The organism is Streptomyces sp. NPDC059989, from assembly GCF_042736975.1.
GTDB lineage: Bacteria > Actinomycetota > Actinomycetes > Streptomycetales > Streptomycetaceae > Streptomyces.
In genome coordinates this window covers 1-55069 of record NZ_JBHWUO010000046.1, presented here as the reverse complement: position 1 = coordinate 55069, position 55069 = coordinate 1, and the positions used below count along the sequence as shown (strand labels likewise).

The window sequence follows — 55069 nt, the reverse complement described above, 5'->3', positions numbered from 1 at the left end:
CCTCGATCTCCCGGCGCATCTCCTCGGTCCACGGCTCGGCCCCGAAGATCCCCGTTCTGAGCGAGGTCGCGCGCGGGTCGATCCCCTGGCGCTCCATCTCGTCCAGCAGGGTCAGCATGTACGAGGGGGTCACCATGATGACCTCCGGCCGGAAGTCCTGGATGAGCCGCACCTGCCGGTCCGTCATCCCGCCCGAGGCGGGCACGACCGTACAGCCCAGGCGCTCGGCCCCGTAGTGCGCGCCGAGGCCGCCGGTGAACAGCCCGTAGCCGTAGGCGATGTGGACGATCTGGCCGGGCCGGCCGCCCGCGGCCCGTATGGACCGGGCGACGACATCCGCCCAGGCCGACAGATCCCCGTCGGTGTATCCGACGACGGTGGGGCGCCCCGTGGTGCCGCTGGAGGCGTGGACGCGGCGCACCTCCGCGCGGGGGACGGCGAACATCCCGAAGGGGTACTGGTCGCGCAGATCGCTCTTGGTGGTGAAGGGGAACAGGGCGAGATCGGAGAGGGAGCGGCAGTCGTCGGGGTGCACGCCGGCCTTGTCGAAGGCCTGCCGGTAGAAGGGCACCCGGTCGTAGACGCGGTGCAGGGTCGCGCGCAGCCGCGTCAGCTGGAGCGCGGCCAGCGCGTCGGGGCCCAGCCGCTCGCCTTCGTCGTGGAGATCCGCGTAAGCCGCCATGCCGTCACCTCATCGTGGGAACCGACCGATCATTCGGTAGATTGCCAGGCCGTGGCCGGATAAATCAATGACTCGAACGAGTGATCGTCTGATGGGATGGCCCCCATGCCGACTTTCACGACCTACGACGGAACCGAACTCGCCTACCGCGTCCGCGGTGAGGGACCGCCGCTGGTCTGCCTGCCGGGCGGCGCGATGCGCGCCTCGCAGTACCTGGGCGACCTCGGCGGGCTGTCCGCCCGGCGCCGGCTGATCCTGCTGGACCTGCGCGGCACCGGCGACTCCGCGATACCGGCCGACGAGTCCACGTACCGCGTCGACCACCAGGTCGCCGACGTCGAGGCGCTGCGGCTGCACCTGGGCCTGGAGCGGATGGACCTCCTCGCGCACTCCGCCGGCGGCAACCTCGCCCAGCTCTACGCGGCCGAGCACCCCGAGCGGCTGCGCCGGCTGGTCATGGTCACCCCGACCGCGTGGGCGGTGGACCTCCCCGTCACCACGGAGCACCGGCTGGAAGCCGCCCGGCTGCGGGCGGGAAGCGAGCCCTACGACACGGCCATCGCGGCCTACGAACGGATCCTGGCGGGCGGTGGCCGCGCAGGGCGCGGCGAGGAGGACTGGGACCTGGCCGCGCCGCTGTTCCACGGCCGCTGGGACGAAGAGGTCCGGGCCCACTGGGCGGCGGGCGAGCACGAGCAGAACGGAAAGGCGGCCGAGGCCTACGCGGGGCCCGGCGCCTTCGACCCGCCCGCCACCCGTGCGGGGCTCCGCCGGGTCGCGGGCGAGGTCCTGGTCCTGGCCGCGGAACTGGACGGCAATCCCCCGCCGGCGCTGGCGGCCGAGCTCGCCACGCTGTTCCCGCGGGGGGCGGTCGACGTCCAGCCCCAGGCCTGCCACTTCCCGTGGCTGGACGACCCGGCGTGGTTCGCGGAGCGGGTGGAGCGGTTCCTGGCCTCCGGGGCCTGAGCGGCGGCCGTACGGCCATCGGCGTACGGTCGAAGGAGAGGAGAGGCCACAGGCCTTCGGCGACCCGGCGAAGGGAGGCGGGCGGCCATGTCCGTCGTCGATCCCGCGGTATCGGTACGTCTCGGGGCCTCTGGTGCGCGGCGGCTGGCGGGGTTGCTGGCCGAGGTGGGGCACCTGCTGGAGGATCCTGGGCCGTTGCGGTTGACGGGGGCGCAGGCCGATGTGCTGGGGCAGGGTACGGAGCGCCGCGAGCTGGCGGAGTGGACCCGGGCCTTGGCGGCGGAACTCCGCGTCCAGCTGTGACGTTGCCCGCCGCTGCGCGGGCCTTTCCCCCACCCCGCCCCTTCCCGAAACTTGGGGCTCCGCCCCCAGCCTCCCGCGCCTCAAACGCCGGCGAGGCTGGACTGTGCCCGGCGCCGCCGGCCATGTGCGGCTCAAGGATTCGGGGCTCCGCCCCGTACCCCGCTCCTCAAACGCCGGAGGGGCTGGATTTTGCCCGGCCTGGGCTGGAAAGTGCACCAGGGTGGGTGGGATCGGCCCGAGGGAGTGGTTGGCCGGGGTCGGGGACGGGGTGGGGTGTTGGCCGGGACGTAAAACGTGATTTGTGGCGCAGCCGCAGCTCGTACCTGTCAATGCCGATGGGGCGCCATAAATCATGCAGTCCCGGCCGACACCCCACCCCGGCCCCGGCACCGACCCCCGCGAAGCCCCCGGCCACGGGACACCACCCCGGCACCACGCAGCCCCCGCCAAGGACACCGCCGAGCCCCGCAGGGCCCGGGCAGCCCGCCCCCGGGAGCGCCGCCAAGCCCCCCGCAGGGGCTACGCGTTGGCGTCCGTCGCCACCGTCTTCGCCCACCGGTAATCCGCCTTGCCGCTCGGCGAGCGCTGGATGGTGGGTGTGATGACCAGCTGGCGCGGGATCTTGTAGCCCGCCAGCCTGGTGCGGCAGTGGTTCTGGATCTCGTCCAGGGTCGGCTCCGGGGCGCCCGCGCGGAGCTGGACCACCGCGGCCACGTGGCTGCCCCACGTCGGGTCCGGGACGCCCGCGACCAGGGCGTCGTACACGTCCGGGTGGGACTTCAGGGCCTGCTCGACCTCCTCCGGATACACCTTCTCGCCGCCCGTGTTGATGCACTGCGAGCCGCGCCCGAGGACGGTGACGATGCCCGCCTCGTCCACCGTGGCCATGTCGCCGAGCAGCACCCAGCGCTCCGTGCCCTTCTGGAAGAAGGTCTCTGCGGTCTTCGCCGGGTCGTTGTAGTAGCCCAGCGGGACGTGCCCGCGCTGCGCGAGACGTCCCGGTACGCCCACCGCCACCGGCTCGTGCGTCACCGGGTCCACCACCTGCGTACGGTCGTTGACCTCCAGGCGGAAGCCCTTCTCCGGGCTGGAGTCGTTCGTCGCGCGCCCGTTGGAGCCGGACTCCGACGATCCGAAGTTGTTCAGGAGCAGGACGTTCGGAACGAGGCGCTGGAATTCGGCGCGCACCGTCTCCGACATGATCGCGCCGGACGAGGAGACGCTGAAGAGGGAGGACAGGTCGGTCCCCTTGAGGGGGCCGTTCAGGGCGTCGATGAGCGGCCGCAGCATCGCGTCGCCCACCAGCGACACGCTGGAGACCTTCTCCTTCTCGATCGTACGGAGCACCTCCTCGGGCGCGTACTTGCGGTGGATGACCACCCGCTGGCCGTAGTTGAAGGCGATGAACGAGGTGAGGGTGGACGTGCCGTGCATCAGCGGAGGCGCGGGGAAGAAGGTGAGCCCGGCGCCCTTCGACGCGACCCGCTCCGCCAGCTCCTCCGGCCGCTTGACCGGCTCGCCCGAGGGCTCGCCGCCGAAGAGCCCGGCGAAGAAGAGGTCCTCGGCCCGCCACATGACGCCCTTGGGCATGCCGGTCGTGCCGCCCGTGTAGATGATGAACAGGTCGTCGGGCGAGCGGGGCGCGAACCCGCGCTCCGGTGAGCCGGCCGCCTCCGCGTCCGCGTACGCGACCGGCGCGATCGAGGGCTCCGGCGCCCCCTCGGGGGTCGGCCCGACCCGGATCAGGTGGCGGAGCCTCGTCGTCTGCGGGAGGGCGGCGGCCACCCGCTCGGTGAACTCGCCCTCGAAGACGAGCGCGGCGAGGTCGGCGTCGTTGTAGAGGTAGACCAGCTCCTCCTCCACGTAGCGGTAGTTGACGTTCACCGGTACGAGGCGGGCCTTGAGGCAGGCCAGTACGGTCTGGAGGTACTCGATCCCGTTGTAGAGGTGCAGGCCCACGTGTTCGCCGGGCTTCAGCCCGCTGTCCAGCAGATGGTGCGCGACGCGGTTCGCCGCCGTGTCCAGCTCCGCGTACGTGAGGCGGCGCTCGGCGCCGGTCCCGGGGTGGTCCACGTACACGAGGGCCTCGCGGTCCGGAACCACGTCCACGACCGACTCGAACAGGTCGGCAAGGTTGTACTCCACCATTCCTCCTGACCCCGAACGTTCCCCATGGCTGGGCCCATGGCTGGTCTGCTCCGGCGGTCATTAGAGCGCCGCCGACCGCAAGTGGGAAGGGAGCAGCCCAAGAAATCTGACTGAGTGTCAGAAAACTATTGAACTGCACCCGCCCCTACTGCAACCTGTTCTAGGTCTTGAGACGGGAGGACGGCAATGGGTGGGACGGAACACCTGACCGTGGAACGCCACGGCGCGACGCTGGTGCTCACCATGAACAGGCCCGAGGCGAAGAACGCGCTCTCGCTGCCGCTGCTGGTGGGGCTGTACGACGGCTGGCTGGAGGCGGACGCCGACGACGAGATCCGCTCGGTGGTGCTGACGGGCGCGGGCGGGGACTTCTGCGCCGGCATGGACCTCAAGGCGCTGGCGGGGAAGGGGATGGCGGGCGACCAGTACCGGGACCGGCTCAAGGCCGACCCCGACCTGCACTGGAAGGCGATGCTCCGCCACCACCGGCCGCGCAAGCCGGTGATCGCGGCGGTGGAGGGGTACTGCGTGGCCGGCGGGACCGAGATCCTGCAGGGCACGGACATCCGGGTGGCGGGGGAGGGGGCCACCTTCGGGCTGTTCGAGGTCAAGCGGGGGCTCTTCCCGATCGGGGGCTCCACGGTGCGGCTGCCGCGGCAGATCCCTCGGACGCACGCGCTGGAGATGCTGCTGACCGGGCGGCCGTACTCCGCGCGGGAGGCGGAGCGGATCGGGCTGATCGGGCGGGTGGTGCCGGAGGGGACGGCGCTGGCGGCGGCCCTGGAGATCGCCGAGCGGATCAATGCGTGTGGGCCGTTGGCGGTGGAGGCGGTGAAGGCGTCGGTCTACGAGACCGCGGAGCTGACCGAGACGGAGGGGCTGGCCTCGGAACTCGTCCGGGGGTGGCCGATTTTCGATACCGCCGATGCGAAGGAGGGGGCGCGGGCCTTTGCGGAGAAGCGGGCCGCGGTGTATCGGCGGGAGTAGCCGCCGGGTGGTGGTGCGGTGCCGCGCCGCTGCCGGGGGCGCTGCCCCCGGGCCCCTGCGCCTCAAACGCCGGCGGGGCTGGAGGTGCCCGGCGCCGCCGCTCAGGTGCGGCTCACAGACCTGGGGCTCCGCCCCAGACCCTCCCCCAGACTCCGTCCGGGGGGACCCCCATCTCAAACGCCGGCGGGGCTGGATGTGCCCCCGGCCGGACTGGAAGTGCTTCCGGTGGGGCTGGAAATGGCCCCCGGCCGGACTGGAAGTGGCCCCCGGTGGGGCTGGGAGTGGCCCCGGCGGGAGGTCGGGGAGTTGGTTCTGTTCGTAGCCCCGAAGTGAGAATCGGAGAGTCGCCCATGACAGCCGCCGCGTCACCGCCAGAGGTGCTCCGTGCGCCTCTCGTCGTCGAGTTTCCCTTCACCCGGTCCCTGGGGCCCGTCCAGTCCGCGTTCCTCACCGGGCTGCGCGAAGGCGTCGTGCTCGGGGTCAAGACCTCCGGCGGCAAGGTGATGGTCCCGCCCGTCGAGTACGACCCCGTCACCGCCGAGGAGATCCGCGAGCTCGTCGAGGTCGCCACCACCGGCACCGTCACCACCTGGGCGTGGAACGGGCTGCCGCGGCCCGGCCAGCCGCTCGACACCCCCTTCGCCTGGGTGCTGGTCAGGCTCGACGGCGCCGACACCGCTCTGCTGCACGCCCTCGACGCCCCGGGCCCCGAGGCCGTGCGGACCGGGATGCGGGTGCGGGTGCGGTGGGCCACCGACCGGGCCGGGGCGATCACCGACATCGCCTGCTTCGAGCCGTACGAGGGGCCGCCGGCGGCCGGCGAAGCCGTCCCGCACGACGGCGGGTTCGCCGACGCCGTCACCGGCATCGTCGCACCCGCCCGCCTCGACTACACGTACAGCCCGGGCCGGGCCCAGACCGCCTACATCAACGCCCTCTCCGAGCGGAAGACCGTCGGCGAGCGCTGCCCCTCCTGCCACAAGGTGTACGTCCCGCCGCGCGGTGCCTGCCCCACCTGCGGGGTCGCCACCACCGACCAGGTCGAGGTCGGCCCGGCCGGCACGGTCACCACCTACTGCATCGTCAACATCAAGGCACGCAACCTCGACATCGAAGTGCCGTACGTCTACGCCCACATCGCCCTCGACGGCGCCGGCCTCGCCCTCCACGGCCGGATCGGCGGCATCCCGTACGACCAGGTCCGCATGGGCCTGCGCGTCGAGCCCGTGTGGACCGAAGGCGGCCGCTACCCCGACCACTACCGCCCCACCGGCGAGCCGGACGCGGACTACGACGCGTACAAGGAGCTCATCTGATGGCCCGATACGCCCGTGAGGTCGCGGTGGTCGCCTTCGCGCAGAGCGACCACCTGCGCCGCACCGACGAACTCAGCGAAGTCGAGATGGTCATGCCGGTCCTCCACCAGGTGCTGGCCCAGACCGGCCTGAAGGCCGGCGAGATCGGCTTCACCTGCTCCGGATCCAGCGACTACCTGGCCGGCCGCGCCTTCTCCTTCACCATGACCCTCGACGGGGTCGGCGCCTGGCCGCCCATCTCCGAATCGCACGTCGAAATGGACGGCGCCTGGGCCCTCTACGAGGCCTGGGTCAAGATCCAGACCGGCGAGGCCGACACCGCGCTCGTCTACGCGTACGGGAAGTCCTCCCCGGGATCGGTACGCGATGTGCTGACCCGGCAGCTCGACCCGTACTACCTCGCCCCCCTCTGGCCCGACTCCGTGGCCCTGGCCGCCCTCCAGGCCCAGGCCCTGATCGACGCGGGCGAGACGGACGAGAGGTCACTGGCCGCGATCGGCGCCCGCAGCCGGGCCGCCGCCGGGGCCAACCCGCACGCCCAGCTGAGGGGTTCGGTGGACCAGGGCGACTACCAGGTCCGCCCGCTGCGCACCGGGGACTGCCCGCCCATCGGCGACGGCGCGGCCGCGGTGATCCTGGCCGCGGGAGACACCGCACGCCGGCTGTGCGGGCGCCCCGCCTGGATCACCGGCATCGACCACCGCATCGAGGCCCACAGCCTGGGCCTGCGCGACCTCACCGACTCCCCGTCCACGCGGACCGCGGCCGAGCACGCGGGGGTCTTCGAAGCCCCGGTGGACACGGCCGAACTGCACGCGCCGTTCTCCTCCCAGGAGGTCGTGCTCCGCAAGGCCCTCGGGCTCGGCGAAGGCGTCGCCGTCAACCCCTCCGGCGGAGCGCTCGCCGCCAACCCGATCATGGCCGCCGGCCTGATCCGGATCGGCGAGGCGGCCGCCCGCATCCACCGCGGCGAGTCCGACCGGGCCGTCGCCCACGCCACCTCCGGCCCCTGCCTCCAGCAGAACCTGGTCGCCGTCCTGGAAGGGGAACGGGCATGAGCACCTCCGGCAAGGAGCCGGTCGCCGTCGTCGGGATCGGCCAGACCAAGCACGTCGCCGCCCGCCACGACGTCTCCATCGCCGGCCTGGTCCGGGAGGCGGCGGCACGCGCCCTCGCCGACGCCGAGCTGACCTGGGCGGACATCGACGCGGTCGTCATCGGCAAGGCCCCCGACTTCTTCGAGGGCGTGATGATGCCGGAGCTGTACCTGGCGGACGCGCTCGGCGCGGTCGGCAAACCGATGCTGCGCGTCCACACGGCGGGCTCGGTCGGCGGGTCCACCGCCCTGGTCGCCTCCAACCTCGTCGCGGCGCGCGTCCACCGGACCGTCCTGACCCTCGCCTTCGAGAAGCAGTCCGAGTCGAACGCCATGTGGGGGCTCTCGCTGCCCGTCCCCTTCCAGCAGCCGCTGCTGGCGGGCGCGGGCGGGTTCTTCGCCCCGCACGTGCGCGCGTACATGCGGCGCACCGGCGCACCGGACACGGTGGGCTCGCTGGTGGCCTACAAGGACCGGCGCAACGCGCTGAAGAACCCGTACGCCCACCTCCACGAGCACGACATCACCCTGGAGAAGGTCCAGGCCTCGCCGATGCTCTGGGACCCGATCCGCTACTCGGAGACCTGCCCCTCCTCGGACGGGGCCTGCGCGATGATCCTCACCGACCGGGCGGGCGCGGCCCGTGCGCCGAAGCCGCCGGCCTGGGTGCACGGCGGGGCGATGCGGAGCGAGCCGACGCTCTTCGCCGGCAAGGACTTCGTGTCGCCGCAGGCGGGCAAGGACTGCGCGGCCGACGTCTACCGCCAGGCGGGGATCACCGACCCGCGGCGGGAGATCGACGCGGTGGAGATGTACGTGCCGTTCTCCTGGTACGAGCCGATGTGGCTGGAGAACCTGGGCTTCGCCGAGGAGGGCGAGGGCTGGAAGCTCACCGAGGCCGGGGTGACCGAACTCGACGGGGACCTCCCCGTCAACCCGTCCGGAGGGGTGCTGTCCACCAACCCGATCGGCGCCTCCGGCATGATCCGCTTCGCGGAGGCGGCCCTCCAAGTCCGGGGCCAGGCCGGGGAACACCAGGTTCCGGACGCCCGCCGGGCCATGGGGCACGCCTACGGAGGCGGCGCGCAGTTCTTCGCGATGTGGCTGGTGGGGGCCGAACCGCCCGCCTCCTGAAGGCAACCGACCCTCCCGAGCGGGGTGCCGGACCGGTCAAGGGTGACTCACCGTGGCCTGTGCGGCACCCGCTGCGGTGGTTAACCTTGCCCCCGGACGACGTACCGGGAGGAGCACGCACGTGGCAGAGAGCATGACTTCACAGCCCTTCGCAGGCTGGGGCAAGCCGGATCTCGATCTCACCGAGGCGGACTGGCAGTCGAGCAGCCGGGGAGCGGGGGACGTCCAGATCGCCTTCGTCGAGGGCTTCATCGCGATGCGCAACAGCGAGAAGCCGGAGAGCCCTTCGCTGATCTTCGCGCCGGACGAGTGGCGCAAGTTCGTGCTGAACGCGCGGGGCGGGGAGTTCGACCTCACGTAGCCGGCGGTACGGGTACGCGGCGCACCACCGGGCGCGGAGCCGCCGCCCCGGTGGCCGCCGCATCCCTTGCCACCCGCGCGGCGCCCGGGCAGGATGGGCCCATGACGATCATCCGCCGAAAGGGCGATGCCGCGTAGACGGCCCGGCGCACTGCGCGCCGAACGAGGAACGTACGAGGACCGGCGGCCACCCGCCTGGGCGTGGCAACTCCCGCCCGTGGACCGGCTGCCGCCCGATGCCACCGCCGCCGCGCACTGGGGCCGGCCCGGCCGGGGCGCCGAGGTCGCAGAGCTCCTGAGCAGGTACCGGAACTTCCTGCGCCGGCCCGGCAGCCGACTGCTCCTGGGCCCCTCCCCGTGCCCGGGCTGCCCCGGCTGCGCACGCGATGACATCGCCGTCGTCCGGGACGAACTGGCCGAACTCCACCGCGCCCTGCCGCCCGTCGCCCGGGTCGCGCTGGGCCGCGTACTGCGGGACCTGGACGCGCAGTTCCAGCGCCGCACCCTGCCGGACCCGGACCCGCCCGCCGACCGGTGGGCCGACTGGAGGGGCCGCCCGCGCGCCTGGTGGCACCAGCGGCTCTACTCGGATCAGCCCGAGTAGCAGGGTGCTGAATGGGTCATATCGGGATCATAGGTAGGGTGGCGGCATGAGCGGAGAGAGCGACCTGCGGAAACTGCTGAGCGGAATGCGGCCCGAGCTGAACGAGGGCCTGTACGTCTTCTGCACCGTCCCCGGCACCACGGTCCCCCCGGGCACCGCCCCCGTCGCCACCGTCCTGGAGCCCGAGGGCCTCACCCTGGTCCTGCGCCAGGAGGACGCCGACGCGGCCGGCCTCGCCTACGACTACACCGCCGGCTGGATCACCCTGCGCGTCCACTCGGCCCTCGACGCCGTCGGCCTCACCGCCGCCTTCGCCACCGAACTCGGCGCACACGGCCTGAGCTGCAACGTCATCGCCGGCTACCACCACGACCACCTCTTCGTCGCCGCCGACCGGGCCGCCGAGGCCGTGGCCGTCCTGGAAGAGCTCGCGGCGCGCTCCGCGCGGGACTGACCCCCGCCCGCGCGGAGCCCCCTACACCCCGGGCCACACCCCGTAAAAGAAGATCGGAATCTTTCCCGACAGCGGCCTCCCCACCCGTCTGCGCGGGCGTACGCTGTTCCCCCGAACAGGCCTGGGGGGTACCAGCCATGACGGACCGCCGGACCCGGACACGGCGCGCCATAATCGAGCGCGAGACGGAACTCGCCGCCGTCGACGAGACCCTGGACCGGCTCACCGACCCCGCGCCGGACGAGGGCGGCGGACTGCTCGCCTTCTCCGGCCCCGCCGGTCTCGGCAAGACCACCCTCCTCGCCGAAGTGCGCCGGCGGGCCCACGCCCGCTCCTGCACCGTCCTCGCCGCCCGCGGCGGCGAACAGGAGCAGAGCCAGCCCTTCCACGTCGCCCGCCAGCTCGTCCAGCCCCAACTGGCCGGCTCCTCCGAGCGGGAACTGCGCGCCGTCCTCGGCAGCTGGTACTCCATCGTCGGCCCGGCCCTCGGACTCTGTGCCCCCGAACAGGGCGCCCCGCCCGACCCCCAGGGCCTGCGCGACGGACTCGACTGGGTCCTCACCCACCTCGTCGCCCAGCGCGCCCCCGTCACCCTGGTCCTCGACGACGCCCACTGGGCCGACCCCGAATCCCTCGGCTGGCTCGCCGCCTTCGCCCCGCGCGCCGAGCACCTCCCGCTGCTCCTCGTCGTCGCCTACCGCCCCGACGAACTGCCCGCGCACGCCGACGCCTTCCGTACGCTGCCCGGCCGCGCGGGACACCGCCCGCTGGCCCTCGCACCGCTGACCCCGCCCGCCGTCGCCGCCCTCCTGCGCGAGGCGGTCGGCGGCCACGCCGACGACGCCTTCTGCCACGAGGCCTGGACGGTCACCGCCGGCAATCCGTTCGAGGCCGTCGAACTCACCGCCAAGGTCCGGGAGAAGGGCCTGCCCCCGGTCGAGGCGAGCGCCCCGCTGCTGCGCGACCTCGCGGCCGCCCAGCGCGGCAGCGGACTCGTCGCCCGCCTCGAACGCCTCGGCCCCTCCACCGTCCGCTTCGCCTGGGCCTGCGCCGTCCTCGGCACCGCGATCCCGCAGGAGCTCGCCGCCCGGGTGGCCGCCATCGGCACCGAGGAGGCCGTGGACGCCACCGCCCGGCTGCGGGACGCCCGCATCCTGTCCGCAGCCACCGAAGAGCCCGACGCCGGACTGGAGTTCGTCCACCCGCTGATCGCCACCGGCCTCTACCGCGCCATCCCCGACGCGCTCCGCGTCGCCCTGCACGGCAAGGCCGCCGCAGCCGTCGTCGACGCCGGACTCGGCCCCTCCGCCGCCGCCCGCCACCTGCTGGAGACCCACCCCGAGAACGACCCCTGGGTCGTACGCACCCTGCGCGAGGCCGCCGGCGAGAACCTCCGGGCCGGCGCACCCGAAGCCGCCCGCCGCCAGCTCGCCCGCGCGCTGCGCGAGCCCCCGGGCTTCGACGAGCGCGCCGCCGTCCTGTACGAACTCGGCTGCGCCTCCCTGCTCACCGAGCCCGCCAACACCGTCAACCACCTGCGGGACGCCCTCGCCGAGCCCGTCGACGATCCGGCGCTGCGCCAGGGCATCGTCATACGCCTCGCCCAGGTACTCGCCCACAGCGACCACCTCGCGGAGGCCTCCGCGGCGCTGGCGCGGGAGATCCCGCACACCCGGGACGCACGCGCCCGGCTGCGCCTGCAGTCCGAGCGGTTCATGTGGGACGCCTTCGACGCCGCCGAGCCGGACTCACCGGCCCGCTCCCGGCGGCTGGCGCACCTCGCCGGCCGGCTGACCGGCCGCGACCTCACCGAGCGGTACGTCATCGGGCTGCGCGCCTGGGACGCCTGCCTGCGCGGGGAGCCGGTCGACGTGGTCCTGCACCACGCGGGGCGGGCCCTGGGCCGGCAGCTCAGCTGGGCCCACGAGGACCGCGGCTTCGAGGTCCCGGTGCTCGTCGCGATGGTCCACATGTACGCCGACCGGCCGTGGCGGGCGGAGGAGCTGTTCGAGGCGGGCACCGCCGAGTTCGAGCGGCAGGGCTGGCGCGGGGCGCACCTCTCCTTCGCGTACAGCCTGCGCGGCTACATCCACCACCGGCGCGGGCGGCTCGTGGAGGCCGAGGAGCTGGCCCGGGCCGCGCTGACCCTCGCCGAGCGGGTGGGCCGGCGCACGCCCGTGCACTGGTACGCCATCGCCATCCTCGTCACCACCCTGCTGGCGCGGGGACGGGTCGAAGAGGCCTGGGAGCTGGCCCGGGAGCACGAGTACGGGGAGGTCTTCCCGGCAGCCGTGGTCTTCCCGGACTCCCAGACCGTGTACGCCGAACTGCTCCTGGCCCGGGGCGACACGAAGGCGGCCGCGGCCGAACTGGAGGCGGTGGGCCGGCGGCTGACCCCGCGCGGCATCCAGAACCCGGCGTGGTGCCCGTGGCAGCTCCACCTGGCCCGCGCGGTGTCCGGCGAGGACCCCGAGCGGGCGAGGGCGCTGGCCGCGGACGCCGTACGGCGGGCCCGGGTCTTCGGGGCTCCCTCCGGCATCGGCCAGGCGCTGCGGGTGGCGGCGGAGGTCGCGGCGCCCGCGGACCGGGCGGGACTGCTGCGGGAGGCCGTGGCGTTGCTGGCGGCCTCCCCGGCGGGATACGAACTGGCCCGCGCGCTCGCCGCACTGGGGACCGAGCTCGGGGACACCGGACTGCTGACGCGGGCCGTGGTGACGGCCCGCGAATGCGGCGCGGACGGCCTGGCGGCGCAGGCGGCCGAGACCCTGCTGGGCCTCGGCGGCGGCCTGCCGGGCCGGACGTCCCGGGAGGACGGGCTCACGGAGTCGGAGCTCCGCGCGGCGCGGCGGGCGACGGCCGAACCCGCCCCGGAAGGCCCTGCCCAGGGTGCCCCCGGACCGGTCGCCCCGGGACCGGACGGGCCCGTCCGGGCCCGTCCGGACCCCGACTGGGACCTGTCCTCGGCCTGCCGCAAGCTCGGCGCCGACCTCCCGGGCCTCCGGGCCGCCCTGGAGGCCTACGCGCCGTAGCCTCGTCGCGGTGCCCGTCGGCTGCCGTCGTTGATCCGCCCGAATCCGGGGAGGCCGCAACGGGACAGAGGTTGCCGTCCCGGGCAGGGTGATCCCATGGACCACATCGAGCGGATCTCCCACTTCCGCGCCGAGGCGTCGGCCTTTGAGCGTGCCGTCCGCCGCGCCCTCGACACCGGCCGGGCGGCGCCGCTGGTCCCCTCGTGCCCCGGCTGGTCGGTCTCCGACCTCATCGGGCACCTGGGGGGCGTGCACCGCTTCGTCGCCCACATCCTGCGGGAGCGCCTCACCGAGGCGCCCGACCCGGGCGACCTCTCCCTGTACGGGCTCCCGGCCCACCCGGACGTGCTCGCCGCCTGGCCGCGGCCCGAGCGGGCGCCGAACCGGCAACCGGCGCCGGACGCCCTGACCGCCTGGTACGCGGAGGGCGCCCGGGCGCTGGCCGGGCTCTTCCGCGAGCTCGGGCCCGACGTGCCGGTGTGGTCCTGGTCGGCGGAGCAGAGCTCGGGCTTCTGGCTGCGGATGCAGACCATCGAGCTGGCCGTCCACCGCTGGGACGCACAGTCCGCGACCGGCACCCCCGGCCCCCTCGACCCGGCACTGGCGGCCGACGCCGTCGACCAGGCCGTCACGGTGATGGCCCCGGCCCGCCACTCCCAGGAGACGGCCCGGGCGGCCGCGGGGGAGCGGTACCGCTTCCGGCGTACGGACGGCCCGGAGTCCTGGACGGTCCTCTTCTCCGGGGACGAGGTCGTGGCGGAGTCCGACCCCGAGGCCCCGGCGGACGTCGAGGCCGAGGGCCCCGCCTCGGACCTGGCGCTCTTCCTCTGGGGCCGGCAGCCGGCCGCCGCCCTGCGGGTCCGCGGCGACGCCGGCCTGCTCCCGCACTACTTCGCGCTCGTCCCACCGGTGTGACCACCTGGGAGGGGGCCCCGGGGCCGGAAATCCCGTCCGGCCACGTACCATGGCGGCATGTCCTTCCTCCGCCGCCACCGCGCCGCCACACCCGCCGGCCCGGACTTCGACGTCCTGGCCATGGACCCGGGGGACTGGCCGGGCAATCTCGGGGCCGGGCTGCTGCCCGCGCCCGACGGCAGCTGCCAGGGCGTGTTCCTCCGCTACGACCTGTTCGGCGGACGCGGCCCCGCGATGATCATCGGAAACCTTCCCGAGGGTTCCCCCGCCCGGGAGCTCTCCGACGGGCAGGTCCCCTTCGAGGTGGCCCAGCTCCTCGACGCACTGGAGAACGACGAGGACGTCGAGGTCACCGGCGCCGAGGACTGCCCCGTCATGCAGGGCGACAACCTCCTCATCGTCCGGAAGATCAAGCTGTCGGAGTCCCGCATCTCCTGCGTGCAGTTCGACCGCAGCGACAACGTGCTGGTCACCATCGCCAGCTGGGACCGCCCGATCACCGATGACCTCTACGCCCTCCTGAAGCCGCTCCCCGCCGAGCTCTTCCAGCAGGGCTAGGACGGCCTACACCGCGGTGTCCGCGATGTCGTTCGCCGCCACATAGCCGAACGTCATCGCGGGGCCGATCGTCGATCCGGCCCCCGCGTAGCTGTGGCCCATCACCGCAGCGCTCGCGTTGCCCGCCGCGTACAGCCCCCGGATCACCGAGCCGTCCGCGCGCAGGGCCCGGGCCCGCGCGTCCGTCACGATGCCGCCCTTCGTCCCGAGGTCACCCGGCACGATCTTGAAGGCGTAGAACGGCGGGGCCCAGATCGGCGCCAGGCACGAGTTCGGGTGCACGTTCGGATCCGTGTAGTAGTGGTCGTACGCCGTGTCGCCCCGGTGGAAGTCGGAGTCGGTCCCGTTCCACGCCTGCGCGTTGAACCGGTTGAGCGTCGCCCGCAGCGCGGCCGCCGGGACTCCGATCTGCCCGGCCAGCGCGTCCCACGTCCACGCCTTCTTCGCGGCGCCCGCCTCGTACCAGGAGTCGGGGAAGACGATCGTCGGCAGGACGTCCTTGAACAGGTACTTGTTGCGGTAGTTCTGATCCACGATCAGCCACGCCGGGATGTGGGAGCCGGTGGCGCCCCGGTCCTTCTCGTACATCACGTGCACCACATCGCTGTACGGCGCCGCCTCGTTGACGAACCGGGCGCCGTTCCCGTTCACGATCAGCCCGCCCGGCAGGGTCCGTTCGGCGAGGCAGAAGTACGGCTCCCCGGGCAGCGGGATCGAGGGACCCCACCATGCGTCCTCCATCAGGGCCAGCGCCGCACCGGCCCGCTGGCCCGCCCGGATCCCGTCGCCCGTGTTCTCCTTCGCGCCCACCGACCACTGGGTGCCGATCGGCTGCTGCTGGTACTGCGCCCGCATCGCCGCGTTGTGCTCGAAGCCGCCCGAGCCGATGACCACCCCGCGCCGGGCCCGTACGGTGCCCCGTACGCCCTCCTTCTCCACCACCACGCCGGTGACCGCACCGCCCTCCTGGACCAGGTCCACCAGCGGACTGTTCAGCCACACCGGCACCCCCGCCCGCTGGAGCCCCGCGCGCAGCCCGGCCGCCAGGGCCTGGCCCATCGTCAGCGGCTTCTGCCCGAGCAGCGCCGCCTTCGTGCCGCGCGCCAGGCACTCCGTGGACACGGCCAGGCCCTTGGCGCTCACCGCCGCGAGGTTCAGCCACTTGTAGTCCTGGCTGAAGACCACCATCCCGGCCGGGACGGGCATGTACGCCGGGTTCAGGCGGGCCAGTTCGGCGCCCAGGATGTTCCCGTCCAGCTGGTCCGGCTCGATGGAGCGGCCGTTCGGCAGCCCGCCCGGCAGGTTGGGGTAGTAGTCGCTGTACCCCTCCATGAAGCGGAACCCGAGCGGGCTGTTGGCCATCACGAAGTCCAGCATCCGCGGCCCGTTGGCGAGGAACGCCGCCTGCCGGTCGGCCGGCACCTCGGACCCGACGACGGCCGAGAGGTACGTCGCCGCCTTCTGCGGGGTGTCCGGCACGCCCGCGCCCAGGATCACCGAGTTGTTGGGCAGCCAGATCCCGGCCCCCGAGCGCGCGGCGGACCCGCCGAAGGTGGGCGCCTTCTCCACCACCAGCACGCTCAGACCCCGCTTGGCGGCGGTGAGCGCCGCGGTCATCCCGGAGGCCCCGGAACCGACCACGACGACGTCGTACTCGCCGAGCGAAGGGCCGTCGGCGGCCCGCGCGGCGGCGGCCGGCAGCACGGTGGCCGCCACCGCCCCGGCAGCGGTCCCGGCGAGGACCGTCCGGCGGGAGGGCAGCGCGGAGGTGGATCTGCTGGCTGAGGCGGGGCTCGCGGTCATGGGCAGGCTCCAGCGGAGTCGAGGAGAGGGAGGCGGTTCCGGCATTCTGATGCCGAGTCAGAAAAGGTGTTCGGGGGATCATGTGATGTCAAGGCATCCGGCGCCGCCGCCTCACGTACGCCACGGTGACCGCGCCCAGCAGCGGGCCCCACAGGACCAGCGGCGCGTGGCGGACGTAGAACCAGAGCGCGCTCCGGCAGCCCACCTCACTGGGGAAGCACCTCGCCCCCGTATGGGAGACCCCGCAGCCCGGAGGCCCACCCCTCGCCGTCGCACCTGCGTACGAGCGAAGTCCCGTGGCGGTGGGAGCCACGGGACTTCGCGTCATGGGGGGGCGGGTCAGCGGGTGCCGACCGCCGCACGGACCGCTCTGCGCGCCATCCCGGCGTCGTCGTGCAGGCGGCGCAGCAGCAGCCGCTGCTCCTCTCCCGAGGACAGGGCCCCGGCCGGCAGGGGCTGGGCCGGGGCGGTCGCCAGCATGGAGCGCTGGACGGCCGTCTCGGACATCCGGATCTCCCGGGTCAGCACCAGCATCAGGTTGATCAGGAAGGAGTCCCGTACCACCGGACCGGCCGACTGGGCGAGCCGGCTGATCTGGCTGCGGGCGGCCGGGGCGTCGCCCAGCACCGTCCACAGGGTGGCCAGGTCGTAGCCGGGCAGGTACCAGCCCGCGTGCTCCCAGTCGAGCAGCACCGGCCCCGCCGGGGACAGCAGCAGGTTCGACAGGAGCGCGTCACCGTGGTTGAACTGGAGTGCGGCGCCCGACAGCTTCACGCCGTGCAACAGCTTCTGGAGGTCGCCGAGGTCCCGGTCGGTCAGCAGGCCCAGCTCGTAGTCACGGGAGATCCGCCGCGCGTAGTTCAGCGGGGTCCCGAACAGCTCGGCCGGCGGACGCCACTGGTTGAGCCGGCACACCGCGCCCAGGGCCGCCCGCAGGTCGACCCGCGGCGGGGCCTCCACCGGGTGCCGCTGGAGCGCCGCGACCCGGCCCGCCATCCGCTCGACGATCAGTACGCAGTTCTCCGGGTCGGCGGCGATCAGCCGGGGCACCCGGACGGGCGGGCGGTGCCGGACGAAGGTCCGGTACGCCGCTATTTCGTGCCGGTAGCGCTCGCGCCATTCCGGCGAGTGGTCCAGTAAAACCTTCGCGACGGCGGTCATCCGTCCCGTCGTCCCCACCAGGAGGACCGAGCGGCCGCTGCGCCGCAGCACCTGGACCGGGGCGAACTCGGGACAGATCCGCTGCACCGAGGCGAGCGCGGTGCGCAGTTGCGCCCCCTGCGGCCCCGAGAGGTCGATTCTTCCGCTGAGCGGCTGTGAACCGGTACCCGGCATCCGCCGCGCCCGTACGGCGCCCTGCGCCGGAGCGGCGGGGCGGCCGGGTTCGAGGTAGGGGCCCCCGCCCGCCTGGAGCGTGCGGTGCGGCCGGACCGGGGCGGACACGGAGGACGTTGATGCGTACATGGCGTTACGGATCCCTTCGTGCGCCGACGAGTTGCGTACGCCGCCCCGCCGATCCCGTACTTCACCCTGGGGAGTTCCGCCGGTGACCGGGTCGGGGAGGCGCATTCCTACCTGACACCCGGCCGCGGGTGGCGGACCACGAAGCGTGCCCTGGCGAAGCCTGGCGAATATGCACGGGGCCTCTGACGCCGGGTTAATGTCAACTCAGCCGAGAACCTGGGGGCTTGACGTGAGCAAAGGTCCGAACACCCGCCTCAACGACCTGTTCGGCCTCGCCGGCTGGTCGAAGGGCGAGCTGGCGAGGATGGTCAACCGGCAGGCGGCGGCCATGGGCCACCCCCAGCTGGCCACCGACACCTCGCGGGTGCGGCGCTGGATCGACATGGGGGAGACCCCGCGCGAACCGGTGCCCACGGTACTGGCAGCACTGTTCACCGAGCGGCTCGGTCGTGTCGTGACCATCGAGGACCTCGGGTTCGTACGGCAGCGGCGCGCCTCCAAACGGCAGCCGGACGGGGCTCAGGAGAACCCCGACGGAATGCCCTGGGCGCCCGAACGCACAGCCGCGGTCCTCACCGAATTCACGGGAATGGACCTCATGCTCAACCGTCGCGGTCTGATGGGCGCGGGCGCCGTGCTCACCGCCGGCTCAGCCCTCAGCAACGCCATGTACGACTGGCTCCACACCGACCCCGCCCCCGCCAAGGAGGCGCAGCGCTTCGGGGACGCCTTCCAGGCCGACCCGGCGGGCTACGACCGCTACGAGGCGGCCCCGATCGGCTCCCAGGAGATCGAGGCCCTGGAGCGCTCCGTCGAGGTGTTCCGCGCCTGGGACGCCTCCAGAGGCGGCGGGCTGCAGCGCAAGGCCGTCGTGGGCCAGCTCAACGAGGTGGGCGGGATGCTCGCCTACCACCACCCCGACCACCTCCAGCGCCGGCTGTGGGGGGTGGCGGCCAACCTCGCGGTGCTCGCGGGCTGGATGTCCCACGACGTCGGCCTCGAACCCACCGCGCAGAAGTACTTCGTCATCGCCGCGCACGCGGCCCGCGAGGGCGGCGACCGGCCGCGCGCCGGCGAGGCGCTCTCCCGGGCGGCCCGCCAGATGGTCCACCTGGGCAAGCCGAACGAGGCCCTGGACCTGATGAAGCTGGCCCAGTCCGGCTCCGGCGAACAGACCCTGCCGCGCACCCGCGCCATGCTGCACACCATCGAGGCCTGGGCGCAGGCCGCCATGGGCAAGGGCCAGGCCATGCGCCGCACCCTGGGCGAGGCGGAGGAGCTCTTCGTCTCCGACAAGGGCGACGTCCCGCCGCCGAGTTGGATGCAGCACTTCGACGAGGCGGACCTGCACGGCATGCAGGCGCTCGCGTACCGCACCCTCGCCGACCACGACGCCACGGCGGCGCCGGTCGCCGCACGCCACGCCAGGGAGGCCCTGCGGCTGCGCGGCGACGGCTACCAGCGCTCGCAGATCTTCGACTACATCTCCATGGCCTCGGCCTGCTTCATCGCCGACGACCCGGAACAGGCGGACCGCTATGCCCGCCTGGCCCTCGTGTCCATGAACGAGACCTCCTCGCACCGGACATGGGACCGGCTGCGCGAGATGTACCGGCTCACCGGCCAGTACTCCGGCTACGCACGCATCGAGGACCTGCGCGAGGAGATCAAGCTGGCGCTGCCCGACAGCCCCGCGCCGCGGGTGCGGGGTACGGCCGTCTGACCCGACGGACAGTACGGACAGGGGAAAGGCCGCGCCGTGTGGCGCGGCCCTCGGCCCTCGTTCGAGAGGCCTCCCCTCACCGTCCCGAGGAGCGCGACCTCAGCCGCCGACCCGTGCGACCAGCACGCACGCGTCGTCCTCGCGCTCGCTCTCCCCGAACTCCTCGATCACCATCCGCACGCAGTCCTGCGCCGACCGCGCCGCCGAGAACCGCGGCGCCAGCGCCAGCAGCCGCTCGGTTCCGTCCGCCCGGCTGAACTCGATGCTGCGCGGCGTCAGTCCGTCGGTGTGCAGGACGAGTACGTCGCCCACTTCGAGCCGCTCCTCGGCCTGCCCGTACGAGGCCCCGGAGGTGGCGCCTAGCAGGACGCCCTCCGGCGGGGTGAGGGAACGCCCGGACCCGCGGCGGAACAGCAGGGGGGCCGGATGTCCGGCCTGCGCCCAGGACAGGACCCGGCGCGCGGGATCGTAGCGGCAGCACACGGCCGAGCCGAGCGCGGGCTGTACGGAGGTCTCCAGCAGCTGGTTGAGCCAGCCCATCAGCGGGCCGGGCTCGATGCCGGCCATGGCCATGCCGCGCAGGGCGCCGAGCATCATCGCCATCCCGGAGGTGGCGGTCACCCCGTGCCCGGTCAGGTCGCCGACCGTCAGCAGCGAGCGTCCGTCGGGGAGTTCGAGGGCGTCGTACCAGTCGCCGCCGATCAGCGCGCTGGTGGCGGACGGCAGGTAGTGCGCGGCCACGTCCAGGGTGCCGGTACTGCTGTGCGGGAACCGCAGGGAGCCGCGCCACGGGGGGAGCACGGCTTCCTGCAGCTCGACCGCCAGCCGGTGCTCGGTCTGCGCGATCTCCCGCTGGCGCTGCAGCGAGTCACGGGACTCGCGCACCGCCCGCTGGCTCCGGCGCAGTTCACTCACGTCCCGCAGTACGGCCCACATCGAGGCCGTGCAGCCGTCGGAGTCGAGTACCGGCTCGCCCCTCATGTGCAAGGTCCGGACCCGGCCGTCGGTCCGGACGATGCGGAACTCGCCGTCGATCGCCTTGCCGTCCACCAGGCAGGCGGTGACCCAGGAGGTGAGCAGCGGCTGGTCCTCGGAGAACAGGGTGGACCCCAGTTCGTCGAGCGGCAGCGCGCCCGCCTCGGGGGACCGGCCGAAGATCTGGAACAGTTCGTCGGACCAGCTGACCTCGTCGGTCAGCAGGTTCCATTCGGCACTCCCGACGCGGGTCTGCGCCTCGGGTCCGGCCTCGGGGGCCGCCTGCGGCAGCTCGATGGCCTCGGGCGCCGGCGGCAGGCCCTCCTTGAGCTGGCCCAAGTGCTCGCGGAGATCGTCGAGGTGGTGCACGGCGAGATCGCACAGCGCGCGCTGCCAGCGGCCCTGGGCGTCGTCGTCGTCGACGACGGTGTCGCGGCGGACCGCGTCCACTTCTCCCCGCAGCCGACGGGTCTGCGAGATCAACGCGTCCACCGACCCTGGCTCTGGAGGCTGCGCGGGACGGTCCGCGAACAGGTGGGACGGCATGAGAACTCCGATGCTTCCGCGGCACGGCCAAGTCTGAAGGAAGGACCGGTTACGACTGTTGCACAGGCGGCGACGGCGTGTAAGGCGTTTGGCAACATCCGTAACGGTCTTGCTCCTGGCATATGCCGCAGGCCTCTCGACCTCCTTTTCGCGTGCGAACGAATCCGGTCAGTGGCCGTCGCTAGACGCTCAGCGGCACCGGGTGAATCTCGTTCGCCGGGTGCCCGGTCCGCTCGTGGATGCGCTGCACCGCGTCGGCGGACGGTCCCGTCGACAGGCAGTAGACCGTGCCCGCCTCGGGGTCGGCCCACGCCCTCTCGAAGTGCACGCCTTCCTCGCCCTCGATCGCCAGGTCCGCGCGGTGCGCGGCCATCAGCTGTTCGGCGGTGATGCCTTTCATGCCCGTGTGGACATCCATGAAGGTGGCCATGTCGGGGCACCTCCTTCCGTTTCCTCCATCGTCCGCCCGCGGCCGGAAACCGGCCCATCGGAGGAGCCGGATCGATCGTACGGCCGAGGTGTACGAGGCCCCCCGCTTCCCCCATCGCGTAAAGACCGAATCAAGGCGGTGACCGCGGTACCCCCGAACGAAGGACCCCGCGCTCCGGTATCCGCCGGCACGTCGTGCACATCCTGCCGCCGCCCGCGCATGCGTCTCGTCTGACGGTATGTCCGCAAACCCGGCGGGCCCCGCCCCCGGGCTTCCCACCGCATCCCGCCGTGGCTACTCTACGTGTCGGTAATGAGCCGGGGGAGGTCCGCACGAGCGCGGGCCCGCGCAGGGTGGGGACACAACGACATGACCGGGCAGCACCACCCGGCGGGGCACAGCCGCCGCTCCCTCCTCACCTACCTCGTCGCGGCGCCGACCCTGGCCCTCGTCACCCGCGCCGGCGCCGACGTACTGGCCCCGCAGCCTGCCCACGCCGTGGTGCCCTCGCTGCCCGCCATCGCCGATGTGATCGACCTCGGCGACCTGTTCATCCTGGCCGGCGCGCCCACCTCCGCGCTGCTGGCCCTCGCCGTCGAGGCGGACGGCACCATCCGCTTCCGGCTGCCGCGCGAGGAGGTCGGCCAGGGCCTCACCACCGCCGTGGCCATGCTGGTCGCGGAGGAGCTCGACGCGCCGCTGGCCGACGTACGGGTGGAGCTGGACGACGCGCGCCCCGAGCTGCTCTTCAACCAGCTCACCGGCTCCTCCAATTCCATCCGCTCCCTCTACGGGCCCGTCCGGCAGTGCGCCGCCACCGCCCGGGCCCGTCTCGTCGCGGCCGCCGGCGCCCGCTGGGGCCTGTCCCCGGCCACGCTGACCACCGCGAACGGCGCCGTCCGCGCCCCCGACGGCCGCACCGCCGACTACGGCGGCCTCGCCGCGGCCGCCGCCGACCCGGGCCTCATCGTGCTCGGCGCCACCCCCAAGAAGAGGGCGAAGCACACCCTCGTGGGCAAGGCGACCAGCCGCGTCGACGCCCGCGCCATGGTCACCGGCGCCCAGCAGTACACCCTCGACCTCGACGTGCCCGGCGCCAAGCCCTGCGTGGTGCGCCGCCCGCCCACCCTCGGCGGCAGCGTCCGCACCGTCGCCAACCTCGCCGCCGTCAAGGCCATGCCCGGCGTCCTGCACGTGGTGACCGTCAAGACCGGCGTCGCCGTCGTCGCCGAGACCTTCGGCCAGGCCCTCGACGCCAAGGCCGCCCTCCAGGTCACCTGGGGCCCCGGCCCCGCGGACCAGCTCTCCGACGCGCAGATCCGCACGAAGCTGCGCGCCGCCACCCCGCCGCTGCTCGTGCCGCCGCTGCTGACCCCGTACGTCGACGCCGAGTTCGACTTCGCCTTCGTCAGCCACGCCCCGATGGAGACCAACTCCGCCGTTGCCGACGTACGGGACGACCGCGCCGAGATCTGGTCCGGCCTCAAGTCCCCGATCGTGGCCCGCGAGACGATCGCCGCCGACCTCGGCCTGCCCCTGGACAAGGTGAAGGTGCACGTGGTCCAGGCCGGGGGCTCCTTCGGCCGCCGCCTCTTCTTCGACGCGGCCCTGGAGGCGGCCCGGATATCCAAGGCCTGCCGCCGCCCGGTCAGGCTGATGTGGACCCGCGTCGACGACACCCGGCACGGCCGGATGCGCCCCGCCACCCACCACAAGATCCGGGCCACCCACCTCCTCGGCGAGGTGCTCAGCTTCGAGCACCGCGTCGCCGCCGCCGAAACCGACTTCCGGCACGGGCTCGGCGAGATCATCACCGCCACCGCGGCGAGCCTGCCGCTCGGCATCGGCAACGCGACGCTCGCCCAGACCCTGTTCCTGACCACGGTGAAGTCCCCGTACCACTTCGGGCTCACCACCCAGGCCCTCACCGAGGTGCCGACCGGCATCCCCACCGGCTCCTGGCGCTCGGTGTACTCCGCCAACACGCGCGGCGCCGAGGAGATCGTGGTCGACGAACTCGCCGCCGCGACCGGCAAGGACCCGTACCGGTTCCGGCGCACCTTCCTCAAGACCGACGCCCAGCGCGCCGTACTCGACAAGGTGGCGCAGGAAGGGGAGTGGGGGCGGCCGATGGCGCCCGGGTGCGCGCAGGGCATCGCCTTCCACGAGGAGTACAAGTCCCGCACCGCCTGCCTGGTCGAGATCGACACCCGCGATCCGGAGCGCGCCCGCGTGACCAAGGCCGTCATCGCCGTGGACGTGGGCCTGCCCGTGAACCCGCGCGGGCTGGAGGCCCAGATGATGGGCGGCCTCACCGACGCCATCTCCACCACCCTGCGCGCCGGGATCCACATCGACAAGGGGCTCCCGCTGGAAGGCAGTTACAGCCAGTTCCACTGGGCGCAGCAGCGGGACTCCCCGCGCGACGTCCGGGTCTTCGTCCTGCCGGCCACCGGCGAGGAGCCGGGCGGCGCGGGCGAGCTCGGGGTCCCCGCGGCCGTCGGTGCGATCGCCAACGCCTGGGCCCGGGCCACGGGTTCCAAGCCGCGCAGCTTCCCGCTCGACTTCGACGTCGACTTCACCCCCTACCCCCGATAGCCCCGGAGCCAGGAGTACGCCGTGCCCTCGCACACCTTCACCGTCAACGGGCAGAGCGTCACCGTGGACGCGCCCGACGATCTGCCCCTGCTGTGGGTGCTCCGCGACATGCTCGGGGTGCGCGGCCCCAAGTACGGCTGCGGTGTGGACGTCTGCAAGGCCTGCACCAGCCACCTCGACGGCTCCGACATCCGGCCGTGCGTGGTGCCCGTCTCCGCCTGCGCGGGGAAGACGGTGACCACCATCGAGGGGCTGGCCGACGGGGACGACCTGCACCCGGTGCAGGAGGCCTGGCTCGAACAGGACGTCGCGCAGTGCGGTTTCTGCCAGCCCGGTCAGATCATGGCGGCCGTCGCCCTGCTCAAGCGCACGAGCCAGCCCACCGACGAGGACATCGACGCCATCGCCAACATCTGCCGCTGCGGAACCTACTTCCGCATCCGCGAGGCCATCCGCAGCGCGGCGGCGAAGATGTAGGCGGTGCAGGCGATGTGGAGGGGACGCGGCGGCAGCGGATCCCGGAGCTTCCCCCGTGCCCAGCGGACTGGGCCGCGCCGGGATCGGCCGCTCGTGGTCAAAGCTATGCGGGTGCAGGCTTGTTGGCAGGGTTCGTTCCGCCCAGTGTCGGGCCGGGACGGGTATCACAGCGCACAGTGTGCGGCCGGTGGTTGAATGCGGTGATGGCCCGGTCCGACGACGTCCTCAAGGTCCACCGGCTCGCCCACACCGGCGGGTCGGCCGCGCTGCTCGAGTGGCTCGCCGCCCGGCTGGGCGGGTGGACCGGAGTGGTGGACGCCGAGGAGCCGCGGGGACCCGAGGCCGCCGTACGGGGCGCCGCCGAGATGCGGGAGCGCGGCGTACGGTCGGCCGTCCTGCAGAGCGGCGGCCCGGCCACGCTGCTGTTCGCCCTCGACGGCCGCCGCACGCTGGCCGCCGTACGGGCGCAGCCGCACGATTCCGGGGCCGCCACCCTGCTCGCCGACGCCGCCGTACCGCTCGCCCTCGTGCTGCGCGCGGAGGAGGCCGCGCGGCGCGAGGAGCGGGCCGGGCTCGCCGAGGCGCGGGCCCGCGAGGCGGTGCTGCACCTGCTGATGAACGGGCGGATGTCCACGGCGCACCAGATCGCCGAGGCGCTCGGTCCCTCGCTGCCCGAACCGATGCGGATGTACGTCGTCGAATGCCGGACCGGGCAGCGCGCCGAAGTGGCCCGGCTGTGCCAGGAGCTGACGGGCGGCCGCGCGTGGATCGTGCGCTGCCCGGTCTACGTACGCCACCTCATCGTGCTCGTGCCGGCGGACCCGGCGGCCGCTCCGGGTGACCACGACCCCCTGGCGGGGGCGCTGGTGGGGGTGGCCCCCGACTGCACGGTCGGGGTCAGCGGGGAGATGTGCCTGCGGGAGGCGCCGGCCGCCTATGCGCAGGCCTTCCACGCCCTGGCCGTCGCCCGGGGCCGCGCCGAACGCCATGCCCGCTTCGGGCCGGGGCCCGAGCTGGAGCTCGCCGCCCACGGGGCGGGCGCCGGCTGGGCCAGGGCGCTGCTCGCGCCCCTGCACGCGTACGCGCCCCGGCGCCCGCAGGACCCGGGCGCGCAGGAGCTGCGGGCGACCGCGCACGCCTGGCTGAACTTCACCTCGCACGCGACCCGGCTGCTGAAGGTCCACCGCAACACCCTGGCCGCCAGGATCCGGCTGGTCGAGGCCGTGCTGGGCCTGGACCTGGCGCGCCTCGGGGACCAGGCGGCGCTCTCGCTGGCGCTGCGGCTGACCTCGGGGGCGGGGGTCACGAACGCGGGATCTCCGGAGGCGGGCTCCCCGGGCGTAGGCTCCCCGGGCGTAGGCGCCCCGGACGCAGGTGCCCCGGACGCAGGTGCCCCGGACGCAGGTGCCCCGGACGCAGGCGCCCCGGACGCAGGCGCCCCGGGCGCGGGCTCCCCTGACGGAGGCCTGAACGCGGACCTCCCGGATCTCGACGCGGTGCTGAGCGACCCCCGCCTGACCGCCTGGGCCCGCGCCCACCTGCGCCCGCTGGCCGGACCCGATGCCCCGCCGGGCGTCCGCGAGACCGTCCGCACCTGGCTGGCGCACGACGCCCAACTCGCCCCGGCCGCCGCCGCGCTGGGCATCTCCGTCCCGGGCGCCCGCAAGCGGCTGACCCGCGTCGAAGCGCTGCTGGAGCGCTCCCTGCTGCAATCCCCGAGCGCCCGCCACGACCTGTGGCTGGCGCACCGGGCCGAGGAGCTCGCCGGGTGACACAGTCCCCAAAAGGGCTGAATGGGGCAGATCGTGCACGATCATGCCCCAATGAGGCGTATCAATATGAAACGAGTGCTGGTCGGTGAAGCCCTCGACACCGCGCGCCTGGGCGAGACCCTGCTGCCCAAACGGCTCGCCCTGCCGATCTTCTGCAGCGACCCGCTCTCCTCGGTGGCCTACGCCACCGAGGAGATCCTGCTGATCCTCGCCCTCGGCGGCGTCGCGCTGCTCCACCTCACCTGGTACGCGGCCGCCGCGATCGTCTTCCTGCTGGTGGTGGTCATCGCCTCGTACCGGCAGACCTGCCACGCCTACCCCGGCGGCGGCGGTGCCTACATCGTCAGCTCCGAGAACCTCGGAACCACCGCCGCCCTCACCGCCGCCAGCGCGCTGCTCATCGACTACGTGATGACCGTCGCCGTCTCCGTCGTCTCCGGAGTCGCCGCCATCACCTCCGCCATCCCCTCGCTCAGCGACCACCAAGTGGGCATGTCCGTGGGGTTCGTGGTGCTGCTGACCCTGATGAACCTGCGCGGCGTCCGCGAGTCGGGCCGCGTCTTCGCCCTCCCCACCTACGGCTTCGTCCTGGTCATCTACCTCATGTTCGCCTTCGCCGCGGTACGGCTGGCCACCGGCGAGACCATCCGCGCCGAGTCCGCCCACCTGCCGATCACCGCGGAAGGCACCTACACCGGAATCGCCCTCGTCCTCCTCGCGATGCGCGCCTTCGCCTCCGGCTGTACCGCGCTCACCGGCGTCGAGGCGATCAGCAACGGGGTCCCCGCCTTCCAGAAGCCCAAGGCCAAGAACGCGGCGACCACCCTCGCCGCGATGGGCGTGCTCTCCGTGACCATGTTCGTGGGCATCACCGCGCTCGCCATGGCGTACCAGGTGCACGCCGCGGCCGACCCCACCGAACTGGGCCTGGCCCCCGGCACCCCGATGTCCACCGCGCTCGCCCAGATCGGCCGCGCCACCTTCGGGAGCTGGCACTTCCTCTTCTACCTGCTCCAGGCCGTCACCGCCGGCGTGCTGATCCTCGCCGCCAACACCGCCTTCAACGGCTTCCCGATGCTCGCCTCGATCCTGGCCAAGGACCGCTACGCGCCCCGCCAGCTCTTCAACCGCGGCGACCGGCTCGTCTACTCCAACGGCGTCATCCTGCTCGCGCTCGCCGCCATCGCCCTCATCGTCGCCTTCGACGCCGAACTGACCCGCCTCATCCAGCTCTACATCATCGGCGTCTTCGTCTCCTTCACGCTCTCCCAGGCCGGCATGGTCAGGCACTGGAGGAAGGAGCTCGCCTCGCCCGCCACCCCGCGGGAGGAGCGCGTGCACATCCACCGCCGGCTCGCCATCAACGCGGTCGGCGCCACCCTGACCGCCCTGGTCCTGGTCATCGTCCTCATCACCAAGTTCACGCACGGGGCCTGGCTGGTCGTCATCGCCATGCCGCTGCTCTTCCTCGGCATGAAGGGCGTACGCCGCCACTACGACCAGGTGGCCCGGCAGGTCGCCGTCGCCCCCGACGCCAAACCGCGCAAGCCCGCCCGCCACCACGTCCTGGTCCTGGTCTCCTCCGTGCACGCACCGACCCTCAAGGCCATCGGCTACGCGCAGGCGCTGCGCCCGGACACGCTGACGGCGGTCACCGTCGCGGCGGACGAGGAGGAAGCGGCCCGGCTGCGCGAGGAGTGGGCCGAGCACGACCCCGGACTCCCGCTGAAGATCCTCCACTCGCCGTACCGCGAGGTGGTGGGCCCGATCCTGGCCCACGTGCAGGAACTGGCCGCGGACACATCGACGGACATCCTGTCGGTGGTGATCCCCGAGTACGTGGTGGGCCACTGGTGGGAGCAGCCCCTCCACAACCAGAACGCGCTGCGGCTGAAGGCGCGGCTGCTGTTCACGCCCGGGGTCGCGGTGATCGACGTGCCGTACCTGCTGGAGTCGGCGCGCCAGGAGGGCCCGCAGTAGCGGGCTCCGCCGCGGCGCGCTGCACCACCGCCGCGTGCGCCAGCGTCAGCTCCACCACGTGCCGGGGGTCGGCCAGGGACCGGCCGGTGAGCTGCTCCAGGCGGCGCAGCCGGTTGGAGACGGTGTTGCGGTGGCAGTACAGCCGCTGCGCGGCGGACGTCGTGGAACCGCGGCAGGCCAGCCAGGTGCCCAGGGTGGTCAGCAGCACTCGGCAGTCCTCCGCGGGCAGCGCCAGTACGGGCCCCAGCACCACCTTCCGCAACCGGCCCGCGAGTTCGGCCTGGGCCGCGACCAGCGCCGCGGGCAGCCCCTCGTCGAGCAGCGCGGTGCGCGGGCCGCCGGACGCGGGGGCGGTGCGCAGCGCAAGGGCCGCCAGCCGGTGCGCCCGGGCCAGCTCGGCCGGCGCCTCCACGACGGGGCTGACCCCCGCCCGGAGCCCGAGCGGCGCGAGCAGCTCCCGTACGGACTCCAGCGGATGGTGGCCCAGCTCCACCAGGCCGGTCTCGCCGCCGGCGCGGATCCGCCACAGCACGCGCGGCGCGCCGGTGGCCCCGGGTCTCTCCGCCGGGTGGGCCGGACCGTCCGCGGCGGCCACCACGACCACCGCGAAGCGGCCCCGCTCGGGCAGCCCCAGCTGGGCCGCGGCCTCCGAGGCGGCGGGCCCGTCGGTGGCGGCCGCCCCGTCCAGCAGGGCGTCGAGCAGGGCCGCGCGGCGCTCCCGGTCGCGGTCGGTGCGCGCGGCCTCCGCAACCCGGTAGGACTCGGACACGGCGTCCGTCATCTGGTCCAGTACGTCCCACAAGGTGGTCGCGCCCGGCAGCAGCCGGGGCAGCGCCGCCCGGTCGTACGAGGCCACGGCCTCGGTGAGGGTCTGCCAGAGCAGCCGCCCGCCGCGGCGGTAGGTGCGCAGCAGGGAGCCGAGCGGCAGTCCCTGCTCGGCCCGCAGGGTGCCGGTGGCCCGGGCGTCGGCCAGGTCCACGGGCAGGCCGCGGGAGCTGCGGACCAGGCCCTCGACGGCCTGGCGGAGGTTGTGGTGGATCCGCTCGCGCAGCTCGGCGCGGCCGAGCAGGGCGGCGTACGCGGGATCCTCGGCCAGCGTCCGGTCGGCGAGCCGGTCCGCCGCCACGGCGATCCGGCGGGACAGGTCCTCGCGTATCTCCTCGATGATCCGCTCCATGACGGGCAGCCTGACACGGGGGAGGGGGCGGTGGGGAGGGCCCGGACCGTCCGCATCCGCTACCGTGTGCGAAGCACTGCAGTTGCAGTGCTCACCGTCGACCCCCAGGGACCCGCCATGCGCCAGAACCCGCAGCGCCGCGCCGCGCTCCTCGACGCCGCGATCGAAGTCCTGGCGCGCGAGGGCTCGCGCGGACTGACGCTGCGCGCGGTGGACGCGGAGGCGGCCGTCCCGACGGGCACCTCCTCCAACTACTTCGCCAACCGGGCCCAGCTGCTCGTCCAGATCCTGCACCGCACCCGGGAGCGGCTGACCCCGGACCCCGCCGACCTGGCCGGCCCGCTGGACACCAAGGTGCTGCTCGGGCGGCTCCTGGAGCGGATGCGCCGCGAGCGCAGCGTGCACATCGCGATGCTGGAGCTGCGGCTGGAGGGCACCCGGCGCCCCGAACTCCAGGCCGAGCTGGCCGGCTTCCAGCGGGCGGAGCTCGACGCGAACGTCGCCTGGCACCTGGAGGCGGGCCTGCCGGGAGACCGGCAGGGCGTGGTGCTGCTCTACCTCGCGATGCTGGGCCTGATCGTGGACGACCTGACGGCGCCGACGATGCTGGACGGCTACCCGGCGGAGGCCCTCATGGAGGCGATGGTCGAACGCCTCCTCCCGCAGCCGCCCACGCCCTGACGGCGCGACCGCCGCGCGTCCGGGCGGGGTCCGGTGATCTTATGCTCAGGTTTACGCGAGTCAGCTGGTTTTGCGGCCGGTGAGCGACTTTGATGGGTTTGCCAGGCCTCGTACCGGAGCAGGGGGACTACTCATGGGCACCGACGGCAGTCAGAAGGACAGCACACCCACCCTGATCGGTTCCGTGCAGCGCGCACTACGCCTCGTGGAAGCGATGTACGCCGAAGGCGGGGCCACGGCCAAGCGGCTCGCCCGGCTCACCGGCATTCCGCTGCCCACCGTCTACCACCTGCTGCGCACCCTCAGCCACGAGGGCTACGTCGAGCGCGAGGGCGGGTCGTTCCGGCTCGCGGACGATCTTCCGCTCGCTTCGTGATCAAAAGTCGACGGGTTCCGGCCACACAGTCGTGCGGTTCCGCGCATGTTCCAGCGGAAAATGCCAGAAGGCCCTTCCGCACTGTGGAAGTTGAGTAAGTTCCCTCCTGTCGCGCCGTACGACCGTGCACCCAGCACGTCCGGCCGGGAGGGGAGCCCGCGTGCCCGGGATCGACGAATGCCTGCTCGAAGCCATGGCCCTGCCTGGTGCGCGGGGGGCCGCGCTGGTCGACTGGAGCAGCGGACTGGCCCTCGGCACCGCGGGGGACTCGCCCGTCGGGGACCACGAGACCACCGCCGCCGAGACCGCCGAGCTGGCCCGCGCGGCCGCCGAGTACGAGTCCTTCGCCCCGGCGGACGGGGCTCCCTTACGCGGTGACGCCGCCGGCCCGCCCGTCGAGGACCTGATCGTCACCACCCGCACCGGCTACCACGTGCTCCGCTTCGTCGAGACGAGCTTCGACAGCAGCGTCTTCCTGCACCTCTGGCTCGACCGCGACGGCAACCTCGCCCTCGCCCGCCACAAACTCCGCGCCCTCGCCGAGGGGCTGGTGCTCAGATGACCACCCCGCCCCCGGCCCCCGTCGCGACCGCCTTCGCCGCCGTCTCGCCCCTCCTCACCCGGCTCGCCGCCGAGCGTGCCACCGGCGCCCTGCTGCGCGACCGGGGCACCCTCTTCCTAGAGGACGGCCGCATCGTGCACGCCGAGAGCCCGGCCACCCCCGGCCTCGACGTCCTGCTCACCACCGGCGGCGCGCTGGCCCCCGAGCGCTGGCGCGAGGCCGTGGACCGGGCCGGCGCCCGCCGCCAGGTGGCCCGCTTCCTCGTGGACAGCGGCGGCCTCGCGGGCGGCGAGCTGGAGATCTGCCACCTCGCCGCCATCTTCGACGCGGCCTTCTTCGCCCTGTCCCCGGGCAGCGGGCCCTCCCGGTTCCGCCGCGGGGCCACCCACTGGATCGGCTCCGACCGCTCGGTCCCGGCCGCCGCCGTGGAACGGGAGACCCGCCGCCGCCGGGAGCTGCTCGACGCGGTCTGGCCGTACCCGCTGCTCGACACCGCCCCGGTGGTGCCGCGGCCCGCCGCGCCCGGCCAGACCGTGACCGCCAGGCAGCGGATCCTGCTGGCCCGGGCGGACGGCGTACGCACCCCCGCGGACCTCGCGTGGGTCCTGGGCCGGCCGGCCTTCCACACGCTGCTCGACGTACGGCGCCTGGCGGCGGCCGGACTGGTCGAGACCCCGCACGCTCCGGCCCCGCCGGCGGCCGCGGAACCCCTGCCCGACTGGATGACCCAGACCCAATCCCCGGACGTGGCGCTGCTCCGCCGGTTACGCGACGCACTGGAGGCAAGCCTGTGAGGCTCCCGCTGCGACCGGCCCTGCGCGCCGACCGCTCCGAGCGGAGGCAGCCAGAAAGGAGAAAGGCCGACATGAGCACGGTGCCCGCCGAGGCGGAAGCCGAGATACTCGCCGAGCTCCGCAGGCTGCGGGCCCGGGTACCCCAGCTCACCGGCGCCCTCGCCGCCAGTGCCGACGGCCTGGTGCTCGCCCGGGACAGCGCCGCCTCCGAGGCGGAGACCGTCGCCGCGCTGACCGCGGCCGCCCTCGGGGTCGCCCAGCGGCTGAGCGACAGCACCGGCCAGGGCGGATTCCGGGAGCTGCTGGTGCGCGGAGAGCTCGGGTACGTGGCCACCTACGCCGCGGGCGAGGCGGCCGTCCTCACGCTGACGGCCGAGCCGCGCATCAACGTGGGGCGCCTCCACCTGGAGGCCCGGCGCTCCAGCCTGCGCATAGCGGAGCTCATCGACCACACCCTCGGGCGGCGGGGCGCCGACGTCCCGCCCGCCTGAACCGATCCAGCACAGCCACAGCAGCCACAGCCACAGCCACACGGCAACCGACCACGACAGTCACAGTGAAAAGGGAAAGAGGAACCTCTCATGGCGAACGTCGAGACCGCTCTCAAGGAAGCCACCACCACCATCGACGGCGCGCTCGGCGCCGCCCTGGTCGACTACGGCAGCGGCATGGCCCTCGGAACCGTCGGCGGCGGGAAGGACCTCGACCTCACGGTCGCGGCCGCCGGCAACACGGACGTGGTGCGCGCCAAGGTCCGCACGATGGAGTTGCTCGGCCTCAAGGACGAGATCGAGGACATCCTCATCACCCTCGGCGGCCAGTACCACCTGATCCGCCTCCTCAAGGGCCGGGGCACCTCGGGCTTCTTCCTCTACCTGGCCCTCGACAAGGGGCGGGCCAACCTCGCGATGGCCCGCCACCAGTTGAAGAAGATCGAGTCCGAGCTGGAGGTCTGACCGGGGATCGTTGAGGTGGCGGGCGGCTTAATTCTTTGCCGTCCGCCCCGGCGATCAGCTCTGGTATGTCCGAATAGGGAGGAGTTCATGATTCTGCTACAGAGTAAGATGCTGTGAGCTGATCATCGATAAAGATTAAAACGCTGGAGAATCCGCCACCCATGCCACCGCGCCTGAGCATCGTCGTCCCCGTCTACAACGTCGAGCTCTACCTCGACGAGTGCCTGGAATCCATCGCCGCTCAGACCTTCGACGACTTCGAGGTCATCCTCGTGGACGACGGGTCCACGGACACCAGCGCCGTCATCGCGAAGGCCTTCGCCCAGCGCGACAAGCGTTTCCGAGTGGTGATGCAGGAGAACGCCGGTCTCGGCGCCGCCCGCAACGTGGGCGCCCGTCACGCGCACCCGGACAGCGAGTACCTGGCCTTCGTCGACAGTGACGACACGATGCCGGACTACGCCTACGAGCGGCTCATCGGAGCGCTCGACGAGACCGGCTCGGACTTCGCCGGCGGCAACGTGAAGCGCTTCCGCTCCGTCGGCATGCAGCAGTCCTGGGGGCACCGCGCCGCCTTCGCCAGGACGCAGCTGAAGACCCACATCTCCAAGTTCCCGGCGCTGGTCACCGACCGCACCGCGTGGAACAAGGTCTACCGGCGCACCTTCTGGGACGAGCACGGCTTCCAGTACCCGGAGGGCATCCTCTACGAGGACGCCCCGGTCAGCATCCCCGCGCACTACTTCGCGTCCAGCGTCGACATCATCAGCGACTGCGTCTACCACTGGCGCGTCCGCGAGACGGGCGAGCGCTCCATCACCCAGCGCTCCACGGACCCGGTCTCCCTCATCGACCGCGTGACCTCCGTACGCCTGGTCCGCGAGTCCCTCAAGGCCAAGCAGGGCGCCAAGTACGCCCGCTACCTGCGCGACTACGACTACAACGTGCTGAGCGAGGAGCTCCCGCTCATCTACAAGTACGTCGGTGAGGGCGGCCCGGACTTCCGCGCCGCGTTCGTCAAGGAGGTCGGCGGCCTCATCCGGGAGATCGGCACCGGCCCCTGGTCGGACCTGACCGTCGCCGACCGCCTCAAGGCGTACCTCGCCGGCGAAGGCCGCGTCGAGGACTTCATCGCCCTCCAGGACCACCAGCGCGACTTCCACTACAGCGTCCCGGTCAAGGGCCTGGCCCGCCCGCAGGCGGACTACCCCTTCCTCCAGGGCCGCCCGCCGGTCCCGGCCAAGATCCTCACCCTCGGCCCGCGCGAGCGCCGCGTCGTCAGCCGCCTGGAGCAGGCGGCCTGGGCCGACGGCAAGCTGCTGCTGCGCGGCTACGCGCTCCCCGGCCACCTCGGTGCGGAGAGCCGCGTCGGCTCCCGCAAGATGCTGGTCTTCCGGGAGGGTGGCAAGCGCCGCCGCTCGGTCGTCAGCACCCGTACGGTCGCCTCCCCGATGGCCACCGTGATGTCCCCGCACCTCGCCCTGCGGCACGCCGACTGGGCCGGCTTCACCGCGGTCGTCGACCCGTCGATCTTCCAGTCGGGCGGCAAGTGGCACGAGGGAATATGGACCACCTCCATCGCCGTCACCGGCGCCGGCGGCCTGCACCGCGCCCGCCTCAGGGGCGGTGAGCACGACACCGGCCAGAACCCGCCCGCGCACTGGGTGGCCCCGGACGTCCGTGTCATGCCCACGGTCGCCGGATCCCTCACCATCCAGGTGGAGATCGTCCGTGCCCGCGCCCTGGACGTGCGCTCCGCCGGCGACGACGCCGTCGAGATCACCGGCGAACTCTCCGCCGAGATCAAGGGCGCCCAGTCCCTCCAGGCCGTCCACGTCAGCACCGGCACCGTCGTCAGCGTCCCGCTGGAGACCGGCCAGGCCGCCGCCGGACGGATCCCCTTCACCGCCCGCGTGGTGCTCGCCGATCTGGCCGCCGTACCGGACGCCCCGTGCGAGCCCGGCGAGTGGACCCCGGAGCCCTGGAGCCTGTCCGTGCTCGGCGCCGACGGCACCGAGCACCGCCTGGTCCACGACGAGCGCGGCGGGTTCGACGGCCTCGTCGTGCGCCTGCCCGGCGAGGACGCGGGCCGCGCCCTCTTCGCCAAGCGCGGCAACACCGGACACCTGACCCTCTCCGTGCAGCCCTCGCCGCCGCTGATCGACACCGTCGAGGCCGCGGACGGCACCGTGACCCTGCGGGGCCGGTTCGTCGCACCCACCGACGAGCCGTACGAGCTCGTGCTGCACAACGTGCACGGCGTGGAGTTCAGCTACCCCGTCACCCGCGACGGCGACACCTTCGAGAGCGTCTTCGAGCCGGTGCTCCCCGAGGCGTACGCCGGCAGCACCACGCTTCCCGAGGGCCGCTGGTGGCCCACGCTGCGTCCGGTCGCCCAGGGCGGAACCACCGCCGGCCTGCTGGGTGTCGACCGCGGCGCGCCCGTGCAGATGAGCCCGGGCCTGCTCTTCTCGGGGCCGCACCCCGTCACCGTCCGGGGCCGCCGGATGCGGGTCGAGACCCGCTTCCACGACCGCATGGTGCTGGTCGCCGACCCGCTGCTCAGCCCGCACGACCGGTCCAACTTCGCCCAGCGCGTCGCCCGGTGCGAGACCTACCCGGCGCAGCGCGCCCTCCCGGTCAAGGACATGGTCGTCTACGACACCTTCCAGGGGACCGGCGCCGGGGACTCCCCCCGCGCCATCCACGAGGAACTGGTGCGCCGGGGCGCGGAGCTGGAGCACATCTGGCTGGTCCGCGACGGCCGCGCCGAGGTTCCGGCGACCGCACGCGCCGTGCAGTACGGCAGCGTGGAGTCCTGGGACGTGCTGGCCCGCGCCCGCTACTTCGTGACCAACGACAACGTGCCGCGGCGCTTCGACCGCCGTACCGGGCAGGTCGTCGTCCAGACGTGGCACGGAACGCCGATCAAGCAGATCGGGCACGACTTCGTGCACGACTACTACACGAGCCCCGAGATCCTGGAGGGTCTGGCGCACGACAGCGCCCAGTGGTCCCTCCTGGCCTCCCCGAGCTCGTACGCCACGCCGCTCCTCAAGCGCGCCCTCGGCTACGAGGGCGAGGTCATCGAGGTCGGCAGCCCGCGCGCGGACGCCCTCGTCCGGCCCGACGCGCAGCGCGTCGCCGAGGTCCGGCGGCGGCTCGGCCTCCCCGAGGGCAAGAAGGTCGTCCTCTACATGCCCACGTGGCGGGAGAACTGCGAGGGCTTCTCCGGCGGGTACAAGCTCGACCTGCGGATCGACCTGGAGGCGGCGCGCCGCGAGCTGGGCGAGGACCACGTCCTGCTGGTCCGCGGGCACCACCACGTGGGCGAGCAGGTCCGCGAGGGCGTCCGCGACGGCTTCGTCGTCGACGTGTCCCGCTGGCCCGACGCGGCGGACCTGCTGCTCGTCGCCGACGTGCTGATCTCGGACTACTCGTCCGCGCTCTTCGACTTCGCGCTCACCGACCGGCCGATCCTGCTCTTCACCTACGACCTGGACCACTACCGGGGCACCCTGCGCGGCTTCAACTTCGACCTGGAGGAGAAGGCGCCCGGCCCGCTGCTGGCGGACTCGGCGAGCCTGATCGAGGCCGTGCGCAACGCCGACGCCCTCGGGGAGCAGTACGCGCAGGCGCGCGCCGCCTGGCGCGAGGAGTTCTGCGACCTGGACGACGGCCACGCGACCGAGCGTGTCGTCGATCGCATGCTGGAACTGGGTGCGGGCCCCGCGAAGTAGCCCGTACGAGCGAATTCCCGGCTGAACACAGACCGGCCCCGGGCCCACCGATGAATTTCGGGCCCGGGGCCGGTCTGTATGTGAGGGACGGAATCCACCCGGGCATCCGCCCCCCGGAACTCGCATGGAGGCAGTCATGACCAGCAAGGGTTTCACCACGTGCCTGTGGTTCGACGGCAACGCGGAGGCCGCCGCCGACTACTACGTGTCCCTCTTCAAGGACGGGAAGATCGGCAGGATCGCCCGCTACACCGACGCGGGCCCCGGAGAGGCCGGCTCGGTGATGGTCGTGGAGTTCGAGATCAACGGTCAGAGGTTCGTCGGGCTCAACGGCGGCCCGCAGTTCCCCTTCACCGAGGCGGTCTCCTTCATGATCGACTGCGACGACGTGGCGGAGTCCGACCACTACTACGACGAGCTGACGAAGGACGGCGGTCAGGAGTCCGCCTGCGGCTGGGTCAAGGACAAGTTCGGTGTCTCCTGGCAGGTCGTCCCGCCGGGCGTCATGGAGGCGGTCACCGACCCGGACCCGGAGCGGGCCGCCCGGGCCACCGCCGCCATGATGAAGATGAAGAAGCTGGACGTGGCGGAAATGCGCCGGGCGGCCGACGGGGAGTGACAGGGGCCCCTTCGGACCGCCGCTCCCCTTCGGACCGCCGGTCTCCTAGCCGCCGATCCGGGCCAGCAGGGCCGGCAGGGCGGTGCCGATCGGTTCGCGGACGACCTCGTCGGCGAGGGAGTCGTACGGGGTCTCCTCCGCGTTCACGATGATCAGCCGGGCCCCGGCCTCCGCGGCCATCCCGGCCAGGGACGCGGCGGGCTGCACCTGGAGGGTGGAGCCGACGGCGATGAAGACCTGGCACCCCTTGGCCACGGCCATCGCCTGCCCCAGCACCACGGGGTCGAGCCGCTGGCCGAACATCACGGTCGCCGCCTTGAGGATCCCGCCGCACGCCAGGCAGGCGGGATCCGGCTCCCCGGCGGCGACCCGGGCCAGCGCCTCCTCCATGTCCGAGCGGGCGTGGCAGGCGGTGCAGACCACCGACCGGGCGCTGCCGTGCAGCTCGAACACCTTGCGCGCGGGCATCCCGGCGAGCTGGTGCAGCCCGTCCACGTTCTGCGTGACGACCCGCACCGGGGTGCCGCCGCGCTCCAGCTCCGCCACGGCCAGGTGCGCGGCATTGGGCCGGGCCCCGAGTGCGCCGATCTCGGCACGCATCAGCCAGGACCGCCGGCGGATCTCCGGATCCGCCATGTAGTACTCGTAGGTCACGAGCTTCTCGGCGTCGGGCTCCCGACGCCACAGCCCCTGCGGCCCCCGGTAGTCCGGAATCCCGGAATCGGTGGACATCCCGGCCCCACTGAACACTGCGACGAGCGGCTTTCCCATGGGCCGACCGTACGCAGACGGGCCGCCGGTCCGCGACCGAATTCGGGGCGGGTGGCCGGTGCGGCCGGGGTCCGGGAGGGGCATAGGAGGGTCGTTTCTGCGGTGAATCCCGACCCCCACAGGAGTGAGATCCGGGCGGCGCACTCCCGCGGGGCCGGGCGGCCGGGTACATAACGGACATGAAGCTCATGACGTACCGCCTTGGCGCCCTGCTGCTGACCCTGCTCGCGCTGCCGGCCCCGCTGTCCGTCGCCGCTGCCCATGCCGCCCCGGTCGCGGTTCCGCCGCCGCACGACGCCGCCCAGATCAGCACCTTCCTCATCGACTTCTACGGTCACCACGGCCCCTCCGAGTACGACCGGGACAACCGGGTCTCGCAGGTGCTCAAGGACAAGCAGAAGGGGATCGCGGACGCCGACGTCCTGCTCTGCGCCCAGAACGAACCGCAGGACATCGCCATCGGCCCGGTCACCGTCGCCGAGGCGGCCGGGATCGGCTGGGCCACCGTCACCACCCACTGGGATTCCAGAACCACCGACACCTTCACCGCGTACGTACGCCTCGACTCCCAGCCCATCCGCCTGGACGACGTGATCTGCGCGGGCTGAGGCCCCCGACGGCCGGAAAGGCCCGGCTGTGCGCCCTTTCCCCGTCTGGTACAACACGGGGCATGACGGGATTCGAGATCGCCGGCGCGAGCGCCGCCGACATGGAACTGATCCGCGGCTGGGCCGATGAGGAGGGCTGGAATCCGGGAGACTCGGACCGGTTCGCCTTCGCGGTGGCCGACCCGGAGGGCTTCCTCGTCGGCCGGCTCGACGGTGAACCGGTGGCCAGCATCTCCGCCGTCCGCTACGGCGCGGGCTTCGGTTTCATCGGCTTCTACATCGCCCGCCCCGCCGTCCGCGGCCAGGGCTACGGCATCCGGCTGTGGCACGCCGGGATGGAGCGGCTGCACGGTCGGCTGATCGGCCTGGACGGGGTCGTCGCCCAGCAGGACAACTACCGCAAGTCCGGATTCCGTTCGGCCTGGAACAACATCCGCCACGAGGGCGTACCGCAGGGCAGGGACGGGGCGGCCGAGGACTTCGACGTGGTGGACGCGGCCACCCTGCCGTTCGGGCAACTCGCCGCCTACGACCGGCGGTTCTTCCCCGCGCCGCGCGACGCCTTCCTGTCCGCATGGACCGCGCTGCCCGGCCGGACGGCCCTGGCCGCGGTCCGCGACGGCCGGATCGAGGGGCTCGGCGTCATCCGCCCGGGCAGCGGCTCCTCCCGCATCGGCCCGCTGTACGCGTCCGGCCCCGGCGTGGCGGCGGGCCTGCTGCGGCGGCTCGCGCGGTACGCGCCCGAGGGGCTGGTCTCGGTGGACGTGCCGGACGCGAACCCCGGCGCCGTCGAACTGTTCACCGGCCTCGGCCTGGCCCCGACCTTCGAGACCGCCCGGATGTACACCGGGCCCGCCCCCGAGATCGACCTCGCCGGGATCTACGCGGTCACCAGTCTCGAACTCGGCTGACAGGCAAGGGGAGTTGCCCTAGTCTGCGCGGGGCCACCCAGTCGAGTTCCGGGGGGAACACCATGGCTTTTCTGCTGCTGCTCGTCGCCGCCGTCCTGAGCGTGCTGGGGTGGACGAACGACAGCGACGGGCTGATCACCGCGAGCTGGGTGGTGTGGGTCGCGGGGATCCTGCTCCTGCTCCTGCGCTGGAGGGTCAACCGGAGGAAGTTCTCCTCCGTCGAGGAGGCGCGGGCCGCGGCTGCCGCCGGCGACCCGCGGGCCATGCGCTTCGTCGCGTCGCTCCGGAAGCTCGAGGGCGACTACGCCGAAGCGGAGCGGCTGCTGCGGGCCGCGATCGAGCTGGGCGACGTGGAGGCCATGTGGGACATGGGGCGGCTCGTCGACCTGCGCGACGGGCTGGGGGAGGCCGAGCCGTGGTTCCGGATGGCCGGCCGGCACGGACACTTCTTCGCGAAGAGGATGTTCCGGCCCGGGCACGGCTTCAACCAGGACGGCGGCAACCCGCTCTGAGGCGGGGCGGCCGCGGCGACCGGGGCCGCCGGGCGACGGTCGACGCGCCGCCCGGCCGCCCGGCATACCGGGCGCGGCCTCAGAAGCCGAACAGCGCGCCCGCGGTGTGCCGCAGGCCGCACGGGTTGGCGAAGGTGTACGAGTAGTTCAGCCGGCGGCCCTGCCACACCCCGTCGGCCGTCACCGTCACGGGATTCCACTCCCTGGTACACGCGGTGCCGGCGCCGGGCGCGGTGATCGCGTCCAACTCCGCCGCGTTGGCCCGTAATTCGGCACAGGCGGCGGCCGGCTGCGGGTGCGTACCGCCCGGCGTCGGCGCGCACACCAGGGTCACCGCGCGCATCACCGTGCCGGTGGCGCTGTCGTCCCCGGCGGTCACACCGAGCACGAGCGCGGAGGGCGCGTACAGGCTCGCCGTGCCGGACGGCGCGGCTCCGGCCGTTCCCGGCCAGGCCAGTGCGGTGAGCGCGGTGAGCGCCATGGCGGCGGAACCGAGCCCGAGACCCTTTGCGATGGACCGCATTGCGAACACTCCTTTGGGTTGCTGTTTCGGATAGCGGACAGAGTCTTGCCCACGCGGGCCGTGAACGCCCGTTCGCACCCCCATTTCTCGTCACCGATCGTGTACGGATGAGTGCAGACGGCAGCGGTGCGGCAGGTGCTGACCTGTGGGGGAGCGAGCCGCCGAATCGGCCGAACACCGACAGGGAGACACGCTCGAAACCTTTGCGTCGGGCTGCGAAACGACTCCGAAGTGGCTCCGTCCGGGGTGCCCCGGGGGTTCCGTTTCGGGTTCCCAGGGGGCTTCCGGTGGGTCTGGAACCCCCTCCGGGGTAGGGCCGGCCCCACCCCGGGAACACGGTCTGGACCCGCTGTGCCGGGCCGCCCGCCCCGGTTGGCTTGAGGCATGCCACTCCACGCGATCCAACTCACCGACGTCAGCCGGGTACACGGCTCAGGCGACCACGCGGTCACCGCCCTCGACCGGGTCTCCCTCGGCTTCCCCCGGGGCACCTTCACCGCCGTGATGGGCCCCTCCGGCTCAGGCAAGTCCACCCTGCTCCAGTGCGCCGCCGGGCTCGACCGGCCCACCTCCGGCACCGTGGCCGTCGGCGGCACCGACCTCACCGGGCTCGGTGAGACCCGGCTGACCCTGCTGCGCCGCGACCGGATCGGCTTCGTCTTCCAGGCCTTCAACCTGCTGCCCTCCCTGACCGCCGAGCAGAACGTCGCCCTGCCGCTGCGCCTGGCCGGCCGCCGCCCCGCCAAGGCCGAGGTCCGCGAGGCCCTGGCCCGGGTCGGCCTGGCAGACCGCGCCCGGCACCGCCCCGCCGAGCTGTCCGGCGGCCAGCAGCAGCGCGTGGCCTTGGCCCGCGCCCTCATCACCCGCCCCGAGGTGCTCTTCGGGGACGAACCCACCGGAGCCCTCGACTCCCGGACCGGCCGCGAGGTGCTCACCCTGCTCCGGGCCCTGGTCGACACCGAGCGCCAGACCGTCGTCATGGTCACCCACGACCCGGTGGCCGCCTCCTACGCCGACCGCGTCGTCTTCCTCGCCGACGGCCGCCTGAACGGCGAACTCACCGGCGCTCGCGCCGAGGACGTCGCCGCGCACATGACGAAGCTGGAGGACGCGCCGTGCTGAGCACCGCCCTGCGCACCGTGCGCGCCCGCTGGGTCTCCTTCGTCGGCAGCTTCGTCGCCCTCGCCCTCGGCGTCGGCCTGATCGCCACCATGGGCCTGGGGCTCGCCGCCACCCTGGAAGCCCCGCAACGCGGGCCGGAGCGTTTCGCCCGGGCCCCCGTCGTCGTCAAGGGCAACGACACCCTGCGCGTCCCGACCCCGATCGGCGAGCGCACCGGGAGGCGGGCCCACCCCGGAGCCGTGCCCCCCGAACTCGCCGAGCGGCTGGCCGCCCTCGGCCGCACCACCGAGGACCGCTCCTTCCCGGTGCGCGCCGACGGCGGACCGGAGCGGCTGGTCGGCCATCCGTGGTCGGTCGCCGCCTTCGCCCCGTACGCCCTCGACGAGGGCCGCGCCCCGCAGTCCGACGGCGAGGTCGTCACCACCGGCTGGGCCCGGCCCGGCGAGCGCCTCACCACCGACCGGGGCCCCGCCACCGTCGTCGGCACCGTGAAGGCCCCCGGCGGCCACCGGTTCGAGGACGCCCTCTTCTGGACCGACGCCCGCGCGGCCCGGCTGTCGCCCGCCGTCGACCAGCTCGTCGTCGCCGCCGACCCGGCCGCCGTACGGGCCGCGGTCGGCCAGGACCCCTCGGTGCGGGTCCTGACCGACCGCGACCGCCGCTACGCCGACCCCGATCCCGAGCGCGACAGCGAAGCCCTGCTCGCCGTCAACGCCGCTCTCGGCACCGCGGGCGGCATCACCGGCTTCGTCTCCGTGTTCGTCGTCGCCTCCACCTTCGCCTTCGCCGTCGCCCAGCGCCGCAAGGAGTTCGCCCTGCTGCGCACCGCCGGCGCCACTCCCGGGCAGATCCGCCGCATGGTGATCGCCGAGGCGCTGGTCCTGGGCGTGCTCGCCTCCGCCGCCGGCTGCGTCCTCGGGGCGTACGGGGCGCCCGTGCTCGCCGAGGCCATGGTGGAGGGGGAGCTGGCACCGCACTGGTTCGCCATCGGCGACGCCGCCTGGCCCTTCCACCTGGCCTTCTGGACCGGCCTGTTCGTCTCCCTCGCCGGAGTCGTCGCCGCCTCCTGGCGGGCAGGCCGGGTGGGCCCCGCCGAGGCGCTGCGCGAAGCCGCCGTGGAACCGGGGGCCATGACCGCCGGCCGCTGGATCCTCGGCGCCGGACTGCTGCTGACCGGCCTCGGCACCCTGGCCCACGCACTGTTCACCGACCCGTCCGACCTGCTCCACCGCAAGACGTACCTCAGCCGGCCCATGCTGCTGATCGTCGCCTTCGCGCTGCTCGCGCCGGTGCTGGTCCGGCCGCTGGTCCGGCTCGCCGGTTGGCTCCCGGCCCGGCTGCCGGGCGCCGGCGGGATGCTGGTGCGCGAGAACGCGGCCACGGGCATCCGGCGTACGGCGGCCGTCGCCGCGCCCGTCCTGGTCACCGTGGCCCTCGCCGGGTCCCTGCTCGGCACCACCGCCACGCTGAACGAGGCCAAGGCCGCGGAGATCCGGCAGCGGACCACCGCCGACTTCGTGATCACGGGCGGCGCCGGCGGCTTCGCCCCGGCCGCCGTCGAGCGGGTCCGCGCCGTCCCCGGAACCGAGGTCTCCGCCACCGCGGGCACCACCGTCCACGTCCTGGAGGAGGGCGTGGCGCTGATCCGCTCCGAAGCCCGTGCGGCCGACCCCGCGGCCCTCGCCAGAACGGCCGAACTGCCCCTCACCGCGGGCAAGACCACCGATCTCGACGACGACTCCGTCATCGTCAACGAGGAATGGGAGCGGCACGAGGTCGGATCCACCGTCGACGTCTGGCTCGGCGACGGCAGCCGCAAACCGCTGCGCATCGCCGCCGTGATGAGCATCGGCACCGGCAACAACGGGGTCTACGTCACCCCGGCCAACGCCCCCGGCGCCACGGTGGACCGGATCGACGTGCGGCTCGCCCCGGGCGCCGACGCCGCCGCGGCCGGCCCGGCGCTGGCCGAAGCCGCCCGGCAGGCCGGGGGCCGGGTGCTCACCAAGGAGCAGTGGGTGGCGGACAGTTACCCCGCGACCAAGCGCACCACCCGGCTCGGCCTCCTGCTGGTCCTCGGTATCGCCCTCCTCTACACCGGCATCGGGCTCGCCAACACCCTGGTCATGGCCACCTCCGACCGGGCCCGCGAATTCGCGGCGCTCCGGCTGGCGGGCGCCACCCGCCGGCAGGTGCTGCGGCTGGTGGCGGGGGAGTCCCTGATGGCCGTCCTCGTCGGAGCGGTCATGGGCACGCTCGTCGCCGCCCTGAACCTGGCCGGCATCGACGGCGCCCTGGCCCTGCTGGGGGTCCGCAGCGGCCTCGTGGTCCCCTGGGCCGTAGTCGGCGCGACGGCCGCCGCCTGCGCGGCCCTGGCCGTGGTCTCGGCCGTCTCCTCGGCCGCGGTCGTCCTGCGACGGCGCGCGGTGGATCTGGCGGGCGTACGCGAGTAGGGGAGCGTCCGACCGCGGGCGTGTCCGAATGTGACAGGGAATCGTCATTGCGGCCATGGCGCGCAGACGTGAAGATCGGTTCATGCCCACTCCACACCGCGTCGTCATCGCGGTCTTCCCCGATGTCGATCTCCTCGACGTCACCGGCCCGGCCGAGGTCTTCGCGCTGGCCAACCGGGAGACCGCGGGCCGCGCCGGCTACCAGGTCCGCCTCGCCGGGCCGGTCGCGGGCGCGGTCCGCACGTCGGCGGGCGTACGACTGCTCACCGACGTGGCCTTCGACGAGGTCGGCGGGGAGGTCGACACCCTGCTGGTGCCCGGCGCGGTCGACATGGCCGAGGACGGGCCGGTCGCCCGTATCGACGACACGGTCGTGGCGTGGCTGAAGGAGACCGCCCCGCACGCCCGGCGGGTCGCCTCGGTGTGCGTGGGCGCGCACCTCCTGGCCGCGGCCGGACTGCTGGACGGGAAGACGGCCACCACCCACTGGTCGACCGCCGCCCAGCTCGCCGCCGACCACCCGGAGATCACGGTCGACCCCGACCCGATCTTCGTCCGGACCGACCGGGGCCGGCTGTGGACCGGGGCCGGGATCAGCGCCTGCCTGGACCTCGCCCTGGCCCTGGTGGCCGAGGACCTGGGCGAGCAGACGGCGCTCTCCGTGGCCCGGCAGCTGGTGATGTACCTCAAGCGGCAGGGCGGCCAGAGCCAGTTCTCCGTACCGCTCAGCCGCCCGGCCGCCGAGCGCCGGGACATCGACGAGCTGCGGCTGTGGATCGCCGAAAACCTCGACGAGGACCTCTCCGCGCCGGCCCTGGCCGCCCGGATGTGCCTCAGCGAACGCCACTTCGCCCGCGTCTTCACCCAGGAGACCGGCACGAGCCCCGCCGCCTACGTCGAAGCGGCCCGCATCGAGGTGGCCCGGCGGCTGCTGGAGACCACCGACGGCCGGCTCGACCGGATCGCGGCCGCCGCCGGACTCGGCTCGGCAGAGACCCTGCACCGGGCGTTCCGGCGGCAGCTCGCCACCACCCCGGCGGCCTACCGCCGCCGTTTCCGTACACAGGCCGGCTGACCGGCCGCACCCACCACCTGTTTCCCCGGCACTGAGCGAGGCGGACGGCTTCGCCCTGCCCTTTTCCCCGATGAGAGGCATCCGATGAGCACGAGCACCGCGTCCAGGACCCTGCGCGACGTGAGCGGACTGGACAACCGGCCGGCCCGGCTGAGCGAGTCCGTCCTGATCATGATCGACTTCCAGAACACCTACCGCACCGGCGTCATGGCCCTGGACGGCGCCGAGGAAGCCCTCGCAGCGGGCGCCCGCCTGCTGGAGCGCGCCCGCGCCGCGGGCACCCCGGTGATCCACGTGATCAACGACGGCGGCGAGAACACCCCGTACGACATCCGCGCCCACATCGGCTCCATCAGCGACGAGGTCGCGCCGGCCGAGGGAGAAGCGGTCGTGGTCAAGGGGGTCCCCAATTCCTTCCACGGCACGGACCTGGAGAAGACCCTGACCGGCCTGGGCGCCGGTCCGGGCAGCGGCAAGGACCTGGTCCTGGCCGGATTCATGACGCACATGTGCATCACGTTCACGGCCGAGGGGGCCTTCCACCTCGGCTACCGGCCCACGGTCGTGGCCGAGGCCACCGCCACCCGGGCCCTCGCGGCCCCGGACGGTACGGTCCTGCCCGCCGCGGCCCTCCAGGCCGCTGCCCTGACGACCGTCACCGACGTGTTCGGCCTCGTGGTCCCGACCGTGGACGCCCTGCGCGCCTGACGGCGCGGACGGGTCCGGCGGACGGGGGCATACGGGGGGCCGACGGGGGGCCGGCAGACGGGGGCTGCCGGGCGGGGGCGGGCGGGGCGGGGGCGTGGCCGGACATCCGGCCGCGCCCCCGCCGGCGGGCGTGGCCGGCAATCAGGCCGCGCCCCCGCGGGCGCCGGACCAGCCCGCCGTGGCGCGCGGGGCGTACAGGTCCAGGAGCCGGGTGCGGGTCTGCTGGAGCCGCAGGGAGAGGACCCGGCCGACCCAGTGCCCGATCGCCGATCCGAAGGCGGGATCGGCGTCCATGAGCATCCGTACGCCCGGGCCGTCGAACTCGTACGCGCGGACCGGTGTCATCGCCTCGGCGCCCAGCTGCCACACGTACGGCGGGAACAGCCACGACCAGCCCACCAGCTCACCGGGGCCGAGGTTCTCCACCGGCGCGGGCCGGCGGCCGGGCACGGGGATCTCCAGGGTCACCGTGCCGGAGCGCACGATCCAGAAGGAGTCCGCCTGGGTGCCTTCGTCGAAGATGCGCGCACCTTCGACGAAATTGACCTCACGGGCCTGGGACATCAGCCGTCCCCGGTGCTCCGTGGACAGCATGGCAGCGATTCGTACGGGGGAAGGTGTGCTCACGACGGCCTCCGATCAGACCCCCCACGACGCGACTGCTATCCCCAGTGTCGCCGACGGCCGCCGGATCCCGTCCGGGTCGGGCGGGGCTTCTTCCGGATCGGCCCGGTCCGGCCCAGTGTCCGCCCCGCCCGTCGCCGCGGCTACTCCTCGGCATTCGCCTCCAGGCAGGCCAGCTCCATCGCGTCCAGCACGGCCTCGTGGCTGCGCCCGCTCAGCTCGGCGACGTTCTCGATCTGGGCCGTGGCCCAGGCCGCCAGCGTCATCACCAGCACACGGAGCCCGTCGGTGCCGTGGTCGGCCAGGATCGCGTCGGCGACGACCATGGCGTCTTCGGGCACCTGTTCGGGTGGCTCCAGTCCCGCGAGACCGCGCAGCATGCTGAGGGTGCGGCGGGAGATCTCCGGCGTCATCCTCGCCAGCCGCATGTCCTCTTCGTCGTCCATCCGCCCCACCCCTCCGGTGCCGTGCCCATCACCTCAGGGCACGGTAGAGGGGCCCGGCCCGGCGCGGGGCTGTTTCGCCAGGGTGACCCTGTGTGAACGGGTGGCGGCGGCGGGTGCCGGTTGACGCCATCCGGCTCAGAACCGACCCATCGCGCCCTTCCCGGTGCCCGCGACGATTTGGCATCCGATGCGTCAAGTGGCGTGAACCGTACGGTGATTCACCCTAGGGTGCGGCCGTACGCATGGCTGTGTGGACGGCTGTTCGGCGGTTTTCGGCCATGGCTCACCGGCCGCGCTCCCTTACGGCCGCACCGCACACCGATCTGGGGGGTTCATGCGTAGATCCAAAGGGTTCGCCGCCGCTCTCGCCCTGTCCCTGGCCCTGGCAGGAACCGGCGCGGGCATCGGCCTCGGCCTCGCCCCGCCCGCCGCGGCCGTCACCCCGCCCGTCGCCTTCACCGCGGACGCCCTGCCGGCCTGGCAGCCCAACGGAGTCGTCTGGGCCCTGGCCGAAGCGGGCGGCCAGGTCTTCGTCGGCGGCACCTTCTCCGCCGTGCGCCCGCCCGCGGGCGGCGGCGGCAGCGAGCAGCCCGCCGTGAACTTCGCGGCGCTCGACGCCGCGACCGGCGCCCCGACCGCCTGCACCCTGTCCTTCACCGTCGGCTCGGGCAGCGCCACCGTCCGCGCGCTCACCCTCTCGCCGGACAAGAAGACCCTCTACGCGGGCGGCTACTTCGGCGCCGTCAACGGCACCCCGGTCTCCAGCCTCGCCGCCATCGACGTGGCGAGCTGCACGGTCAAGACCTCCTTCCGGCCGGCCTTCGCGGCCACCGTCCGCGCCCTCGCCGTCACCGCGGACACCGTCTACGCGGGCGGCGACTTCCTCACCGTCGCAGGCCGGCCGCGCGAGCGCTTCGCCGCGGTCGACGCCGCCGACGGGACGCTGCGGCCCTTCACCGCCGACGCCGACGAGCCCGGGCGCGCCGTCGAGGTCACCCCGGACGGCAACAACGTCGTCCTGGGCGGCGACTTCTTCACCGTCAACGGCACGAACACCCACGCGCTGGCCGTAGTGAACGCCACCAGCGGCGCCCTCACCAAGGCGTACCCCGGCTTCATCGAGACCAACTCCGTCGTCAAGGACATCGCGACCGACGCGACCGGCTTCTACACCGCCAACGAGGGCACGGGCGGCGGCGTCTTCGACGGCCGCATCGCGCTCAACCTCGGCGACCTGGGCCAGCGCTGGCGCGACACCTGCCTCGGCGCCACCCAGGCCGTACTGCCGTACCAGAGCGTGCTCTACAGCGCCTCGCACGCACACGACTGCTCCAGCGTCGGCGAGTTCCCCGACGGCCAGCGCCACCACCTGCTCGCCCAGCCCACCACCGGCACGGGCAAGCTGGGCTGGGCCCCCGACACCAACGACGGCATCGGGGAGGGCATCGGCCCGCGCGTGATGACGGTCGGCTCCAAGGGCGGCGTCCAGTACCTGTGGGTCGGCGGGGAGTTCACCACCGTCAACGGGGCGGCGCAGCAGAGCCTGACGCGCTTCGCCTCCACCGGGGACACAGGCGCGCCCACCGTGCCCGTCGCGAGCGCGGTCGGCTTCAAGCCCGGCGAGGTCCAGGTGCGCTGGCGCACCAGCCTCGACCTGGACGACAGCGCGCTGACCTACAGGATCTACCGCAACGGAGCGACCACGCCGATCGCGACCGTCACCGCGGACTCGCTCTTCTTCCGCCGCCCGCAGGCCTCCTGGACCGACACCACCGTCACGCCGGGCCAGACCTACACCTACCGGGTGACGGCGACCGACGCGGCGGGCAACACCAGCGCCCTGTCGGGGCCGGCCGGCGTGACGGTCCCGACCTCGGTGGACGGCTACCCGAACCAGGTCCGTACCGACGGAGCCCAGCAGTACTGGCGCTACGACGAGTCGGCCCTGCCCTTCGCCGCCGACTCCTCGGACGGCAACCAGAGCGGCGTGCACCTGAACGCCCCCGCCCTGCGCCAGACCCCCGGCGCCGTCTCCGGCGGCAGCACCGCGATCGGCTTCAACGGCACCGACACACAGGTGTACGGGGACAAGCGGCAGACGGTCGGCAGCACCTACACCATCGAGACCTGGTTCAGGACGAACACCACCCGGGGCGGCAAGCTCTTCGGCTTCGGCAGCAACCAGGCGCGCGGCAGCAACCAGTACGACAAGCACCTCTACATGACCAATGACGGGCGGCTGGTCTACGGCGTCTACACCGGCGCCACCCGCACCATCACCACCACCGGCACCTACAACGACAACCAGTGGCACCATGCCGTCGCCACCCAGGGACCCGGCGGGATGACCCTCTACGTGGACGGCGCACAGAAGGGCACCCTCGCCGTCACCACGCACGAGAACTTCGCGGGCTACTGGCACGCCGGCGGGGACAGCCTCGGCGGCTGGCCCGACCGCCCCACGAGCGAGTACTGGGCGGGCCTGCTCGACGAGACCGCCGTCTACCCGACCGTCCTGAGCGCGGCGCAGGTCCAGCACCACTACGCCCTCGCCACCGCCCCGGCGGACTCGGTGGTCCAGGTGACCGCCGCCGAGGACACCTACGCCAACGCGGGCGCGCCCGACGGCAACTACGGGACCTCGGGATCGCTCGCCGTGCGCGGCACCTCGTTCTACGCGAGCTACCTCCGCTTCAACCTGCCCGCCGCGCCCGCGGGCACGGTGCTGAAGTCGGCCGTGCTCGCCGTCAAGACGAACACCATGAGCGGCGCCGGAACGACGGACACCGTCTCGGTCGTGCCGGTCACCGGTTCGTGGACCGAGGGCGGAACGACCTACAACAACCGCCCAGGGCTGGGCGGTCCGGCGCTCGGCGGCTTCGCGGGGATCCCGGACGGCTCGGCGGTCCACACCACCGGGCTGAACACCCCGACCGTCGCCGCGGCGCTCGGCGGCGCCTACGGCCTGGCGCTGAGCAGCACCGGCACGGACGCCCTGTGGCTCTGGTCCTCGGAAGCGCAGGCCAACGAGGGCACCCCGCAGCTGACGCTGACCTTCGGCGCGCCCTAGCGGACAGGGGATCCGGGCGCGCTCCTACGCCCGGCCGCCGTGGTGCACGTGCGCCGGCACCTGCCGGAGCAGGGCCGTGACGTGCGCGTCGTGGAGCTCGTAGACCACGCTGCGCCCGTCACGGCGGCCGGTGCCGACGCGGTGGGCCGCGCGGTCGGCGTGGACGAGGTCCGCGGCGGCCTCGTGCCGCACGACAAGGTCGCCGAGGTCGCCCGGCTGCGCCGGACCGCCCGCACCGCGGTGATCGGCGACGGCGTCAACGACGCACCGGCCATGGCCGGTGCCACCGTGGGCGTGGCGTTGGGCGCGGCCGGCTCGGCGGTGGCCCTGGAGACGGCGGACATCGCCCTGATGTCCGACGACCTGCGCCGCCCTGCGGCTGCTGCGCCACCCGGACCCGACGCCTCAGGCGAGCGCGTAGGTGAAGGTGTACGCGACGGAGGTGTCGCCGTGGCGGTAGGTGAACCCGCCGGAGCCGGTCAGCCCGGCCAGGTCCCCGGTGCCGGAGCCGGGGACCACCTCGAAGCGGCAGGTGGTGCCGCCGGCGTCGAAGGCGCCGCGCTCCTCCAGGACGAAGGCGCCCTTGCGGCCGTCGACGCTGCCGGAGAGCAGTTCCATGCCGGAGTAGGTGCCGACGTTCTCCCCGGTGTAGGCGATCGCGTACGAGCAGCTGGTCGCGGCCGCCTCGATCCCGCCGGAGAAGGCGTTGGTGACGGTGGCGTGGGCGAGGCGCGGAGTGGAGTCCGGGGCGCCGACGGGCTGTTCCCGCCAGTCGGCGAAGGTGAAGCGGCCGGCGGTCTCGACGGTGATCGGCGTGGGCATGGGCGTCCTCTCGGCGGGCCGGACGGTCTGCTCCGCCCGGCGTGACCCCAGGCTGGCAGCCGTACCTGACACCCTCTGTCAGGTACGGCGCCACAATGGCCCCATGCGCGCCGACCGGCTCCTCTCCCTGCTCCTGCTGCTCCAGAACCGCGGCCGGATGACCGCGCCCGAGCTCGCCGCCGAACTGGAGGTGTCCGTCCGTACCGTCTACCGGGACGTCGAAGCCCTCGGCGCGTCCGGAGTGCCCGTCCTCGCCGACCGCGGCCCGGCCGGCGGGTACCGGCTGGCGGAGGGCTACCGCACCCGCCGCACCGGCCTCACCGACACCCAGGCCGGCTCCCTCTTCCTCGCCGGTGCCCCCGGACCGGCCCGGGAGCTGGGCCTCGGCGCCGACCTGGCCGCCGCCCAGCTGAAGCTCCAGGCCGCGCTGCCCGCCGCGCTCGCGGGCCGGGCCCGGCAGATCCAGGACCGCTTCCACCTCGACGCCCCCGCCTGGTTCCGGGACGCCGACCCCGTACCGCACCTCGCGCAGATCGCCCAGGCCGTCTGGGACCAGCGGATCCTGCGCACCCACTACCGCCGCTGGCGCGGGGAGGTGCACCGAGAACTGCACCCGCTCGGGCTCGTCCTCAAGGGCGGCATCTGGTACCTCGTGGCCCGGACCGAGGGTGCGGTGCGGACCTACCGCGTCTCCCGGTTCCTGGCCGTGGACACCGCGGAGGACGGCTTCGAGCGGCCCGCCGGCTTCGAACTCGCCGCGTACTGGCAGGAATCCACCGACCGCCTCGACGCGTCCCTCCACCAGCAGACCGCCGAGCTGCGGCTCTCGCCCCGCGGGCAGCAACTGCTCCCGATGCGGTTCGGCGCCGCGGGCGTACGGGCCCTCGCCGACGCCGGCCCGGCCGACGGGGACGGATGGGTACGGATCGGCCTCCCGGTCGAATCGGCGGCCGTCGCGGTCGGCGACCTGCTCCGGCTGGGCACGGACGCCGAGGTGCTCGGACCGCCCGAACTGCGCGCCGCGCTCGCGGAGACGGTCGCGGCCCTCGCGGACCGCTACCGGTCCCGGCCGTCCTAGGGTGGGGCGGGACAGGACGCAGGATGCAGGTGGGGGAGGGGAACAGCGCATGGACATCGAGCTGCGCGAGACGCAGGACAGCGATCTGGCCGTCTTCTGGGAGCAGTTGACCGACAGCAGGCTCCAGCAGATGGCGGCGATGACCAGGAAGTACCACTACGACCGGGGGCACTTCGATGCGCACTGGGTGAAAGTGCGCAACGATCCCGCCGTGACGCTGCGTACGGTGCTCGCGGACGGGGTGGTGGTCGGGCACGCCGCCGTGTTCGGGCCGCCGGAAGAGCGCGAGGTCACGTACGTGGTCGGGCCCGAGCACTGGGGGCGCGGCATCGCCACCCGGGCACTGGCGGAACTGATCCGGCTGGAGGGGACCCGGCCGCTGCACGCCGGGGCGGCGGCCGACAACGCGGGCTCCGTGCGCGTGCTGGAGAAGTGCGGCTTCACCGTCACGGGCCGCACCCGGGACTTCGCCCTGGCCCGCGGCGAAGAGGTGGACGTCGTCCTCCTCACCCTCCGCTGAGTCCGCCGGACTCCCAACGGACCTCGCCGTCCTGGCGGTACGGGGTCGCCCGCAGCCCACAGGCCGCGGCGACCGCCGCCGAGGCGGTGTGGTCGGGGTGGACGTGCGCGACCAGGCGGCCGATCGGGACCTCGGCCAACCAGGCGGCCATCACCCGGGCGGCCTCCGCGGCCAACCCGCGGCCCTGCCAGGGCGTCCCGACGACCCAGGCCAGCTCGGCGAGGTCCCGCGCCGGGGTGATCGTCGCCTGCACGGTACCGACCAGCCGCCCCGCCCCGCGCAGCCGCACCACCCAGTTCGCCCAGACGACCCCGGGATCGGGCGACCCGCCCGCCAGCCGCTCGTACCGGGCCCGCAGCGCACCGACCGCCAACGGCGCCCCGCCGATGAAGGCGTGCAGGGCGGGATCGCCCAGCACACCGGCCATCTCATCGGCGTGCCCGGCCTCCAACGGCACCAGATCGACCCGCGGCCCGGCCAATCCGACGGCCCGGACGCGTTGACGCAACTCGGCCGCGGTCGCTCCGCAGCCGGTGCCGTCGGTGTAGTCCCCCGGTGTGCCCCGTACGTCCATCGGGCGAGTCTCCCCCGGCCCGGGCGGCGGGACCAGCGGATTTCGGGGCGGCGGGCGTCAGCGCGGGGGTTCCACCTCCAGGAAGCGGCGTCGGCGGGAGCCCCGGTAGAGGAGGCACACCCAGCCCAGGGATTCCAGGGCGGCCGCGCAGGCCGTCAGCCGCTCCTGTTCCTCCTCGGCCGCGCCGCCGCCGCGGGGGCCGACCCAGGTCACCTCCGCGCGCCCCGGCTCCGGGGCGGCGCTCACGCGGTAGCCCGTGCGCACCGGCAGGCCCTGCGCGTCCACCGCCGACGGGGTGATCCCCGACGCCTCCAGTACGAGGGCCACGGCGCGCGGCAGCTGCCGTACCTCCCACGGCGCGGGAACCGCAGCCCCCGCCGGGCCGTTGACCAGACGGCGGATCTGCAGCAGCCCCTCGTACGCCGTGCGCAGCTCCGCCGCGCGCCCCGCATCCGGCAGCGCGGCCGGACCGTCGCCGGTCGCCGCCTCGAAGCCCTGCCCGGAGCCCGACACCGACATCACCCACCCACCCCCCCGCCCGTCTGAGTACGTCGTGCCCAACGGCCTGAGTATCCGCCCCGATTCCCCGCCGCGCCGCCGCTGATGGAGTGGCGGCATGACCTCAGCGACCCCCCGCCCCCGCATGCAGCACGTGACCACCGCCGGTTCGGCCCTCGCCGTGGCCCTGGTCCCGCTCGTGGTCGGTGTCCTCCTCGCCAAGGCCATGGCCGCCGACCCGATGACACCGGTCAACGCGCTGATCGCGGGCGGTGGCCAGCGCGCCTCCCTGCCCCGGGGCGAGTGGCGCCGGCGGAGCCACAGCACCCTGCGTCGGCTGCGCACCGCCCGCCGCGACACGGCCCGGCGGTGCGCCCACGCCTGCGGCCGCCGCCCCTAGATCGTGGCGAGCGGCTCCTGCAGCTCGGTCACCCACTGGTCCCGGTCCTCCGGGCAGGCGAGGCTCAGCTCGCGCGCGTAGCCCGCCGAGCGGTGGCCGTGTGCGTCGATCCACCGCGCCAGGGCCTGGGACGTCGGCAGAACCCCGTCCATCGGGCCGCGGTGCACGACGGTCGCGGCCCGTTCGACCCCGGGCAGCGTGACGATCCGTATCCCGCCCCCGAGGTCCTCGGCGCGGACCGATGCCGCCACGGGCAGCCCGGCGTGCACGAGGATCGCCCCGTCGGGCGCGTCCTCGTAGAAGGCGACACCGGGTCCGGCCGGGGTCACCCCGGCCTCCTCGACGCCGCGGCACAGCTCCTCGAAGAGCGGGCCGATCACCGGGTCGATGTCCTGCGGCTCGTAACTCCGCGCGATGCCGCTCAGCTCGGCGAGCCGGACGGGCGGGAGGCTCTTCACGACGATGTCGTCGGCGGGCATGGATCCCTCACTCTCGATGGTCCGGAGCCTCGCCTCGACCTGGACCAGCCGGGCCGCCGCGGCGGCCACGGCGGTCTCCAGCTCCGCCTGCCGCAGCCGCAGCATGCCGCGCAGCTCCTCCGTGCCCACCCGCTCGTCGAGGATCGTCCCCACCTGGTCGAGGCTGAAGCCGAGTTCCTTGAGCGCGATGACACGGTTGAGGCGGGCGAGCTGCCCGGCCTCGTAGAAGCGGTAGCCGGTGAAGGGGTCGACACGGGCCGGGCGCAGCAGTCCGAGGGCGTCGTAGTGACGCAGCATGCGGACCGATACCCGGCCGTGCTTGGCGAAGTCTCCGATGGTGAACATGACGTTCTCCAGTGCAGGGTCTGACACAGGGGGAGGGTCAAGCCTCGCAGCCGAGCGGGGTGGTGCGGTCCGGTGCCGTGCGGCGTGCTCAGCGGCCGTACTGGCGCAGGCACAGGTCCACGATGGACGGCGGTACCGCGCCCTCCGCGGCCGCGCACAGCTCGTCCACCCCAGGGGGCGGCGCCGGCCGCCGCCGCGGGTGGGGCGAGGCCGGCTTGGGCGCGCGCGGGCGCCGGGCCGTCGCCGCCGGCTTCGCGCTGTCTCTTATACACATCTCCGAGCTGCCCATCGACCCGGAGACCAGC

General features: G+C 73.5%; 53 protein-coding genes (1 of these 53 cut by a window edge). 37 read left to right on the top strand and 16 right to left on the bottom strand.

The window, feature by feature from the left end; all coding sequences use genetic code 11:
* Positions 1–682: the 5' portion of a phenylacetate--CoA ligase PaaK gene (gene paaK, locus ACFWBN_RS30955; RefSeq protein WP_385182092.1), read on the bottom strand. 647 nt of this gene lie to the left of the window's left edge; only the first 682 of its 1329 coding nucleotides appear in the window; its start codon is at positions 680–682; its stop codon lies beyond the left edge, outside the window.
* 105 nt (positions 683–787) lie between these two features.
* Here paaK and ACFWBN_RS30950 point away from each other — a divergent pair, with 105 nt between their 5' ends.
* Complete coding sequence (locus ACFWBN_RS30950; RefSeq protein WP_385182089.1) at positions 788–1648, top strand: alpha/beta fold hydrolase; 861 nt, start codon at positions 788–790, stop codon at positions 1646–1648.
* An 87-nt stretch (positions 1649–1735) separates the two neighbouring features.
* Positions 1736–1951, top strand: a complete 216-nt coding sequence (locus tag ACFWBN_RS30945; RefSeq protein WP_385182087.1) for a hypothetical protein — start codon at positions 1736–1738, stop codon at positions 1949–1951.
* A 519-nt stretch (positions 1952–2470) separates the two neighbouring features.
* On the opposite strand, the gene ACFWBN_RS30940 is transcribed toward ACFWBN_RS30945, so the two are convergent.
* Positions 2471–4096, bottom strand: coding sequence for an acyl-CoA synthetase (locus ACFWBN_RS30940; protein ID WP_385182104.1), 1626 nt, complete (start codon positions 4094–4096; stop codon positions 2471–2473).
* Positions 4097–4285: 189 nt separating this feature from the next.
* Here ACFWBN_RS30940 and ACFWBN_RS30935 point away from each other — a divergent pair, with 189 nt between their 5' ends.
* The 10 genes from ACFWBN_RS30935 to ACFWBN_RS30890 all read left to right on the top strand — a co-directional run bounded on the left by ACFWBN_RS30935 (position 4286) and on the right by ACFWBN_RS30890 (position 14552).
* Positions 4286–5086: a crotonase/enoyl-CoA hydratase family protein gene (locus ACFWBN_RS30935; RefSeq protein WP_385182084.1), complete on the top strand. Its 801-nt coding sequence runs from the start codon at positions 4286–4288 to the stop codon at positions 5084–5086.
* 350 nt (positions 5087–5436) lie between these two features.
* Complete coding sequence (locus tag ACFWBN_RS30930; protein ID WP_385182081.1) at positions 5437–6402, top strand: Zn-ribbon domain-containing OB-fold protein; 966 nt, start codon at positions 5437–5439, stop codon at positions 6400–6402.
* Entirely contained in the window at positions 6402–7460 is a 1059-nt protein-coding gene (locus tag ACFWBN_RS30925; RefSeq protein WP_385182078.1) for a thiolase domain-containing protein, read from the top strand. Before ACFWBN_RS30930 ends, ACFWBN_RS30925 begins: the two co-directional genes overlap by 1 nt.
* On the top strand, positions 7457–8632 hold the full coding sequence (locus ACFWBN_RS30920) for a thiolase domain-containing protein (RefSeq protein ID WP_385182075.1): 1176 nt from the start codon (positions 7457–7459) through the stop codon (positions 8630–8632). Before ACFWBN_RS30925 ends, ACFWBN_RS30920 begins: the two co-directional genes overlap by 4 nt.
* Positions 8633–8765: 133 nt before the next feature.
* Entirely contained in the window at positions 8766–8993 is a 228-nt protein-coding gene (locus ACFWBN_RS30915; RefSeq protein ID WP_385182102.1) for a DUF397 domain-containing protein, read from the top strand.
* A gap of 126 nt (positions 8994–9119) precedes the next feature.
* On the top strand, positions 9120–9596 hold the full coding sequence (locus tag ACFWBN_RS30910) for a hypothetical protein (RefSeq protein ID WP_385182072.1): 477 nt from the start codon (positions 9120–9122) through the stop codon (positions 9594–9596).
* Between the two features lie 46 nt (positions 9597–9642).
* Entirely contained in the window at positions 9643–10050 is a 408-nt protein-coding gene (locus tag ACFWBN_RS30905; RefSeq protein WP_385182069.1) for an ACT domain-containing protein, read from the top strand.
* Between the two features lie 137 nt (positions 10051–10187).
* A complete protein-coding gene (locus tag ACFWBN_RS30900; RefSeq protein WP_385182067.1) occupies positions 10188–13079 on the top strand; it encodes an ATP-binding protein in 2892 nt (963 codons plus the stop codon).
* Positions 13080–13175: 96 nt separating this feature from the next.
* Complete coding sequence (locus tag ACFWBN_RS30895; protein ID WP_385182065.1) at positions 13176–13994, top strand: maleylpyruvate isomerase family mycothiol-dependent enzyme; 819 nt, start codon at positions 13176–13178, stop codon at positions 13992–13994.
* A 57-nt stretch (positions 13995–14051) separates the two neighbouring features.
* Positions 14052–14552 carry a hypothetical protein gene (locus ACFWBN_RS30890; RefSeq protein ID WP_385182062.1) on the top strand — a complete coding sequence of 167 codons (501 nt, stop codon included), beginning with the start codon at positions 14052–14054 and terminating at the stop codon, positions 14550–14552.
* A 6-nt stretch (positions 14553–14558) separates the two neighbouring features.
* Here ACFWBN_RS30890 and kstD read toward each other — a convergent pair whose 3' ends face one another.
* Both kstD and ACFWBN_RS30880 read right to left on the bottom strand, forming a co-directional pair.
* On the bottom strand, positions 14559–16355 hold the full coding sequence (gene kstD / locus ACFWBN_RS30885) for a 3-oxosteroid 1-dehydrogenase (RefSeq protein WP_385182059.1): 1797 nt from the start codon (positions 16353–16355) through the stop codon (positions 14559–14561).
* Between the two features lie 339 nt (positions 16356–16694).
* Positions 16695–17819: an aminoglycoside phosphotransferase family protein gene (locus ACFWBN_RS30880; RefSeq protein ID WP_385182056.1), complete on the bottom strand. Its 1125-nt coding sequence runs from the start codon at positions 17817–17819 to the stop codon at positions 16695–16697.
* A gap of 229 nt (positions 17820–18048) precedes the next feature.
* Between ACFWBN_RS30880 and ACFWBN_RS30875 the strand changes: the two genes are divergently transcribed.
* Positions 18049–19542 carry a hypothetical protein gene (locus tag ACFWBN_RS30875; RefSeq protein WP_385182053.1) on the top strand — a complete coding sequence of 498 codons (1494 nt, stop codon included), beginning with the start codon at positions 18049–18051 and terminating at the stop codon, positions 19540–19542.
* Between the two features lie 99 nt (positions 19543–19641).
* Here the strand turns inward: ACFWBN_RS30875 and ACFWBN_RS30870 are convergent, their stop codons facing one another.
* Together ACFWBN_RS30870 and ACFWBN_RS30865 are read right to left on the bottom strand one after the other, a co-directional pair.
* Entirely contained in the window at positions 19642–21063 is a 1422-nt protein-coding gene (locus tag ACFWBN_RS30870) for a PP2C family protein-serine/threonine phosphatase (protein WP_385182050.1), read from the bottom strand.
* 181 nt (positions 21064–21244) lie between these two features.
* On the bottom strand, positions 21245–21493 hold the full coding sequence (locus ACFWBN_RS30865) for an SCO4226 family nickel-binding protein (protein WP_385182047.1): 249 nt from the start codon (positions 21491–21493) through the stop codon (positions 21245–21247).
* Between the two features lie 369 nt (positions 21494–21862).
* On the opposite strand from ACFWBN_RS30865, the gene ACFWBN_RS30860 reads away from it, so the two are divergent.
* The 4 genes from ACFWBN_RS30860 to ACFWBN_RS30845 all read left to right on the top strand — a co-directional run bounded on the left by ACFWBN_RS30860 (position 21863) and on the right by ACFWBN_RS30845 (position 28320).
* On the top strand, positions 21863–24091 hold the full coding sequence (locus ACFWBN_RS30860) for a molybdopterin cofactor-binding domain-containing protein (RefSeq protein WP_385182044.1): 2229 nt from the start codon (positions 21863–21865) through the stop codon (positions 24089–24091).
* Positions 24092–24112: 21 nt separating this feature from the next.
* Entirely contained in the window at positions 24113–24568 is a 456-nt protein-coding gene (locus ACFWBN_RS30855; protein ID WP_385182041.1) for a (2Fe-2S)-binding protein, read from the top strand.
* Positions 24569–24771: 203 nt separating this feature from the next.
* Positions 24772–26340 carry a helix-turn-helix domain-containing protein gene (locus ACFWBN_RS30850; protein ID WP_385182038.1) on the top strand — a complete coding sequence of 523 codons (1569 nt, stop codon included), beginning with the start codon at positions 24772–24774 and terminating at the stop codon, positions 26338–26340.
* 66 nt (positions 26341–26406) lie between these two features.
* Positions 26407–28320, top strand: coding sequence for an APC family permease (locus ACFWBN_RS30845; RefSeq protein WP_385182035.1), 1914 nt, complete (start codon positions 26407–26409; stop codon positions 28318–28320).
* Here ACFWBN_RS30845 and ACFWBN_RS30840 read toward each other — a convergent pair.
* Entirely contained in the window at positions 28250–29497 is a 1248-nt protein-coding gene (locus ACFWBN_RS30840; protein WP_385182032.1) for a helix-turn-helix domain-containing protein, read from the bottom strand. The genes ACFWBN_RS30845 and ACFWBN_RS30840 overlap by 71 nt on opposite strands.
* 117 nt (positions 29498–29614) lie before the next feature.
* Here ACFWBN_RS30840 and ACFWBN_RS30835 point away from each other — a divergent pair, with 117 nt between their 5' ends.
* From ACFWBN_RS30835 to ACFWBN_RS30800, 8 genes are all read left to right on the top strand, one after another.
* Positions 29615–30178 (top strand): TetR/AcrR family transcriptional regulator, encoded by a 564-nt coding sequence (locus ACFWBN_RS30835; RefSeq protein WP_385182029.1) that lies wholly within the window; start codon positions 29615–29617, stop codon positions 30176–30178.
* 133 nt (positions 30179–30311) lie between these two features.
* Positions 30312–30554: a helix-turn-helix domain-containing protein gene (locus tag ACFWBN_RS30830; RefSeq protein ID WP_385182026.1), complete on the top strand. Its 243-nt coding sequence runs from the start codon at positions 30312–30314 to the stop codon at positions 30552–30554.
* 160 nt (positions 30555–30714) lie between these two features.
* Complete coding sequence (locus ACFWBN_RS30825) at positions 30715–31116, top strand: hypothetical protein (protein WP_385182023.1); 402 nt, start codon at positions 30715–30717, stop codon at positions 31114–31116.
* A complete protein-coding gene (locus ACFWBN_RS30820) occupies positions 31113–31910 on the top strand; it encodes a transcriptional regulator (protein WP_385182020.1) in 798 nt (265 codons plus the stop codon). The genes ACFWBN_RS30825 and ACFWBN_RS30820 overlap by 4 nt, the downstream gene beginning before the upstream one ends.
* 71 nt (positions 31911–31981) lie before the next feature.
* Positions 31982–32401, top strand: coding sequence for a roadblock/LC7 domain-containing protein (locus ACFWBN_RS30815; protein WP_385182017.1), 420 nt, complete (start codon positions 31982–31984; stop codon positions 32399–32401).
* Positions 32402–32491: 90 nt separating this feature from the next.
* A complete protein-coding gene (locus tag ACFWBN_RS30810) occupies positions 32492–32866 on the top strand; it encodes a hypothetical protein (RefSeq protein ID WP_385182014.1) in 375 nt (124 codons plus the stop codon).
* A 161-nt stretch (positions 32867–33027) separates the two neighbouring features.
* Positions 33028–36606: a CDP-glycerol glycerophosphotransferase family protein gene (locus tag ACFWBN_RS30805; RefSeq protein WP_385182010.1), complete on the top strand. Its 3579-nt coding sequence runs from the start codon at positions 33028–33030 to the stop codon at positions 36604–36606.
* A gap of 136 nt (positions 36607–36742) precedes the next feature.
* Positions 36743–37225 carry a VOC family protein gene (locus ACFWBN_RS30800; protein WP_385182007.1) on the top strand — a complete coding sequence of 161 codons (483 nt, stop codon included), beginning with the start codon at positions 36743–36745 and terminating at the stop codon, positions 37223–37225.
* Positions 37226–37270: 45 nt separating this feature from the next.
* On the opposite strand, the gene ACFWBN_RS30795 is transcribed toward ACFWBN_RS30800, so the two are convergent.
* A complete protein-coding gene (locus ACFWBN_RS30795; RefSeq protein WP_385182004.1) occupies positions 37271–37996 on the bottom strand; it encodes an NAD-dependent deacetylase in 726 nt (241 codons plus the stop codon).
* A gap of 179 nt (positions 37997–38175) precedes the next feature.
* Here ACFWBN_RS30795 and ACFWBN_RS30790 point away from each other — a divergent pair, with 179 nt between their 5' ends.
* From ACFWBN_RS30790 to ACFWBN_RS30780, 3 genes are all read left to right on the top strand, one after another.
* Positions 38176–38604 (top strand): hypothetical protein, encoded by a 429-nt coding sequence (locus ACFWBN_RS30790; protein ID WP_385182002.1) that lies wholly within the window; start codon positions 38176–38178, stop codon positions 38602–38604.
* Positions 38605–38666: 62 nt separating this feature from the next.
* Complete coding sequence (locus ACFWBN_RS30785; protein ID WP_385182000.1) at positions 38667–39515, top strand: GNAT family N-acetyltransferase; 849 nt, start codon at positions 38667–38669, stop codon at positions 39513–39515.
* Positions 39516–39577: 62 nt separating this feature from the next.
* Entirely contained in the window at positions 39578–40027 is a 450-nt protein-coding gene (locus ACFWBN_RS30780; RefSeq protein WP_385181998.1) for a sel1 repeat family protein, read from the top strand.
* Positions 40028–40106: 79 nt separating this feature from the next.
* On the opposite strand, the gene ACFWBN_RS30775 is transcribed toward ACFWBN_RS30780, so the two are convergent.
* Positions 40107–40550 (bottom strand): subtilase-type protease inhibitor, encoded by a 444-nt coding sequence (locus ACFWBN_RS30775; RefSeq protein WP_385181996.1) that lies wholly within the window; start codon positions 40548–40550, stop codon positions 40107–40109.
* Positions 40551–40934: 384 nt separating this feature from the next.
* On the opposite strand from ACFWBN_RS30775, the gene ACFWBN_RS30770 reads away from it, so the two are divergent.
* From ACFWBN_RS30770 to ACFWBN_RS30755, 4 genes are all read left to right on the top strand, one after another.
* A complete protein-coding gene (locus ACFWBN_RS30770; RefSeq protein ID WP_385181993.1) occupies positions 40935–41672 on the top strand; it encodes an ABC transporter ATP-binding protein in 738 nt (245 codons plus the stop codon).
* Positions 41666–44125 carry an FtsX-like permease family protein gene (locus tag ACFWBN_RS30765; protein WP_385181990.1) on the top strand — a complete coding sequence of 820 codons (2460 nt, stop codon included), beginning with the start codon at positions 41666–41668 and terminating at the stop codon, positions 44123–44125. The genes ACFWBN_RS30770 and ACFWBN_RS30765 overlap by 7 nt, the downstream gene beginning before the upstream one ends.
* 82 nt (positions 44126–44207) lie before the next feature.
* Complete coding sequence (locus tag ACFWBN_RS30760) at positions 44208–45200, top strand: GlxA family transcriptional regulator (protein ID WP_385181987.1); 993 nt, start codon at positions 44208–44210, stop codon at positions 45198–45200.
* A gap of 84 nt (positions 45201–45284) precedes the next feature.
* Positions 45285–45908: an isochorismatase family protein gene (locus ACFWBN_RS30755; protein ID WP_385181984.1), complete on the top strand. Its 624-nt coding sequence runs from the start codon at positions 45285–45287 to the stop codon at positions 45906–45908.
* Positions 45909–46049: 141 nt separating this feature from the next.
* On the opposite strand, the gene ACFWBN_RS30750 is transcribed toward ACFWBN_RS30755, so the two are convergent.
* Both ACFWBN_RS30750 and ACFWBN_RS30745 read right to left on the bottom strand, forming a co-directional pair.
* Complete coding sequence (locus ACFWBN_RS30750; protein ID WP_385181982.1) at positions 46050–46535, bottom strand: Crp/Fnr family transcriptional regulator; 486 nt, start codon at positions 46533–46535, stop codon at positions 46050–46052.
* A gap of 140 nt (positions 46536–46675) precedes the next feature.
* On the bottom strand, positions 46676–46978 hold the full coding sequence (locus ACFWBN_RS30745; RefSeq protein WP_385181979.1) for a hypothetical protein: 303 nt from the start codon (positions 46976–46978) through the stop codon (positions 46676–46678).
* Between the two features lie 334 nt (positions 46979–47312).
* Here ACFWBN_RS30745 and ACFWBN_RS30740 point away from each other — a divergent pair, with 334 nt between their 5' ends.
* Complete coding sequence (locus tag ACFWBN_RS30740) at positions 47313–50048, top strand: DNRLRE domain-containing protein (protein ID WP_385181976.1); 2736 nt, start codon at positions 47313–47315, stop codon at positions 50046–50048.
* Between the two features lie 24 nt (positions 50049–50072).
* On the opposite strand, the gene ACFWBN_RS30735 is transcribed toward ACFWBN_RS30740, so the two are convergent.
* Together ACFWBN_RS30735 and ACFWBN_RS30730 are read right to left on the bottom strand one after the other, a co-directional pair.
* Positions 50073–50240, bottom strand: coding sequence for a hypothetical protein (locus ACFWBN_RS30735; protein ID WP_385181974.1), 168 nt, complete (start codon positions 50238–50240; stop codon positions 50073–50075).
* Positions 50241–50453: 213 nt separating this feature from the next.
* On the bottom strand, positions 50454–50870 hold the full coding sequence (locus ACFWBN_RS30730) for a DUF3224 domain-containing protein (RefSeq protein ID WP_385181971.1): 417 nt from the start codon (positions 50868–50870) through the stop codon (positions 50454–50456).
* 103 nt (positions 50871–50973) lie between these two features.
* Between ACFWBN_RS30730 and ACFWBN_RS30725 the strand changes: the two genes are divergently transcribed.
* Entirely contained in the window at positions 50974–51948 is a 975-nt protein-coding gene (locus tag ACFWBN_RS30725) for a helix-turn-helix transcriptional regulator (RefSeq protein ID WP_385181969.1), read from the top strand.
* A gap of 49 nt (positions 51949–51997) precedes the next feature.
* Entirely contained in the window at positions 51998–52468 is a 471-nt protein-coding gene (locus ACFWBN_RS30720) for a GNAT family N-acetyltransferase (RefSeq protein ID WP_385181966.1), read from the top strand.
* Here ACFWBN_RS30720 and ACFWBN_RS30715 read toward each other — a convergent pair.
* A complete protein-coding gene (locus ACFWBN_RS30715; RefSeq protein WP_385181963.1) occupies positions 52455–53042 on the bottom strand; it encodes a GNAT family N-acetyltransferase in 588 nt (195 codons plus the stop codon). The two genes, ACFWBN_RS30720 and ACFWBN_RS30715, sit on opposite strands and share 14 nt — an antisense overlap.
* Before the next feature lie 57 nt (positions 53043–53099).
* Positions 53100–53561 (bottom strand): hypothetical protein, encoded by a 462-nt coding sequence (locus tag ACFWBN_RS30710; protein ID WP_385181961.1) that lies wholly within the window; start codon positions 53559–53561, stop codon positions 53100–53102.
* Positions 53562–53658: 97 nt separating this feature from the next.
* On the opposite strand from ACFWBN_RS30710, the gene ACFWBN_RS30705 reads away from it, so the two are divergent.
* Positions 53659–53940: a hypothetical protein gene (locus tag ACFWBN_RS30705; protein WP_385181958.1), complete on the top strand. Its 282-nt coding sequence runs from the start codon at positions 53659–53661 to the stop codon at positions 53938–53940.
* On the opposite strand, the gene ACFWBN_RS30700 is transcribed toward ACFWBN_RS30705, so the two are convergent.
* Entirely contained in the window at positions 53937–54764 is an 828-nt protein-coding gene (locus tag ACFWBN_RS30700) for a MerR family transcriptional regulator (RefSeq protein ID WP_385182099.1), read from the bottom strand. The two genes, ACFWBN_RS30705 and ACFWBN_RS30700, sit on opposite strands and share 4 nt — an antisense overlap.
* 122 nt (positions 54765–54886) lie before the next feature.
* On the opposite strand from ACFWBN_RS30700, the gene ACFWBN_RS30695 reads away from it, so the two are divergent.
* Positions 54887–55069, top strand: a 183-nt coding sequence (locus ACFWBN_RS30695) for a hypothetical protein (RefSeq protein WP_385181953.1), incomplete at its 3' end; no start/stop codon positions are given.

Bases quoted from the DNA above. Each gene is read 5' to 3' on its own strand.
- ACFWBN_RS30740 (WP_385181976.1), top strand. From the start codon at position 47,313: ATGCGTAGATCCAAAGGGTTCGCCGCCGCTCTCGCCCTGTCCCTGGCC.
- ACFWBN_RS30905 (WP_385182069.1), top strand. From the start codon at position 9,643: ATGAGCGGAGAGAGCGACCTGCGGAAACTGCTGAGCGGAATGCGGCCC.
- ACFWBN_RS30745 (WP_385181979.1), bottom strand. From the start codon at position 46,978: ATGGACGACGAAGAGGACATGCGGCTGGCGAGGATGACGCCGGAGATC.
- ACFWBN_RS30705 (WP_385181958.1), top strand. From the start codon at position 53,659: ATGACCTCAGCGACCCCCCGCCCCCGCATGCAGCACGTGACCACCGCC.
- ACFWBN_RS30815 (WP_385182017.1), top strand. From the start codon at position 31,982: ATGAGCACGGTGCCCGCCGAGGCGGAAGCCGAGATACTCGCCGAGCTC.
- ACFWBN_RS30895 (WP_385182065.1), top strand. From the start codon at position 13,176: ATGGACCACATCGAGCGGATCTCCCACTTCCGCGCCGAGGCGTCGGCC.
- ACFWBN_RS30790 (WP_385182002.1), top strand. From the start codon at position 38,176: ATGAAGCTCATGACGTACCGCCTTGGCGCCCTGCTGCTGACCCTGCTC.
- ACFWBN_RS30725 (WP_385181969.1), top strand. From the start codon at position 50,974: ATGCGCGCCGACCGGCTCCTCTCCCTGCTCCTGCTGCTCCAGAACCGC.
- ACFWBN_RS30945 (WP_385182087.1), top strand. From the start codon at position 1,736: ATGTCCGTCGTCGATCCCGCGGTATCGGTACGTCTCGGGGCCTCTGGT.
- ACFWBN_RS30850 (WP_385182038.1), top strand. From the start codon at position 24,772: ATGGCCCGGTCCGACGACGTCCTCAAGGTCCACCGGCTCGCCCACACC.
- ACFWBN_RS30720 (WP_385181966.1), top strand. From the start codon at position 51,998: ATGGACATCGAGCTGCGCGAGACGCAGGACAGCGATCTGGCCGTCTTC.
- ACFWBN_RS30910 (WP_385182072.1), top strand. From the start codon at position 9,120: ATGCCGCGTAGACGGCCCGGCGCACTGCGCGCCGAACGAGGAACGTAC.
- ACFWBN_RS30880 (WP_385182056.1), bottom strand. From the start codon at position 17,819: ATGTACGCATCAACGTCCTCCGTGTCCGCCCCGGTCCGGCCGCACCGC.
- ACFWBN_RS30730 (WP_385181971.1), bottom strand. From the start codon at position 50,870: ATGCCCACGCCGATCACCGTCGAGACCGCCGGCCGCTTCACCTTCGCC.
- ACFWBN_RS30785 (WP_385182000.1), top strand. From the start codon at position 38,667: ATGACGGGATTCGAGATCGCCGGCGCGAGCGCCGCCGACATGGAACTG.
- ACFWBN_RS30800 (WP_385182007.1), top strand. From the start codon at position 36,743: ATGACCAGCAAGGGTTTCACCACGTGCCTGTGGTTCGACGGCAACGCG.
- ACFWBN_RS30925 (WP_385182078.1), top strand. From the start codon at position 6,402: ATGGCCCGATACGCCCGTGAGGTCGCGGTGGTCGCCTTCGCGCAGAGC.
- ACFWBN_RS30810 (WP_385182014.1), top strand. From the start codon at position 32,492: ATGGCGAACGTCGAGACCGCTCTCAAGGAAGCCACCACCACCATCGAC.
- ACFWBN_RS30845 (WP_385182035.1), top strand. From the start codon at position 26,407: ATGAAACGAGTGCTGGTCGGTGAAGCCCTCGACACCGCGCGCCTGGGC.
- ACFWBN_RS30715 (WP_385181963.1), bottom strand. From the start codon at position 53,042: ATGGACGTACGGGGCACACCGGGGGACTACACCGACGGCACCGGCTGC.
- ACFWBN_RS30710 (WP_385181961.1), bottom strand. From the start codon at position 53,561: ATGTCGGTGTCGGGCTCCGGGCAGGGCTTCGAGGCGGCGACCGGCGAC.
- ACFWBN_RS30755 (WP_385181984.1), top strand. From the start codon at position 45,285: ATGAGCACGAGCACCGCGTCCAGGACCCTGCGCGACGTGAGCGGACTG.
- ACFWBN_RS30835 (WP_385182029.1), top strand. From the start codon at position 29,615: ATGCGCCAGAACCCGCAGCGCCGCGCCGCGCTCCTCGACGCCGCGATC.
- ACFWBN_RS30700 (WP_385182099.1), bottom strand. From the start codon at position 54,764: ATGTTCACCATCGGAGACTTCGCCAAGCACGGCCGGGTATCGGTCCGC.
- ACFWBN_RS30860 (WP_385182044.1), top strand. From the start codon at position 21,863: ATGACCGGGCAGCACCACCCGGCGGGGCACAGCCGCCGCTCCCTCCTC.
- ACFWBN_RS30775 (WP_385181996.1), bottom strand. From the start codon at position 40,550: ATGCGGTCCATCGCAAAGGGTCTCGGGCTCGGTTCCGCCGCCATGGCG.
- ACFWBN_RS30805 (WP_385182010.1), top strand. From the start codon at position 33,028: ATGCCACCGCGCCTGAGCATCGTCGTCCCCGTCTACAACGTCGAGCTC.
- ACFWBN_RS30780 (WP_385181998.1), top strand. From the start codon at position 39,578: ATGGCTTTTCTGCTGCTGCTCGTCGCCGCCGTCCTGAGCGTGCTGGGG.
- ACFWBN_RS30915 (WP_385182102.1), top strand. From the start codon at position 8,766: ATGACTTCACAGCCCTTCGCAGGCTGGGGCAAGCCGGATCTCGATCTC.
- ACFWBN_RS30900 (WP_385182067.1), top strand. From the start codon at position 10,188: ATGACGGACCGCCGGACCCGGACACGGCGCGCCATAATCGAGCGCGAG.
- ACFWBN_RS30865 (WP_385182047.1), bottom strand. From the start codon at position 21,493: ATGGCCACCTTCATGGATGTCCACACGGGCATGAAAGGCATCACCGCC.
- ACFWBN_RS30935 (WP_385182084.1), top strand. From the start codon at position 4,286: ATGGGTGGGACGGAACACCTGACCGTGGAACGCCACGGCGCGACGCTG.
- ACFWBN_RS30770 (WP_385181993.1), top strand. From the start codon at position 40,935: ATGCCACTCCACGCGATCCAACTCACCGACGTCAGCCGGGTACACGGC.
- ACFWBN_RS30795 (WP_385182004.1), bottom strand. From the start codon at position 37,996: ATGGGAAAGCCGCTCGTCGCAGTGTTCAGTGGGGCCGGGATGTCCACC.
- kstD (WP_385182059.1), bottom strand. From the start codon at position 16,355: ATGACCGCGAGCCCCGCCTCAGCCAGCAGATCCACCTCCGCGCTGCCC.
- ACFWBN_RS30840 (WP_385182032.1), bottom strand. From the start codon at position 29,497: ATGGAGCGGATCATCGAGGAGATACGCGAGGACCTGTCCCGCCGGATC.
- ACFWBN_RS30950 (WP_385182089.1), top strand. From the start codon at position 788: ATGCCGACTTTCACGACCTACGACGGAACCGAACTCGCCTACCGCGTC.
- ACFWBN_RS30760 (WP_385181987.1), top strand. From the start codon at position 44,208: ATGCCCACTCCACACCGCGTCGTCATCGCGGTCTTCCCCGATGTCGAT.
- ACFWBN_RS30920 (WP_385182075.1), top strand. From the start codon at position 7,457: ATGAGCACCTCCGGCAAGGAGCCGGTCGCCGTCGTCGGGATCGGCCAG.
- ACFWBN_RS30890 (WP_385182062.1), top strand. From the start codon at position 14,052: ATGTCCTTCCTCCGCCGCCACCGCGCCGCCACACCCGCCGGCCCGGAC.
- ACFWBN_RS30820 (WP_385182020.1), top strand. From the start codon at position 31,113: ATGACCACCCCGCCCCCGGCCCCCGTCGCGACCGCCTTCGCCGCCGTC.
- ACFWBN_RS30830 (WP_385182026.1), top strand. From the start codon at position 30,312: ATGGGCACCGACGGCAGTCAGAAGGACAGCACACCCACCCTGATCGGT.
- ACFWBN_RS30870 (WP_385182050.1), bottom strand. From the start codon at position 21,063: ATGCCGTCCCACCTGTTCGCGGACCGTCCCGCGCAGCCTCCAGAGCCA.
- ACFWBN_RS30930 (WP_385182081.1), top strand. From the start codon at position 5,437: ATGACAGCCGCCGCGTCACCGCCAGAGGTGCTCCGTGCGCCTCTCGTC.